Annotated in this window: 45 protein-coding genes, 1 tRNA gene and 1 riboswitch (1 of these 47 cut by a window edge); of the genes, 19 read left to right on the top strand and 27 right to left on the bottom strand. The window is 67.5% G+C overall.

From position 1 onward, the window contains the following. The 3 genes from ACFPPA_RS05470 to ACFPPA_RS05460 form a co-directional block, all read left to right on the top strand. Window positions 1-1,274, top strand: partial view of a Ppx/GppA phosphatase family protein gene (locus ACFPPA_RS05470; protein WP_377318030.1) — the 3' portion only. The gene continues 244 nt to the left of window position 1, outside the view; 1,274 of the gene's 1,518 nt are visible here — the last part of the coding sequence; its start codon lies beyond the left edge, outside the window; the stop codon is at window positions 1,272-1,274. A gap of 71 nt (window positions 1,275-1,345) precedes the next feature. Further along, on the top strand, window positions 1,346-2,065 hold the full coding sequence (locus tag ACFPPA_RS05465) for a peptidylprolyl isomerase (protein ID WP_377319457.1): 720 nt from the start codon (window positions 1,346-1,348) through the stop codon (window positions 2,063-2,065). 8 nt (window positions 2,066-2,073) lie between these two features. Beyond that, window positions 2,074-2,802: a UDP-2,3-diacylglucosamine diphosphatase gene (locus tag ACFPPA_RS05460; RefSeq protein ID WP_377318028.1), complete on the top strand. Its 729-nt coding sequence runs from the start codon at window positions 2,074-2,076 to the stop codon at window positions 2,800-2,802. 638 nt (window positions 2,803-3,440) lie between these two features. Here the strand turns inward: ACFPPA_RS05460 and ACFPPA_RS05455 are convergent. From ACFPPA_RS05455 to ACFPPA_RS05425, 7 genes are all read right to left on the bottom strand, one after another. Then, window positions 3,441-3,533, bottom strand: a tRNA-Ser gene (locus ACFPPA_RS05455). Window positions 3,534-3,609: 76 nt separating this feature from the next. Then, the gene (gene csrA, locus ACFPPA_RS05450) at window positions 3,610-3,813 is read right to left on the bottom strand and encodes a carbon storage regulator CsrA (RefSeq protein WP_377318026.1); all 204 of its coding nucleotides are present in this window, start codon (window positions 3,811-3,813) and stop codon (window positions 3,610-3,612) included. A gap of 281 nt (window positions 3,814-4,094) precedes the next feature. Continuing rightward, window positions 4,095-6,722: an alanine--tRNA ligase gene (gene alaS, locus ACFPPA_RS05445; RefSeq protein WP_377318024.1), complete on the bottom strand. Its 2,628-nt coding sequence runs from the start codon at window positions 6,720-6,722 to the stop codon at window positions 4,095-4,097. Window positions 6,723-6,804: 82 nt separating this feature from the next. After that, the gene (locus ACFPPA_RS05440) at window positions 6,805-7,344 is read right to left on the bottom strand and encodes a regulatory protein RecX (RefSeq protein WP_377318022.1); all 540 of its coding nucleotides are present in this window, start codon (window positions 7,342-7,344) and stop codon (window positions 6,805-6,807) included. A 32-nt stretch (window positions 7,345-7,376) separates the two neighbouring features. After that, window positions 7,377-8,411: a recombinase RecA gene (gene recA, locus ACFPPA_RS05435; RefSeq protein ID WP_377318020.1), complete on the bottom strand. Its 1,035-nt coding sequence runs from the start codon at window positions 8,409-8,411 to the stop codon at window positions 7,377-7,379. 136 nt (window positions 8,412-8,547) lie between these two features. Next, window positions 8,548-9,057: a CinA family protein gene (locus ACFPPA_RS05430; protein WP_377318018.1), complete on the bottom strand. Its 510-nt coding sequence runs from the start codon at window positions 9,055-9,057 to the stop codon at window positions 8,548-8,550. 115 nt (window positions 9,058-9,172) lie between these two features. Continuing rightward, window positions 9,173-12,646: a chemotaxis protein CheB gene (locus ACFPPA_RS05425; protein WP_377318016.1), complete on the bottom strand. Its 3,474-nt coding sequence runs from the start codon at window positions 12,644-12,646 to the stop codon at window positions 9,173-9,175. A 559-nt stretch (window positions 12,647-13,205) separates the two neighbouring features. Between ACFPPA_RS05425 and mutS the strand changes: the two genes are divergently transcribed. Further along, window positions 13,206-15,794 carry a DNA mismatch repair protein MutS gene (mutS, locus tag ACFPPA_RS05420; RefSeq protein ID WP_377318014.1) on the top strand — a complete coding sequence of 863 codons (2,589 nt, stop codon included), beginning with the start codon at window positions 13,206-13,208 and terminating at the stop codon, window positions 15,792-15,794. A gap of 386 nt (window positions 15,795-16,180) precedes the next feature. Then, entirely contained in the window at window positions 16,181-18,349 is a 2,169-nt protein-coding gene (gene katG / locus ACFPPA_RS05415) for a catalase/peroxidase HPI (protein WP_377318012.1), read from the top strand. A gap of 95 nt (window positions 18,350-18,444) precedes the next feature. Here katG and ACFPPA_RS05410 read toward each other — a convergent pair whose 3' ends face one another. Next, window positions 18,445-19,047 (bottom strand): response regulator, encoded by a 603-nt coding sequence (locus ACFPPA_RS05410; RefSeq protein ID WP_377318010.1) that lies wholly within the window; start codon window positions 19,045-19,047, stop codon window positions 18,445-18,447. Between the two features lie 131 nt (window positions 19,048-19,178). Further along, complete coding sequence (locus tag ACFPPA_RS05405) at window positions 19,179-19,586, bottom strand: RNA-binding S4 domain-containing protein (RefSeq protein ID WP_377318008.1); 408 nt, start codon at window positions 19,584-19,586, stop codon at window positions 19,179-19,181. A 35-nt stretch (window positions 19,587-19,621) separates the two neighbouring features. On the opposite strand from ACFPPA_RS05405, the gene ACFPPA_RS05400 reads away from it, so the two are divergent. Then, window positions 19,622-19,900 carry a hypothetical protein gene (locus ACFPPA_RS05400; protein WP_377318006.1) on the top strand — a complete coding sequence of 93 codons (279 nt, stop codon included), beginning with the start codon at window positions 19,622-19,624 and terminating at the stop codon, window positions 19,898-19,900. Window positions 19,901-19,913: 13 nt separating this feature from the next. Here ACFPPA_RS05400 and ACFPPA_RS05395 read toward each other — a convergent pair whose 3' ends face one another. Both ACFPPA_RS05395 and ACFPPA_RS05390 read right to left on the bottom strand, forming a co-directional pair. After that, a complete protein-coding gene (locus ACFPPA_RS05395) occupies window positions 19,914-20,504 on the bottom strand; it encodes a response regulator (RefSeq protein WP_377318004.1) in 591 nt (196 codons plus the stop codon). 79 nt (window positions 20,505-20,583) lie between these two features. After that, on the bottom strand, window positions 20,584-21,477 hold the full coding sequence (locus ACFPPA_RS05390; RefSeq protein WP_377319456.1) for an AEC family transporter: 894 nt from the start codon (window positions 21,475-21,477) through the stop codon (window positions 20,584-20,586). A gap of 149 nt (window positions 21,478-21,626) precedes the next feature. On the opposite strand from ACFPPA_RS05390, the gene ACFPPA_RS05385 reads away from it, so the two are divergent. From ACFPPA_RS05385 to ACFPPA_RS05370, 4 genes are all read left to right on the top strand, one after another. After that, window positions 21,627-22,763, top strand: a complete 1,137-nt coding sequence (locus tag ACFPPA_RS05385) for a phosphotransferase enzyme family protein (RefSeq protein WP_377318002.1) — start codon at window positions 21,627-21,629, stop codon at window positions 22,761-22,763. A 33-nt stretch (window positions 22,764-22,796) separates the two neighbouring features. Next, window positions 22,797-22,893: riboswitch (TPP riboswitch) on the top strand. A 55-nt stretch (window positions 22,894-22,948) separates the two neighbouring features. Beyond that, on the top strand, window positions 22,949-25,150 hold the full coding sequence (locus ACFPPA_RS05380) for a TonB-dependent siderophore receptor (RefSeq protein ID WP_377319455.1): 2,202 nt from the start codon (window positions 22,949-22,951) through the stop codon (window positions 25,148-25,150). A gap of 2 nt (window positions 25,151-25,152) precedes the next feature. Then, on the top strand, window positions 25,153-25,770 hold the full coding sequence (gene pnuC, locus ACFPPA_RS05375) for a nicotinamide riboside transporter PnuC (RefSeq protein WP_377318000.1): 618 nt from the start codon (window positions 25,153-25,155) through the stop codon (window positions 25,768-25,770). Window positions 25,771-25,864: 94 nt separating this feature from the next. Next, complete coding sequence (locus tag ACFPPA_RS05370) at window positions 25,865-26,488, top strand: DUF4124 domain-containing protein (protein ID WP_377317998.1); 624 nt, start codon at window positions 25,865-25,867, stop codon at window positions 26,486-26,488. A gap of 231 nt (window positions 26,489-26,719) precedes the next feature. Here ACFPPA_RS05370 and ACFPPA_RS05365 read toward each other — a convergent pair whose 3' ends face one another. From ACFPPA_RS05365 to ACFPPA_RS05325, 9 genes are all read right to left on the bottom strand, one after another. After that, a complete protein-coding gene (locus ACFPPA_RS05365) occupies window positions 26,720-28,072 on the bottom strand; it encodes a dipeptidase (protein WP_377317996.1) in 1,353 nt (450 codons plus the stop codon). 79 nt (window positions 28,073-28,151) lie between these two features. After that, on the bottom strand, window positions 28,152-29,207 hold the full coding sequence (locus ACFPPA_RS05360; protein ID WP_377317994.1) for an N-acetyltransferase DgcN family protein: 1,056 nt from the start codon (window positions 29,205-29,207) through the stop codon (window positions 28,152-28,154). Between the two features lie 74 nt (window positions 29,208-29,281). Next, on the bottom strand, window positions 29,282-30,916 hold the full coding sequence (locus ACFPPA_RS05355; RefSeq protein ID WP_377317992.1) for a serine hydrolase: 1,635 nt from the start codon (window positions 30,914-30,916) through the stop codon (window positions 29,282-29,284). Window positions 30,917-30,979: 63 nt separating this feature from the next. Beyond that, the gene (locus tag ACFPPA_RS05350; protein ID WP_377317990.1) at window positions 30,980-31,921 is read right to left on the bottom strand and encodes a MurR/RpiR family transcriptional regulator; all 942 of its coding nucleotides are present in this window, start codon (window positions 31,919-31,921) and stop codon (window positions 30,980-30,982) included. Then, window positions 31,918-33,243, bottom strand: coding sequence for a peptide MFS transporter (locus ACFPPA_RS05345; protein ID WP_377317988.1), 1,326 nt, complete (start codon window positions 33,241-33,243; stop codon window positions 31,918-31,920). Before ACFPPA_RS05345 ends, ACFPPA_RS05350 begins: the two co-directional genes overlap by 4 nt. Before the next feature lie 34 nt (window positions 33,244-33,277). Further along, window positions 33,278-34,303, bottom strand: a complete 1,026-nt coding sequence (locus ACFPPA_RS05340; RefSeq protein WP_377317986.1) for a dipeptide epimerase — start codon at window positions 34,301-34,303, stop codon at window positions 33,278-33,280. A 57-nt stretch (window positions 34,304-34,360) separates the two neighbouring features. After that, window positions 34,361-36,373, bottom strand: coding sequence for a serine hydrolase domain-containing protein (locus ACFPPA_RS05335; protein WP_377317984.1), 2,013 nt, complete (start codon window positions 36,371-36,373; stop codon window positions 34,361-34,363). 35 nt (window positions 36,374-36,408) lie between these two features. Further along, window positions 36,409-38,739 (bottom strand): TonB-dependent receptor, encoded by a 2,331-nt coding sequence (locus ACFPPA_RS05330; protein WP_377317982.1) that lies wholly within the window; start codon window positions 38,737-38,739, stop codon window positions 36,409-36,411. Between the two features lie 274 nt (window positions 38,740-39,013). Beyond that, window positions 39,014-40,369 (bottom strand): M48 family metallopeptidase, encoded by a 1,356-nt coding sequence (locus tag ACFPPA_RS05325; RefSeq protein ID WP_377317980.1) that lies wholly within the window; start codon window positions 40,367-40,369, stop codon window positions 39,014-39,016. Between the two features lie 223 nt (window positions 40,370-40,592). Between ACFPPA_RS05325 and ACFPPA_RS05320 the strand changes: the two genes are divergently transcribed. From ACFPPA_RS05320 to ACFPPA_RS05305, 4 genes are all read left to right on the top strand, one after another. After that, window positions 40,593-41,042, top strand: coding sequence for a MarR family winged helix-turn-helix transcriptional regulator (locus ACFPPA_RS05320; RefSeq protein WP_377317978.1), 450 nt, complete (start codon window positions 40,593-40,595; stop codon window positions 41,040-41,042). A 43-nt stretch (window positions 41,043-41,085) separates the two neighbouring features. Next, window positions 41,086-41,259 (top strand): hypothetical protein, encoded by a 174-nt coding sequence (locus tag ACFPPA_RS05315; RefSeq protein WP_377317976.1) that lies wholly within the window; start codon window positions 41,086-41,088, stop codon window positions 41,257-41,259. Beyond that, complete coding sequence (locus ACFPPA_RS05310; RefSeq protein ID WP_377317974.1) at window positions 41,256-42,539, top strand: MFS transporter; 1,284 nt, start codon at window positions 41,256-41,258, stop codon at window positions 42,537-42,539. The genes ACFPPA_RS05315 and ACFPPA_RS05310 overlap by 4 nt, the downstream gene beginning before the upstream one ends. Before the next feature lie 93 nt (window positions 42,540-42,632). After that, complete coding sequence (locus tag ACFPPA_RS05305; protein ID WP_377317972.1) at window positions 42,633-43,262, top strand: type 1 glutamine amidotransferase; 630 nt, start codon at window positions 42,633-42,635, stop codon at window positions 43,260-43,262. A gap of 167 nt (window positions 43,263-43,429) precedes the next feature. Here the strand turns inward: ACFPPA_RS05305 and ACFPPA_RS05300 are convergent, their stop codons facing one another. From ACFPPA_RS05300 to ACFPPA_RS05280, 5 genes are all read right to left on the bottom strand, one after another. After that, window positions 43,430-43,744 carry an antibiotic biosynthesis monooxygenase family protein gene (locus ACFPPA_RS05300; RefSeq protein ID WP_377317970.1) on the bottom strand — a complete coding sequence of 105 codons (315 nt, stop codon included), beginning with the start codon at window positions 43,742-43,744 and terminating at the stop codon, window positions 43,430-43,432. A gap of 42 nt (window positions 43,745-43,786) precedes the next feature. Beyond that, window positions 43,787-44,500, bottom strand: coding sequence for a response regulator (locus tag ACFPPA_RS05295; protein WP_377317968.1), 714 nt, complete (start codon window positions 44,498-44,500; stop codon window positions 43,787-43,789). After that, window positions 44,497-46,029: a sensor histidine kinase gene (locus ACFPPA_RS05290; RefSeq protein WP_377317966.1), complete on the bottom strand. Its 1,533-nt coding sequence runs from the start codon at window positions 46,027-46,029 to the stop codon at window positions 44,497-44,499. The genes ACFPPA_RS05295 and ACFPPA_RS05290 overlap by 4 nt, the downstream gene beginning before the upstream one ends. A gap of 72 nt (window positions 46,030-46,101) precedes the next feature. Then, window positions 46,102-47,979: a potassium transporter Kup gene (locus ACFPPA_RS05285; protein WP_377317964.1), complete on the bottom strand. Its 1,878-nt coding sequence runs from the start codon at window positions 47,977-47,979 to the stop codon at window positions 46,102-46,104. 259 nt (window positions 47,980-48,238) lie between these two features. After that, entirely contained in the window at window positions 48,239-48,622 is a 384-nt protein-coding gene (locus tag ACFPPA_RS05280) for an ArsR/SmtB family transcription factor (RefSeq protein WP_377317962.1), read from the bottom strand. 116 nt (window positions 48,623-48,738) lie between these two features. Between ACFPPA_RS05280 and ACFPPA_RS05275 the strand changes: the two genes are divergently transcribed. Continuing rightward, complete coding sequence (locus tag ACFPPA_RS05275) at window positions 48,739-49,485, top strand: glucose 1-dehydrogenase (protein WP_377317960.1); 747 nt, start codon at window positions 48,739-48,741, stop codon at window positions 49,483-49,485. A 236-nt stretch (window positions 49,486-49,721) separates the two neighbouring features. Then, on the top strand, window positions 49,722-50,993 hold the full coding sequence (locus ACFPPA_RS05270) for a bifunctional alpha/beta hydrolase/OsmC family protein (protein ID WP_377317958.1): 1,272 nt from the start codon (window positions 49,722-49,724) through the stop codon (window positions 50,991-50,993). Between the two features lie 29 nt (window positions 50,994-51,022). Here ACFPPA_RS05270 and ACFPPA_RS05265 read toward each other — a convergent pair whose 3' ends face one another. Next, entirely contained in the window at window positions 51,023-52,243 is a 1,221-nt protein-coding gene (locus ACFPPA_RS05265) for an FAD-dependent oxidoreductase (RefSeq protein WP_377317956.1), read from the bottom strand. A gap of 369 nt (window positions 52,244-52,612) precedes the next feature. On the opposite strand from ACFPPA_RS05265, the gene ACFPPA_RS05260 reads away from it, so the two are divergent. Further along, the gene (locus tag ACFPPA_RS05260; protein WP_377317954.1) at window positions 52,613-53,740 is read left to right on the top strand and encodes a flavin-containing monooxygenase; all 1,128 of its coding nucleotides are present in this window, start codon (window positions 52,613-52,615) and stop codon (window positions 53,738-53,740) included. Between the two features lie 71 nt (window positions 53,741-53,811). Further along, window positions 53,812-54,216 (top strand): lysozyme inhibitor LprI family protein, encoded by a 405-nt coding sequence (locus ACFPPA_RS05255; RefSeq protein ID WP_377317952.1) that lies wholly within the window; start codon window positions 53,812-53,814, stop codon window positions 54,214-54,216. Between the two features lie 243 nt (window positions 54,217-54,459). Here ACFPPA_RS05255 and ACFPPA_RS05250 read toward each other — a convergent pair whose 3' ends face one another. After that, on the bottom strand, window positions 54,460-54,786 hold the full coding sequence (locus ACFPPA_RS05250) for a hypothetical protein (RefSeq protein ID WP_377317950.1): 327 nt from the start codon (window positions 54,784-54,786) through the stop codon (window positions 54,460-54,462). A gap of 482 nt (window positions 54,787-55,268) precedes the next feature. On the opposite strand from ACFPPA_RS05250, the gene ACFPPA_RS05245 reads away from it, so the two are divergent. Beyond that, window positions 55,269-57,341, top strand: a complete 2,073-nt coding sequence (locus tag ACFPPA_RS05245) for a hypothetical protein (RefSeq protein WP_377317948.1) — start codon at window positions 55,269-55,271, stop codon at window positions 57,339-57,341. Window positions 57,342-57,671 lie beyond the last annotated feature (330 nt).

Here is a 57,671-nt window from a genome sequence, read left to right as displayed (position 1 = left end):
CGTCGATGCGGGTGCGCGCGGTAGCGACCAATACCGTACGCCGGCTCGCTTCGCCGCAGGCCTTCCTGACGGCCGCCGAGGCCGCCCTCGGTCATCCGATCGAGGTGGTTTCCGGCCGCGAGGAAGGCCGCCTGATCTTCCTCGGTGCCGCGCACGATCTGCCCGCCTCGCGCGAGCCGCGACTGGTGATCGACGTCGGTGGCGGCAGCACCGAATTCATCATCGGTCGCGGGCTGGCGCCGCTGCACACGGAAAGCGTGCAGGCCGGCTGCATCGCCTCGACCCTGCGCTTCTTCCCCGGCGGCAAAATCACCCGCAAGCGCTGGCAGAAAGCCAGCAGCGAGCTGGGCGTGCTGCTGCAGCAGTTCGCCGAGGACTATCGCGAATCCGGCTGGCAGGATGCCTACGGCTCTTCCGGCACCGCCCGGTCGATCGGCGCGGTCGTGCAGGCGATGAAATTCTCCGACGACGGCATCACCCCGGGCTCGCTCGCCTCGCTGCGCGACGTGCTGATCGAGCAGGGGCAGATCGGCACGCTGAAGCTGCCCGGCCTGACCGAGGACCGCGCCCCGGTGATCGCCGGCGGCGTGGTGATCTTCGAGGCAGCCTTCGCCGCCCTCGGCATCGAACGGCTGCGGGTATGCCAGAGCTCGATGCGGGAGGGCCTGTTGTGGGATCTGCTGGGCCGCGCCGGCGGCAGCGATCCACGCACGGCCAGCATCGACGCATTGGCCTCGCGCTACGGCGTGGACCGGGCCCAGGCGCGCCGGGTCGAATCGACCGCACTGATGTTCTTCGATCAGGCGGCGAGCGCTTGGAAACTGGATGCCGATGCCCGCGAGTGGTTGTCGTGGGCGTCGCGGGTGCATGAAATCGGCCTGGCCATCGCCCACAGCCAGCATCACCATCACGGCGCCTATATCCTGCGCCACGCCGATCTCGCCGGCTTCTCGCGACAGGAACAGCAATTGCTGGCGGCCGTGGTTCAGATGCACCGGCGCAAACCGGACAAGGCGGTGATCACGACCCTGCCTCAACGTTATCGCGCCCTGTCACGGCAGATCACCGCGCTGCTGCGCCTGGCCGTGCTGTTCCGGCGGGCCCGGCGGGCCGAATCGCTGCCCCAGATGCGGCTGGCCGCCAGCGGCAAGTCGCTGCGCCTCAGCCTGCCGGCGGCCTGGCTCGAGCAGCACCCGCTCACCGCGGCCGACCTGCATCAGGAGCAGGCACCGATGGCCGAACTGGGCGTGAAACTGGATGTCTCGAACACCTGATCGCCCTTCCCGCAAACCAGGCGCCATCGTGGCCGCGTATCATGTCGGCACACCCGGACTGTTTGATGCCCATGTTGAAATCCCTGCTCGCCTCCCTGCTCCTGATCCTGCCGCTGACCCTGGCGGCGCAATCCGCCAAGCCGGCACCGGCAGCGACCGCTGCTCCGCCACCGCCTCAGGTACTGCTGCACACGTCGCAGGGCGATATCACGCTTGAGTTGTATCCGGACAAGGCACCCAAGAGCGTGGCGAATTTCCTGCAGTATGTTCGCGACGGTTTCTACGACGGCACCCTGCTGCACCGGGCCATTCCCGGCTACCTGGTGCAGGGTGGCCTGTACACACGCGAGCTCCAGCCCAAGCGCACGCGTCCGGCCATCCCCAGCGAGGCCGACAACGGCCTGTCCAACCTGCGCGGCACCGTGGCGGTCGCCCGTGGCGCCGATCCGAATTCCGGCACGGCCCAGTTCTTCTTCAACCTCGTCGACAACCGCCGGCTGGACTTCGTCGGCAACCAGAGCGGCCTGACCTGGGGCTATACCGTGTTCGGCAAGGTGATCAAGGGCATGGACGTGGTCGACAAGATCGCCGCGCTGCCTACCCGGCCGCTCGGCCCTTTTGCCGGGGATGTGCCCAACCCGCTGGTACTGATCGAAGCGGCCCATGTCGTGGGTGAAGAGACCCCGGCAGATGCAGGCAGCAGCGCCGCACCCGCCCGGGCGGCGTCGACGACCGCCAGGCCCGCGGAGAAATCCGGCAGGAAGACCGGCAAGCCCGCCGGCAAGGGTTGATCGGCAGGATGGCCACGCTCTTCATCTCCGACCTGCACCTGGATCCCGGTCGCCCTCAAATCACCGCGCTGTTCGAGAACTACCTCGCCAGCGCCGAGGTCCGCAGCGCCGATACGCTGTACATCCTCGGTGACCTGGTCGAGGCATGGATCGGCGACGACGACGATGCCGAACTGCCCCGGCGCATTGCCCTGGCCACCGCCGCCGTGCGAAACGCCGGCGTCCCGGTGTACTTCATGGTCGGCAACCGCGACTTCCTGCTCGGCGAGGCGTTCGCCCGACGTGCCGGCATGACCCTTCTCGACGATGGCGCCGTGCACGAGATCCATGGCACACCTACCCTGCTGATGCACGGCGACGTGCTGTGCACCGACGACGTGGCCTACCAGGCCGTGCGCCAGCAGGTCCGCGCGCCGCAGTGGCAGGCGCAGATCCTGTCGATGCCGCTCGAGGCCCGCCGTGCGTTTGCCGCCAAGGCGCGCGAGGACAGCCGGGCGCATACCGGCAGTGCGAAGGAAAGCATCATGGACGTGAATCAGGACGCCGTGGCCACGGCCATGCGCAAGGCCGGCGTGAAGCGGCTGGTCCATGGGCATACCCATCGGCCGGCGGTGCACACGTTCGAACTGGATGGCCATCCGGCCGAGCGGATCGTGCTCGGGGACTGGTACGAACAGGGCTCGGTGCTGCGGATCTCGCCCGGGGAAGTCGAGCTGCGCGGGCTGCCGCTCGGCTGAATTTCGCCTCGAAGCGGATGCCTCGCGCATGGGGGCGGGCGTCATCACGATCGCTGTCGAACACCGGGGGCAGCCATCTCTTCCAAATGCGCAAAACGCCCTTCGATGGGCGGGACGGTGACGCTTGGGCCTGGGGGATTGTTCGGTCCATCCGTGGACCTCACCCTTCCGCGCTGCGCGCTCCAGGGCCAGCCTGCGGCTGTCCGAATTTGTTCCTGACAAATTCGTCGACTGCGAAGGCAGGATGCCGGAGCGAACATCGGCGCAGCCGATGGCCCGAAGGGCGAGGCGTGGGAGACGCCGAGTAACCCAAGAGGGTTCGTCCACCACCTCCCTCCGCCAGATACGCAAAACGCCCCTTCGATGGGCGGGACGGTGACGCTTGGGCCTGGGGGATTGTTCGGTCCATCCGTGGACCTCACCCTTCCGCGCTGCGCGCTCCAGGGCCAGCCTGCGGCTGTCCGAATTTGTTCCTGACAAATTCGTCGACTGCGAAGGCAGGATGCCGGAGCGAACATCGGCGCAGCCGATGGCCCGAAGGGCGAGGCGTGGGAGACGCCGAGTAACCCAAGAGGGTTCGTCCACCACCTCCCTCCGCCAGATACGCAAAACGCCCCTTGCGGGGCGCTTTGCGTATCTGGCGGAGAGAGAGGGATTCGAACCCTCGATAAGGCTTTTGACCCTATACTCCCTTAGCAGGGGAGCCCCTTCAGCCGCTCGGGCATCTCTCCGGGTTTTTTTCCCGCATTGCTGCGGAGCCGGCAAGGATAGTGGCCGGCGAGGTCGAGGTAAAGAACTAATTCTCGATCAGGACTCTGAAGGCTCGTCGGGCGTACCACCAGTTTCGTGTTCGCCCTTGATCCGCTGATAGATTTCTTCGCGATGGACTGCAACGGTTTTCGGTGCGTTGATGCCGATACGCACCTGATTGCCCTTCACGCCAAGAACGGTAACGGTCACCTCGTCGCCGATCATCAGGGTCTCACCGACCCTGCGGGTCAGAATCAACATGTCTACTACTCCATAAATGCTGTTGGTCACAGGCCTGCAAATCGACGGCGCCTCACCCCTGAGCTGCCATCATTCCACAGTTCGACGATTGATCCATCGAAGGCCCTACCGCCTTCCCGGCTCACAGCCAAAACACTCCTGAGCGTCCTGACTGGCGACACTATCGTTGCGGATAGCGCCGACACTTCGCCGATAGTAACTGAGCCGGATTCCCGTGCGCAATCCGCGCGAATCTTGACAAATGAAAGGTTCAGGTTCGCAGATTTTCGTCCCAAAGCCGCTCAACGACCGGAAACCCAATCGGGCAACTTGGCAAGAATGGCTGGCAGTCCTGCAACATCGTTGCCGCCTCCCTGGGCCATGTCCGCACGGCCACCGCCCTTGCCATCGATCTGCGCGGCGACATGCGCCACCACGTCGCCGGCCTTGACCCGTCCCAGTGCCTTGCCATGCACACCGGCGATCAGCGAAACCCGGCCATCGACGGCACCGGCCAGCAGGATCACGCAATCGCCGAGCTGCTGCTTGAGTTGATCCACGCTGTCGCGCAACGACTTGGCATCGAGGCCTTCCAGCCGCGCGGCAACCACCTTGATCCCATCGACGTCGATGGCGGAACCGGCCAGGTCGGCGGTAGCGCTGCCGGCTGCCTTGCTGCGCAGCGAATCCAGCTCGCGCTCGAGCTTCTTCTGCCGCTCGAACAGCTGACGCAGTTTTTCCACGGCATCGTCGCCGCTGCTGGAAAGCAGTTGCGACAGCTCGCCCAGGCGACGCTCCTCGTCGATCACGTGGGCCAACGCACCACTGCCGGTCACGGCCTCGATACGGCGCACGCCGGAGGCGACGCCCGCCTCGCTGACGAGCTTGAACAGGCCGATGTCGCCGGTGCGGTCGACGTGGGTTCCACCGCACAGCTCGGTCGAGAACTCACCCATCCTGAGCACGCGCACTTCGTCGCCGTACTTCTCGCCGAACAGCGCCATCGCACCGAATTCGATCGCGTCGTCGTAGGCCATGCTGCGCACTTCGGCAGGCATGTTGCGGCGGACCTCGGCATTCACCATCGCCTCGACCCGGGCCAGCTCGTCACTGCTCATCGGCTTGAAATGCGAGAAGTCGAAACGCAGTCGTTCCGGCGCCACCAGCGAACCTTTCTGCGTCACGTGCTCGCCCAGCACCTTGCGCAGTGCGGCATGCAGCAGATGAGTGGCCGAATGATTGAGCACGATCGCCTGGCGTCGCAGGGCATCCACCCGCGCCTCCACCCGATCGCCACTGCGCAGCGGCTGGGGGCCATGCCAGCGACCGGCGTGACCGAAGAACACGCCGCCCATCTTCAGCGTGTCGTTGATCTCGAACCGACCCGTGGCGGTGAGCAGCTCGCCCGTGTCCCCCACCTGCCCGCCCGATTCGGCGTAGAATGGTGTGCGATCGAGGATCAGCAGGCCCTCCTCGCCATCGGCCAGCTGCCCGACCTGATTGCCGCCACGGACGATCCCGAGCACCTGGCTGCCCTCACTGTGCAGCGCCTCGTAACCGAGGAACAGCGTGGGCTTGAGCTGGCTGGCCAGTTCGGCTGGCATCTGGCCCTTCGCCTCGAAACGACCGGCGGCACGGGCGCGCTCGCGCTGCTCGTTCATGGCGCGCTCGAAGCCCGCCATGTCGACCTCCAGACCGCGCTCGCGCGCGATGTCGGCGGTGAGGTCCGCGGGAAAGCCATAGGTGTCGTACAGCCGAAAGGCATCTTCACCGGCGATCGTCTCGCCGGACCGGCCCGCGACCTCGTCGAATACCCGCATGCCGTGTTCCAGCGTCTCGCCGAAGCGCTGCTCCTCGTTGCGCAGGACTTCCTCGATGAATGCCTGCCGGGCCGTGAGTTCCGGATACGCCTCGCCCATCTGCCCGACCAGCGGCGCGACCATCTTCCAGAAGAAATCGCCGCGCACGCCGAGCATCCAGCCGTGCCGCAGCGCACGGCGGATGATCCGGCGCAGCACGTAGCCGCGCCCTTCGTTCAACGGCAGCACGCCGTCGACGATCAGGAACGCGCAGGCACGGATGTGGTCGGCGATCACGCGCAGCGACTTGTTGCCCAGATCCGCGGTGGCGGTGAGCGCACCGGCGACCCGGATCAGCTCGGCGAACAGATCGATCTCGTAGTTGGAGTGCACATGCTGCAGGATCGCGGCGAGGCGCTCCAGGCCCATGCCGGTGTCCACGCAGGGCGCCGGCAGCGGGCTCAGCGTGCCGTCCGGCGCTCGATCGAACTGCATGAACACCAGGTTCCATATCTCGATGTAACGATCGCCATCCTCGTCCGGTGATCCCGGCGGGCCTCCGGCGATCTCCGGGCCGTGATCGTAGAAGATCTCGGTGGACGGACCGCACGGGCCGGTGTCGGCCATCTGCCAGAAGTTGTCCGAGGCAAACGGCCCGCCCTTGTTGTCGCCGATGCGCACGATGCGCTCGGCGGGAATGCCGATTTCCTTGTTCCACAGATCGAAGGCTTCGTCGTCGGTGTGATAGACCGTGACCCACAGCTTGTCGGCCGGCAGCTTGAAGACCTCGGTCAGCAGCTCCCACGCATAGGCGATCGCCTCGCGCTTGAAATAGTCGCCGAACGACCAGTTGCCCAGCATCTCGAAGAACGTGTGATGGCGCGCGGTGTAGCCGACCTGATCCAGGTCGTTGTGCTTGCCGCCGGCACGCAGGCAGCGCTGCACGTCGGCCGCGCGCACGTAGCCGGGCTTCTCGCTGCCGAGGAATACATTCTTGAACTGCACCATGCCCGAGTTGGTGAACATCAGGGTCGGGTCGTTCGATGGCACCAGCGAGCTGGACGGCACGATGGTGTGCCCCTTGCCGCGGAAATAGTCGAGGAAGGCGGAACGGATTTCGGAAGTTTTCATGCGTATCGTGATGGCTGGCGTAAGGAGACCACACCGGGGCAGCCACTCGATCAGACCATCCATCATCCGTGAAGCATGGATTTCAGGGGATATCGTCGGCGGCTTCGTCCACGTCGGCGTGGGTGACACTCCGTACTGTGGCGGCCGCAAAGCCGCGGCGCAAGAGGAATTGCGCCCGACGGGCGCTTTCGGCAGGGTCCGCGCTGCCCGCGCCGCCATAGCGGCGGCGCAGCTGGGCCGCCGCGGAAGCGTCCCAGTCGACCTCGGCCTGCTCCAGCAAGTCGCGGATCCGCGCATCGGCCACGCCATGGCTTTTCAGTTCGACCCGCAGGCGCACCGGGCCATAGCCCTGGGCAATCCGGCTGCGCAACAACACTTCCGCGAAGCGGTCGTCGTCCTGGTAGTGCTGCTCGCCGAGACGATCGATCGCCGCACTGGTCTCCTCGCCTTCATAGCCGCCCTGGCGCAGCTTGGTTTTCAGTTCCTTGCGCGAGTGCTCGCGACGAGCCAGCAGGCCCAGCGCCTTGTCGTAGGCACTGCGCTTCGGCCTGGCTGGATCGTCCGGACCGGGACGGCGCTTCATGACCACACAAACGGACATGGCCCGGGCGAGCCGGGCCATGTCCAGTACGGGAGGGTGTCAGCCATCACGACTCACGCTTCCTCGAGCGCCTCTTCAGCCGCGGCGGCGGGCTTGCCGACCGGCACCAGCAAGCGGGCCCGCAGTTCGGCGTCCACCTCGTTGGCGATGGCGGGATTGTCGCGCAGGAACTGGCGCACGTTCTCCTTGCCCTGACCGATCCGGTCACCCTTGTAGCTGTACCAGGCACCGGACTTGTCGATCAGGTTTTCCTTCACGCCCAGCTCGATGATCTCGCCCTCGCGCGAGGTGCCCTCGCCGTACAGGATCTCGAACTCGCACTGGCGGAACGGCGGCGCCACCTTGTTCTTGACCACCTTCACACGGGTTTCCGAACCGATGATCTCGTCGCCCTTCTTCACCGCGCCGATGCGGCGGATATCCAGGCGCACCGAGGCGTAGAACTTCAGCGCGTTGCCGCCGGTGGTGGTCTCGGGGCTGCCGAACATCACGCCGATCTTCATGCGGATCTGGTTGATGAAGATCACCAGGGTGCCGGACTTCTTGATGTTGGCGGTGAGCTTGCGCAGCGCCTGGCTCATCAGGCGGGCGTGCAGGCCGACGTGGGAATCGCCCATCTCGCCCTCGATTTCCGCCTTCGGCGTCAACGCGGCGACCGAATCGACCACCACCATGTCGACCGCGCCCGAGCGCACCAGCATGTCGGCGATTTCCAGCGCCTGCTCGCCGGTATCCGGCTGCGACACCAGCAGGTCGTCGACCTTGACGCCCAGCTTCTCGGCATAGGTCGGGTCGAGCGCGTGTTCGGCATCGATGAACGCCGCGGTACCACCGGCACGCTGGCAGCTGGCGATCGCCTGCAGGGTCATGGTGGTCTTGCCGGACGACTCCGGCCCGTAGATCTCGACCACCCGGCCACGCGGCAAACCGCCGACGCCGAGGGCGATGTCCAGCCCCAGCGAACCGGTCGACACGGTCTCGATGGCTTCGTTCACACGGTCGCCCATGCGCATGATCGCGCCCTTGCCGAACTGCTTTTCGATCTGGCCGAGGGCGGAGGTGAGCGCCTTGCGCTTGTTGTCATCCATCGTCTTGTATTCCGGTTGGGCTGTGAATGGAGTGCATGATGCCCGGATCCAATCTCACGGGCTGCGATCAGGACGGATCGCGATAGCGTGGCCAGTATCCCACACCGGTCAAGTCCGTCTGGCGGCCGGACCCCGGTTATTCCGTCAGTGTTTTGCGCACGCCGATGAGCGCCGCCGCCACGGTCTGCCGCCGCACCGCCTCGCGATCGCCGGAAAAGTGGAACAACTGCGCGTGGGCGTACCTGCCGCGGCGCTTCCAGCCGATCCACACCGTACCGACCGGCTTGTCCGGCGTGCCGCCGGATGGGCCGGCGATCCCGGTCACCGCGACCGCCACCCCGGCGCCGAAGCGGGCCAGCGCGCCGGAAACCATCTCGAGCACGGTTTCCTCGCTGACCGCGCCGGAGAGTTCCAGCGTCCGCGGATTGACACCGAGCAACGCCTCCTTGGCCTCGTAGCTGTAGGTCACCACGCCGGTATCGAACCAGGCCGAACTGCCCGGCAGGTCGGTCAGGGTCTTGGCAATCCAGCCGCCGCTGCACGACTCGGCCGTGACCAGCATCAACCGGTGCTGCAGCACCGCACTGGCCACCTCGCCGGCCAGCTCCAGCAACTCGGCATCGGTGGGAACGGACGACAACTCCATGCAAGACTCCCTGACCTGAATGAACCCAAGCGCACGCGCGCTGCGGCGGTTCTACCCGCTCGGGACGAGCCTGTCCAGATGCACCCTCACGGCACCGGCGGATTCACGCGAGCGGTCAGGGCCTCTTCTCCGGCGCACCCAGCGGCAGATCGATGGCACAGCGCACACCGGTCGATACGAAATCCAGCGCCACCCTGCCATCGAGCTCGAACGCCAGGCTGTCGGCGATCCGGCGGGTACCGAATCCACGATGCTTCGGCGTCTTCACCGTCGGTCCTCCGGCCTCGTGCCAACTCAGATGCAGCCATGGCTGATTGTCGATCAGGTGGGTCTTCCAGTTCACCTTGATGCGTCCCCGCGGCACCGAAAGGGCGCCGTGCTTCACCGCGTTGCTGGTCAGCTCATGCAGCGCCGTGCTCAATGCCAGCGCGGCCCGGGGAAGCAACAGCACCTCGTCGCCCTGCACCTGCACACGCTCGTGCCCCGGCTCGCCGTCGGGCCGGTACGGCGCCAGTACACCCGTGACGATGGCGGACAGATCGGCGCCTTGCCAGTCGCTCACGGTCAACAGCTCGTACGCGCTGGACATCGCCCGCACGCGCGCCAGGAAGGCATCCTGCAGCCCCGGCGCATCGGCCAGCGTATGATCCGCGATCGCCTGGATGCTGGTCAGGGTGTCTTTCAGCCGGTGATCGAGCTCGTTGAGCATGACCCGCGAATGCCTTTCGGACCGGCGACGCTCGGCGATGTCGCGAGCGGTCAGCGAGCCGGCGATGACCCGTCCCTGTGCATTCTTCACCGGTGAGTTGGTGACCGCCACCGGAACCATGCGCCCGCCACGCGCCCACCAGATCGTCTCGAATTCGGTCGGGCGCGAATCGCGGCTGCCCCCGGCAAAAATGTCCATGGACGTCGCTGAAGCATCCGGCGGCAGCAGCAAGGACAGCGGCCGGCCGATCGTCTGCGCCGCCGTGTAGCCGAAGATGCGCTCGGCACTGGCATTCCAGCTGCTGATCCGGTCGTCCAGGGTGTAGCCGATGATGGCGTCGCGGGAGGAATCAACGATGGCCGCCAGCTGTCCGCGCTCGATCTCGTGGCGCAGGCTCTGCGTGACGTCGACAAAGGTCAGCACGATGCCGTCGATGACATTGTCGACGGTACGGTAGGGCCGCATGCGCAGAAGGTATGCGGGCTCGTCCGCGGATCCCTGCAAGAGGTGCTCGACGACGCCCAGATGACGCAATACGTCCGCCACGTCCCGTTTCAGCTCGGGATAGTTGATGCGCGCGGAAATTTCGGTGATCGGGCGACCGCGATCCCCCTCGCGCAGGTGGAACAGCTCGGTCATGGCCGGCGTGTAGTTGCCGATGCGCATGTCCCGGTCGAGAAACAGCGTGGCGATCTGGGTGCTGTCCAGCAGATTGCGCAGATCGCTGTTCAGCTGCGTCAGCGTCTCGTTCTTGCTGTTGGCCTCGGCGTTGACGATCTGCAGCTCTTCGTTGATCGACTGCATCTCCTCCTTGGAGGTTTCCAGTTCCTCGTTGGCCGACTGCAGCTCCTCGTTGACCGATTGATATTCCTCGTTCGCCGACTTCAGTTCCTCGTTGACCGATTCATGCAGATCGACCACGGCGTGCAATTGCGTGTAGGCGGATTCCAGCTCGAATTCCAGTGCCTGGATGCGCGCCAGTTCAGCCGACGACGGGTTGTCCGGCGCGGTCCCGCCCAATCCCGATGCCGCCCCGGATTCATCGAACGCCAGCACGCAAAACGCCACCGCTCCTTCGCCATCCACGCCCGGCTCGGCAATCAGTCGCAGCGGCTGGCGGTGGCCATCGGCCTCGATCGAAAGGGCATCCTTGATGACCACCTCCCCGCTGGCGAACGCCTTGCGCACGACGGAGCGGGCCGGTTCGCGCAGATGCTTGTGCAGGAGCCCGAACAGATTGAGGCTGGCCGCCCCCGTGGATGGCGACAGGTAGCGCCCGGTGTCGCCGCCGAAGCGCAGCACGTCATGATTGCTGCCAACGACCACATAGGCCGGCGAGTATTTTTCCAGCACCCGGCGCACATGACGGTCGACGCTGTCATCCATGCCGCGCGCCGCGAAGATCGTGGCACGCGCGGACATCTGCGCCGAGCCCCGCTCGGCAAGCGGAAATGTCACGTCACCACGCACATGACTGCTTTCGCGACGAACATATAGCCGGCACTTCTTGTCCACTTCCCGGAACATGTCCGCGCCGCGACTGGCGCTCTCCGATGACCCGAGCAACAGGAACGCCCCCGGCCGCAGTGCGTAATGGAAAGTCCGGAACAGGCGCTCCTGCAGGTCGGCATTCATGTAGATCAGCAGGTTGCGGCACGAGACCAGGTCCAGTCGTGAAAACGGCGGATCCTTGATCACGCTGTGAGGGGAAAACACGCACATTTCCCGCAACTGCTTCACCACGCAATAATCGTCCCCCTCCTTGGTGAACCAGCGCTGCTGGCGTTCCGGCGAGATCCCCTGCAGTGGACCGCGGAAACGTCCGGCACGGGCGGCGTCGATCGCGCGGTCGTCGATATCGGTAGCGAAGATCTGCACCTTCGGTCCGGCCTGCGAACTCATCGCCTCGCACAGCAAGATCGCGATGGAATAGGCCTCTTCACCGGTGGCGCAGGCGGGCACCCACACGCGCAAGGCGTCCGCGGCGCCCTTGCCGGCCAGCATGGCCGGGATCGCCTTTTCCTGCAGCGCGGCAAACACCGGCGGATCGCGGAAGAATCCGGTGACCCCGATCAGCATTTCGCGGAGCAGGTTCTGGTACTCCTGCGGATGCTGTTGCAGGTGCTTGATGTAATCCGGCACCGTCTCGGTCTGCTGTACCAGCATGCGGCGCTGGATACGGCGCAGCAGGGTACTGCGCTTGTACTGGCTGAAGTCGTGACCCACCTCGCTGCGCAGCAGGCGCCACAGGGTCTGCAGGTGCTCGCTCAGATCCTGGCGGATACCGTCGTCATCCTGCTTCAGGCGTGCAGCGAGCATCTGCTTGCGATAGGCGCGCAGGCGCGCAGGCATGTCCTCGACCGGCAGGATGTCGTCGACCACGCCGGTGGACGCCGCACTGGCCGGCATGCCGCTCATCGCCACATGGTCGAAGCCGGACTGGGCCAGGGTCAGGCCGCCGTGCTCCTTGACCGCGCGCAATCCCAGCGCGCCATCGCTGCCGGTGCCCGAAAGCACGATGCATACCGCGCTATCGCCCTGATCCTCGGCCAGAGAGGTGAAGAACGCATTGATCGGCCAGCGGTGCGCGCGCGGCGGCGCCGGCTTGCTGACCTGCAGGATGCCGTCGGCAATGGTCAGGGTGGCATCGGGCGGAATCACATAGACATGCCCGGCCTCGACCCGGTCGCCATCGGCGGCCTCGGTCACCGGCATCGTGGTGCTGCGCCCGACCAGCTCGGCCAGCAGGCTGACGTGCTGGGGCGCAAGGTGCTGCACCAGCACGTAGGCGAAATCGCCGTCCGCCGGCGTGTTCGCGAAAAAGCTCCGGAAAGCCTCGAGTCCACCCGCCGACGCGCCGATGCCGACGATTAACGGCAAGCCGGCCTTCCCGCCCGTCGCCCCGGGCGCGCGCGTCTTTCGCGTTTTCACCGGCGTGGCCGGTTTGCGCCTGGCCTTGGGGGTGGAGTCTTTCGTCATCGGATTCGGGCTCTGGCGCGAATGGCAGCGAATGCTTGAGCATTATGCGCGACACGCATCGATGTTTCAGCCTGGCGCGGCGACCCGCGGCGGCAGGGAAAAGGAGCCCCTGCGCGGATTTCGTCACGTACCGCCGCCACTCCAGTCGCCGATTTCATGGCGCTCCGCCGCCCCCCCCTGCGCCGGACGTGTTCGGCCGGTCCCGCAAGCTGCCAACCACCCATCGTGCCGAAGTCGGTACCATCCACACTCCCGCCCTCGACAAGGGACGTACCCGAGACACTGGCGCTCGTGCCGCCGATGTTCATGCCATGCCCGACCATCGACGACAGCTGCCGAAGCGCCTTGCACGGCGTGACCCGCCAGGCTGTCCGCGCGCAGCGACAGGCCTGCCGCACAGACGCCACTCTTCACCCGCGCCCCTTGACGGCTGCGCCCGCAACAGCAGAGAACGATCTCCATGAAGCAACGGTCCGCCACCGCCGAAAAAATTCCCGAACACACGCCGTTCATGCGTCAGTACCTCGCGGCCAAGGCCGAGCACCCGCAGGTGCTGCTGTTCTTCCGGATGGGCGATTTCTACGAACTGTTCTATGACGACGCGCGCAAGGCGGCGCGACTGCTCGACATCACGCTGACCCAGCGCGGGCAGTCCGCGGGCGCGCCGATCCCGATGGCCGGCGTGCCGTATCACGCCGCCGAAAACTACCTGGCGCGGCTGGTCCGCCTCGGCGAGTCGGTGGCGATCTGCGAGCAGATCGGCGACCCGGCGCTGGCCAAGGGCATCGTCGAGCGCAAGGTGGTGCGCATCATCACGCCCGGCACGGTCACCGATGCCGCGCTGCTGGAGGATCGCCGCGACAACCTGCTGCTGGCGATCGCGGCCGGCGCGCACGGTGCGCACGGGCTGGCCTGGGTCGACCTGTCCAGCGGCCGCTTCCTGCTCAGCGAGGTCCCGAACGCCGAAGCGCTGGCGGCCGAACTGGCGCGCCTGCAGCCGGCCGAGACCCTGGTCGGCGAGGACGTGGCGTGGCCGAAGCTGGTGGGCAACCTGCCCGGCCTGCGCAAGCGCCCGCCATGGCATTTCGACGGGGATGCGGCACGGCGCGAACTGAACCGCTTCTTCGGCACCCGCGATCTGGGCGGCTTCGGCGTCGACAATCTTCCGCTGGCGATCGCCGCCGCCGGCTGCCTGCTCGGCTACGTCGAGGAGACCCAGAAGAGTGCGCTGCCGCACCTCACCGGCATGGCCGTGGAAAGCGCCGGCGAAACCATCGCGCTGGACGCGGCCACCCGCCGCAACCTGGAGCTGGATACCCACCCCAGCGGCCGCACCGAGCACACCCTGCTGGGCGTGCTGGACGAATCCGTGACGCCGATGGGCGCGCGCCTGCTGCGCCGCTGGCTCAATCGTCCGCTGCGCTCGCGCGACCTGCTGCGGCGCCGGCACCAGGCCATCGGCACACTGATCGACACCCGCCGTTACGACAGCCTGCGCGAACTGCTGCGCGGCATCGGCGACCTGGAGCGCATCCTGGCCCGTGTGGCGCTGCGCTCGGCGCGCCCGCGCGACCTATCCACCCTGCGCGACGGCTTGCTGGCGGCACCGGAGCTGAGGGATCGCATCGGCGATCTGGACAGCCCGCTCCTCCACGCCCTGGTCGAGCGCATCGGCGACCACGCCGACACGGCCACCCTGCTCGCTCGTGCGATCGTGCCGCAGCCACCGGTGCTGCAGCGCGACGGCGGCGTGATCGCCGACGGCTACGACACCGAGCTCGACGAACTGCGCCGCCTGTCCACGCATGCCGACCAGTACCTGGTCGAGCTGGAGGAACGCGAGAAGGCCGCCAGCGGCATCGGCACGCTCAAGGTCGGCTACAACCGCGTGCACGGCTACTACATCGAGATCAGCAAGGGCCAGGCCGACAAGGCGCCCACCCACTACACGCGCCGGCAGACAACCAAGAACGCCGAGCGCTACATCACCGAGGAACTGAAGACCTTCGAGGACAAGGTGCTGTCGGCGAAGGAGCGCTCGCTGATGCGCGAGCGTGCGTTGTACGAGGCCCTGCTCGACACGCTCACCGGAAAACTCGAACCGCTGAAGGCCGCTGCCGCCGCGATCGCCGAGCTCGACGTGCTCGCCACCCTGGCCGAACGGGCCGAGGCGCTGGACTGGAGTGCACCCGAACTCACCGACGAGGCCGGCATCCACGTCGAGCGCGGCCGCCATCCGGTGGTGGAGAAGGTCCGCGACGAGCCATTCGAGCCGAACGACCTGCGCCTGGACGATGATCGCCGCATGCTGGTGATCACCGGCCCGAACATGGGCGGCAAGTCCACCTACATGCGGCAAAACGCGCTGATCGTGCTGCTCGCGCATATCGGCAGCTACGTGCCGGCCGCGCGCGCGGTGATCGGCCCGATCGACCGCATCTTCACCCGCATCGGCGCCGGCGACGACCTGTCGCGTGGCCAGTCGACCTTCATGGTGGAGATGAGCGAGACTGCCAACATCCTGCACAACGCCACTGCCGACAGTCTGGTGCTGATGGACGAAGTCGGTCGCGGCACCAGCACCTACGACGGCCTGTCGCTGGCCCGCGCCGCCGCCGTGCACCTGGCCCGCAACAGCCGCGCCTACACGCTATTCGCCACGCATTACTTCGAGCTGACCGAGCTGGCCAACGAGTACGCCAGCATCGCCAACGTGCATCTCGATGCGGTGGAATATGGCGAGCAACTGGTGTTCATGCACGCGGTGAAGGAGGGTCCGGCCAACCGCAGCTTCGGCCTGCAGGTGGCCGCGCTGGCCGGCCTGCCGAAGTCGGTGATCGCCGATGCGCGGCGCACCCTGGCCGAGCTGGAGAAAGGCATGCACCCCGGCGGCGCCACGCCGCGACGGCAGGAAAGTTCCCCGCAGCTTGGACTGTTCGCGCCGCCCGTTCCATCGGCGCTGGAGACACGGCTGGCCGAACTCGACCCCGACACGTTGACGCCACGCGATGCCCTGGCCGAGCTCTACCGCCTCAAGGCGCTTTCCTGATCCCGCCTTGCTGGCGCTGCATCGCGCCGGCAAGGAACACGCCGGCATCGTCCGAAACCCCGCACAAACGTCCAGGCGACATTTGCGCACGCAGCATAGTCTGAAGCTATCGGTCGAATCGGAACAAACGAATTCCCCCATGGAGATGCCGGGGCTAATGTGGTGATGACGCGACCGCGGGCCAGCCGCCGCCAGCCCCGTCGCGCACCTGCTTGCGCAGTTCGCCGTTCTCGATGCCGAGGCCGCCTGTACGTCGAGGCACGCCTCGTACCCGTCCAGGGTGACTTGCGTCCGGTGCAGCGGGCGGAAATCCATTCAACTTCAGGCGCACCGGCACAGGAACCGACCGGGCCGCTCGTATCACAAGGTCAGAGGGAGAGAGAAACATGTCTACTGAAGCGAAGTGCCCCTTCCATCCCGCCGCTACCGGCACCACCAACAAGGACTGGTGGCCGAACCAGCTTCGGCTCGAATTGCTCAGCCAGCACTCGGAGAAGTCGAACCCGCTCCGCGGAAAATTCAACTATCGCGAGGAGTTCAAGAAGCTCGACTACGCCGCGCTGAAGAAAGACCTGCTGGCCCTGATGACCGACTCGAAAGACTGGTGGCCCGCGGACGGCGGCAGCTACGCCGGCCTGATGATCCGCATGGCCTGGCACGGCGCCGGCACCTACCGCGTCGGCGATGGCCGCGGCGGCAGTGGTCGCGGCCAGCAGCGCTTCGCTCCGCTCAACTCGTGGCCGGACAACGTCAACCTCGACAAGGCGCGCCGCCTGCTGTGGCCGGTCAAGCAGAAGTACGGCCAGAAGATCTCCTGGGCCGACCTGTTCATCCTGGCCGGCAACGTCGCGCTGGAATCGGCCGGCTTCCGCACCTTCGGCTTCGCCGCGGGCCGCGAGGACGTGTGGGAACCGGACCAGGACGTGTCCTGGGGCAACGAGACCGAGTGGCTGGCGGCAAGCAGTACGCCGAACAGCCGCTACGCCAGCAGCAAGCCGGGTGAGCGCAAGCTCGACAACCCGCTGGCCGCCGTCCAGATGGGCCTGATCTACGTGAACCCGGAAGGCCCTGACGGCAACCCCGATCCCCTCGCGGCGGCGCACGACATCCGCGAAACCTTTGCCCGCATGGCGATGAACGACGAGGAGACGGTGGCGCTGATCGCCGGCGGCCACACCCTCGGCAAGACCCACGGCGCCGGTCCCGCCGAGAACGTCGGTGTCGCCCCGGAAGCGGCGCCGCTGGAAGCGCAGGGCCTGGGCTGGGCCAGCGGGCTCGGCAGTGGCAAGGGCAAGGATGCGATCACTTCCGGCCTGGAAGTGACCTGGACCCGCACCCCGTCGCAGTGGAGCAACGACTTCTTCAAGTTCCTGTTCGACTTCGAATGGGAGCTGGAAAAGAGCCCGGCCGGTGCCCACCAATGGGTGGCCAAGGGCGCCGACGCGATCATTCCCGGCCCGACGCCGGATTCACCCGCGCGCAAACCGACCATGCTCACCACCGACCTGTCGCTGCGCTTCGACCCGGCCTACGAAAAGATCTCGCGCAGGTTCCGCGACGATCCGCGGGCGTTTGCCGAAGCTTTTGCGCGCGCCTGGTTCAAGCTGACCCACCGCGACCTCGGTCCGAAGTCGCGCTACCTCGGCCCCGAAGTCCCGGCCGAAGACCTGCTGTGGCAGGATCCGCTGCCCAAGGCGATACACAACCCCAGCGCGGCCGACCTTGCCGATCTCAAGGCGAAGATCGCCGCGTCGGGCCTGAGCGTGTCCGAGCTGGTATCCGTCGCCTGGGCCTCGGCCTCGACCTTCCGCGGCGGCGACAAGCGCGGCGGCGCCAACGGCGCGCGCATCCGCCTGGCCCCGCAGAAGGACTGGGCGGTCAACGCCAACGCGGTCAAGGCGCTGCCGACGCTGGAGGAAATCCAGAAGGCCTCCGGCAAGGCCTCGCTGGCCGACGTGATCGTGCTTGCCGGCGGCGTGGGTATCGAGCTGGCGGCGAAGGCCGCGGGCATCAGCCTGGAAGTGCCGTTCACTCCCGGCCGCGTGGATGCCAGTGCGGAACAGACCGACATCGAGTCGTTCAGCCACCTGGAGCCCCTGGCCGACGGTTTCCGCAACTACCTCCAGGGCAAATACAGCGTATCGGCCGAGGCGTTGCTGGTGGACAAGGCGCAACTGCTGACCCTGACCGCCCCCGAAATGACGGTGCTCGTGGGTGGCATGCGCGTGCTCGATACCAACGTCGACCCAACCCCGCACGGGGTATTCACCAGGCGGCCGGAGGTACTGACCAACGACTTCTTCGTGAACCTGCTCGACATGGACACGCAGTGGAAGGCGAGCCCGGACGCCGGGGACGTGTTCGAGGGACGCGATCGCCGGACCGGCGACCTCCGCTGGACCGGTACCCGCGTCGACCTGATCTTCGGTTCGAACTCCCAGCTCCGTGCCCTGGCGGAAGTCTATGCCGGCGCGGATGCGCAGGAGAAGTTCGTTCAGGACTTCGTCGCGGCCTGGAGCAAGGTGATGAACCTCGACCGCTTCGACTTGGCGTGATCCCGCGGATGGGCCCTTGATTTCCGGTCCATCCAGATAAACGACGACGGCGCGGATGCATCCATCCGCGCCGTCGATTCTTCCGCGCTCGGCGGTCAGGCGATCAGGCGGGGGCGCTGCAACTCCTGATACACACCCTCGGGCAACTGGTGCTCGGGATCGGGCATGGCCACGTCGGGAATCGCATCGAGTACTTCGCCGGCCAGCTCCGGTGCCACGGCGTCCACCGGATCGGCATGGTGCCGCGGCGGCAGCCGGCCCGCAGCCACCAGTACGCCAATGCGCCGGCACACGTCATCCCGGTCGAACGGCTTCTTCATGAAATCGTCGGCGCCGTAACGCTGCAGGTAGAACTGCTCGGTCGCCTGCTGGTTGCCGCTGATCATCACGATCGGGATGTGGCAGGTCAGCGGGTCGTGACGCAGCTTGCGCAACACGGTGAAGCCGTTCATGCCGGGCATCACCACATCCAGAAAAATCAGCGCGGGCTGCTCGCGGCGCGCCAGCTCGATGGCACTCGCGCCATCGACCGCCTTCAGCACGCGGTAGCCGTCCTTGCCCAGCATCTTGCCGAGCACGGCGCAGATGGTCGGCGAGTCGTCGACCACCAGCACGCGTGCACCGAGAGTTGTCTGCACGTACTGCTCTTTGGCGGCGGTGTTGCCGAGCAGTCGCTTGATGAAACCGATACTGGTCATTCGTGTGAGCCCGTCCATGCAAGTCCCCTGGTCTCGGGGGAGTGCGCAGCGGGCGTACTCCCGATGGATTTGCATGCATGCTCACCCAGATCGCCGCGGGAATATGCGACGTACTGCTCAACGTGAGCTTTTCATCGCAAGTCCTTGATCTGACGCAACTGACGCCTCGCCTGCTTGTCGGGGCGCTTGAGCGGATGATCGAACGCCGCACCGGTCAGCCGGCGCTCTTCCCGCAGCGTCTCCCGTGCGACCCGGCTGGCGTCGGTTTCGCGATACAGCTGCTGTGCCTCGCTGGCCGGGCCACGTTTCCCGGACAGGCCCAGCACATGCACCTCCAGCCGCTCCCCGGCGCGGCCGATCGTCAGGCGATCGCCCACGCGCAACATCCTGGCGGGCTTGCAGCCGGCGTCGTTGAGCTCGACCCGCCCACCCTCGATGGCCTGTTTGGCCAGACTGCGGGTCTTGAAGAAACGGGCAGCCCACAGCCATACATCCGCACGCACTTCCGCTGGTTCGCGAAGATCGTTCATCGCTGGCATTATCGCTTCCCCGCCAGCGGATAGGGAATCAAGCGATGCGCCAGGACGTGACCAGCATTCTGATCGGACTGCTTCTGTTCGTTGCCGGCTATCTGCTCGGTCGGTTCGGCGCGAGGATGGCTTCGACGCGCCGGTCACGCAGGGCCTGGAAACCGAATGAGGCGATCAGCGACGCCGAGATCGAGGCCGAGATCCGGGCCGGGCGGCAGATCGATGCGATCAAGCTCTATCGCCGGCGTGACGGCAGCGGCCTGAAGGAAGCCAAGCAGGCCGTCGATGCCATGATCGCGCGGATCAAGGCCGGATCGCCCTGAAAGAGTTGCCCATTCAGGGCTGGCCGTCCGTCGGCGGCAGCATATCCTGCGGATCGGGCATGGCGATATCCGGAATCGCCGCATGCTCGGCCTCGCTGTGTTCGGACGGCGCCGGCAGCGACTCCCCGGGCTCGCGCTCACGCACCACAAGGCGGCCGGTCTGGGTCAGGTGCTGGATGCGTGCGAACACCTCGCCCCGGCCGAACGGCTTCTTCATGAAGTCGTCGGCGCCGAAGCGCTGCACATAGAACTGCTCGGTCGCCTGCAGGTTGCCGCTGATCATCACGATCGGGATGTCGTGGGTCCGCGACTCGCGGCGCAAGGCGCGCAGCACCGCAAAACCGTTCATGCCCGGCATCACGATGTCCAGGAAGATCAGGTCCGGGAGCTCCTTGCGAGCCATAGCGATGGCGGATTCTCCGTCCCCGGCCTTGAGCACCACGTGGCCGTCCTGGGCCAGCATCTTGCCCAGCACCGCACGGATCGTCGCCGAATCGTCCACCACCATCACATGCACGCCCTTGGGCACGCCGCTGCGGGGCGCCGCGCGGCGCTCGCCATGATCACCGCCGAAGAATCGCCGGATCAGTTCGAAACCTGCCATGACATGAGCCCCCCGCCCATGAGAATCCGGTCTCCAGTCTCGACGCAGCGAGGGTTTGACGCAAGCGGGTCCCTCCGCCTCAGCCACCGAGCAGCAGGTTGCCCAGCGGTATCGTGATCAGCGACAGCACGATGCCGGCACCCAGCACGGTATTGGCCAGGGTCGGTTCCAGCTCGTATTCGTCGGCCAGGATGGCCGCCGACACCATCGGCGCCATGGCCGCCTGCAACACCCCGACGGTGAGCACCAGCCCACCGACACCGGCGGTCATCCCCATCGCCCAGCACGCCAGTGGTGCCAGCAGCAGCTTCCATCCCAGCCCCCAACTGGCCGCGCCCAGCTGCCGGTGGCCCGGATGGAACTTGAACTGCAGGCCGACCGAGAACAGCGCCAGTGGGGTCAACGTGGCGCCGATCGGGGCGAACACGCCGTCCAGCAAGGCCGGCCAGCCGCCGCACAGGCCGACCGCGATGCCGGCAAGCAGGGCAAGAAAGCCGGGGAACGTCAGGATGCGCCGCAGGATGATGGCCGGCTCCGGCTTGCGGCCGGCGTACAGCGAGGCCACCACGATGCCGGCCGAGGCGAGGATCGGGAAAGCGCCCAGCTGATCGGCCACCACCGCCAGCGCCAGCCCCGGCTGGCCATGCAGCGCCTGCATCAGCGGATAACCCATGAACGAGGTATTGCCCAGGCCGCAGACCAGGATCAGCGCGCCGGTGCGCTGGCGCGACCAGCCCAGGCGCGGACCGAGCAGGCCGAACAGCAGCCAGGCGCCGCCAAAGGTGAGCCACATCGCCGCCACCGGAAACCACAGTTGCGGATCGAACTTGAGCCGCGGAATCAGCTCGAGCACCAGCGCCGGCAGCGCGATGTTGATCACCCACCAGTTCAGGCCGTGCACGATGCCCGCGGGCGGTTTCGCCAGGCGCGCCACCAGGACGCCCAGGATCAGGCAGACAAACAGCAGCAGCATTGCGCTCATCGGACAGCGGGCACACCTGGGCGGAACGGGCCATTAAACGCGATGCGGCGTCGGCGCGAAAGCGGGGATGGCATCCTTTCGGGGATAATCCCGCCTCTGCCATCAGCGAAGCTTCCCGCACCCGCCATGAACGCCACTCCATGAACGATCCGGACCATCGCGTGCACGGACTGTGCGGTGACGACATCGCGCCGGACTGGCCGGCGCTGGGCACCGGCGAGGTCGAGCAGCTGCTGCGCGGTTATCCGCGACTGGGCACGCCGATCCGTATCGACTGGCACAGTCCACGCCCGCTCTCCGCTGCGGCGCTGGTCGACACCCGCGCCGGCGTCGTCTTCGTCAAGCGTCATCACCACAGCGTACGTTCGGCCGCCACGCTCGGCGAGGAACACCGCTTCATCGCCCACTTGCGCAGCCACGGCCTGCCGCTGCCCGCCGTGCTGCATGATGCGCAAGGCCGCAGCGCGGTCGCCATCGGCGACTGGGTCTATGAAGTGCACGAACGCGCCGCCGGCATCGACCTCTACCGCGACGCGATCTCGTGGGAACCGTTGCCCGATCGCACGCACGCACGGCGCGCCGGCGCGATGCTGGCCACCCTGCATGATGCGGCCCAGGGTTACCACGCCGCCCAGCGCGATACCCATATCCTGGTCGCGCGCAGCGAATTGATCAGCGCCGCCGATCCGATCGCCGCGCTGCAGGCGCAACTGCCGCAGCGCCCGGGCCTGGCGGACTATCTGCGCCAGCGCGACTGGCCGTCCGAATTGCTCGCGGTGCTCGCGCCATGGCATGCCGCCATGCAACCGGGCCTGGTGCGGCAAGCCCCGCTGTGGACACACGGCGACTGGCATGTCTCCAACCTGTGCTGGAGCGATGGCGGTGCGGAGGCGCGGATTGCGTCGGTACTCGATTTCGGCCTTGCCGCCGCGAACTGCGCGCTGTTCGACCTGGCCACCGCGATCGAGCGCAACGCGATCGCGTGGCTGGCGCTGGATACCGGCACGGCGGCGGCGCATCCGGACATCGCCCGTGCGCTGATCGAAGGCTACCGCCAGGTGCGTCCGCTGGATGACGACGACATCCAGTTGCTGGCCGCCCTGCTGCCGCTGGTCCATGTGGATTTCGCGCTGTCGGAGGTGGAGTATTTCCACGCCGTCACACGCTCGCCGGACAGTGCCGACGTCGCCTGGAACACCTTCCTGCGCGGGCACGCCCACTGGTTCGCGACGCCGCCCGGACAGATCATGCTGGATGCCATTCGTGCCAGCGCCTGATCCCAACCGGCACAATTCGTGGTTCAATAGGCGTTCTTGAAGCGGGGGTGCCCGGCGTTTGCCGGGCTGAGAGAGTCCCTTGGAACCTGATCCGGCTAGCACCGGCGTAGGGAGCTTGCAGAACCATCGCGTCCATTCGGGCGTGTGGTTCGCCGTCGCTTCGTCCTTGGCCCTCAAAGACGATGATGACGATGACCCTGCCCCGCACCCCCCTGTTGCTTGCGCTGCTTTCGGCCCTGACGCTCGCCCCGGCCGCCGCCGTGCGCGCGGACGATGGCGCCACCGACAAGCCGCAAGCCACGCCGCTGGCCACCATCCACGTCAAGGCCAATCGCGACCACGGCTATCGCGCCGAGAGTTCGCAGATCGACACTTTCGGCAGCTTCGGCAATGCACCGCTGCATGACACGCCCGCCGCGGTCAGCGTGATCACCCGCGACCAGATCGACGATCGCCAGCCGCGCACGCTGAGCGAACTGGCCCGCTCCGACGCCGCGCTGGGCGACAACTACGCGCCGGTCGGCTACTACCAGGACATCGCGATCCGCGGCTTCGCGCTGGACCTGGCCACCGGCTACCGGCTCAACGACATGACCATCACCGGCGAGCAGCTCACGCCGCTGGAGGACAAGCAGCGGGTGGAAATCCTCAAGGGCCTGGGCGGCCTGGAGGCCGGCGTGGTCGCGCCCGGAGGGCTGGTCAACTACGTCAGCAAGCGCCCGGCCGACGTGCGCAGCGCCACCGTCGGCACCGACTCGCACGGCTCGCGCTACACCGCGCTGGACATCGGCGGCTGGCTCTCGCCCCGCTTCGGCGTACGCGTGAACGCGGCGCACGAGGACATGCACTCCTACGTGCGGCACACCAACGGCCGGCGCAGCTTCCTGTCGCTGGCCGCCGACTGGAAGATCGGCCCGAACGCCACGCTGCAGCTGGACACCGACTACCAGACCAGCAGCCAGCGTTCGGTTTCCGGTTACCAGCTGCTCGGCGGCACGGTGATTCCGCCCCATCCCAGCCGTACCCGCCTGCTCGGCTACGAGCCGTGGCAGCAGCCGGTCGGCATCGCGGCCAGCAACAGCACGGCGCGCTTCAACTACCGCTTCAGCGACGCCTGGAGCGCGCAGCTCTCGGCCGGGCACAGCCGCAGCCGGATCAACGACAACGTCGCCTTCGCCTACGGCTGTTTCTACTCGCCCGACTGCGCCAGCGGCGCCACGCCGGGCTACTTCTTCGCGCCCAATGGCGACTACGACATCTACGATTTCCGCAGCCCCGGCGACACCCGCCAGAACGACGAGGCGCGCGCCGTGCTCAAGGGCAGCTTCGATACCGGATCGATCAGCCACGAGGTGAGCCTGGGCGCCAGCGCGTTCCGCCGCACGCTGGACCAGCGCCCCTATGTGTACGACTACGTCGGCACCGGCAACATCGACCAGGTCGACCCGCCCTACTTCGCGCCCTCGCCGAACCAGCCCGGCCCGTCCGCGCGCACGCTGACCAGCTGGCAGCACTCGCTGTTCGCGCTCGATCGGGTGCACCTGGGCGCGCACTGGCAGGTGCTCGCCGGCGGCCGCTTCGTGCGCCTGCACGAGCGCAGCTACGACGACAGCGGCGTGCTCCAGCGCGACACCCGGCTCAGCAAGGCGCTGCCGCAGGCCGCCGTGCTGTGGCAGCCGACCGCACCGCTGACCGTGTATGCCAGCTACAGCGAGAGCCTGTCGCTGGGTGCCCAGGCGCCGTACTGGACTTCCAACGGCGGCACCACCCTGGCCCCGCTGCATTCGCGCCAGCTCGAGACCGGCGTGAAGTACGAATGGAGCGATGCGCTGAGCCTGCAGGGCGCGCTGTACCGCATCCGCCAGCCCTACCAGTTCGCCCAGCCGGACAGCACGGCCGAGGGCTTCACCTTCGTGCAGCACGGCCAGCAGGTGCACACCGGACTGGAGCTCAGCGCCGCCGGCCGGATCAGCCCCGACCTGCGCCTCAGCGCCAGCGTCAACCTGATCCAGGCGCGCGCCCGCGATACCGGTACACCGTCGTACGAAGGCCACCAGATCGTCAACGTGCCGCGCCTGCGCACGGCCGTCTATCTGGATTACCGCCTGCCGTTCGCGCCCGCGCTGGGTCTGCTCGGCGGCTGGCGCCATGCCAGCGCCAACCCGGCCACGCCCGATGGCGCGACGTCGGTGCCGGCGTACAACGTGTTCGACGCCGGCCTGCGCTACACCGGCCAGTGGAACGGCCATGCGCTGACCTGGCGACTCAACGTGGACAACGTGTTCAACCACTTCTACTGGCGCGACACCGGCAGTGCCTACGGCGACAGCTACCTGTTCCCGGGTGCGCCGCGACTGGCACGGCTGTCGCTCACGGTGGCGTTCTGACGATGTCCTGGGTCGAGCTCGCCGGCGCCATCATCAGTGCCTGGGCAGTGTGGCTCACCGCCCAGCGCAAGCCGTGGTGCTGGCCGATCGGCCTGATTTCCGTATTGGTCTACGGCTGGATCTTCGTCGACGCCAAACTGTATTCCGACGCCCTGCTGCAGGGCGCCTTCGCGGTGCTGATCGTTTATGGCTGGCACCGCTGGCTGCGCAACCTCGGCGAGGACGGCCGCGTCCGCGTGGCCGCGCTGCCGCCCGGCCAGGCCGCGCTGCACGTCGTCATCGGCATCGCCGGCGCACTGGCGCTCGGCTTCGCGATGCACCGCTACACCGATGCCGCGCTGCCCTGGCTCGACGCCGCACTGACCAGTTTCAGCCTGGTCGCCCAGTGGTGGCAGGGTCGCCGGCACATCGCCGCGTGGTGGCTGTGGATCGCGGTCGACGTGATCTACGTGGGCGAGTACGTCTACAAGCACCTGATGATCACGTCGGTGCTGTACGCGGGGTTCATCGTGCTGGCGATCATGGGGCTGCGGGCATGGCGAGTGGCTGCCGCGGACGATGGCAGTGGGCGGACCGACCCGCTGGATGCCGCGCCCGAATCCGGTACGGCGCCGCTCTGAGCGGCCCCGCTGCCATCGGCCCGGATGCCGCCCGCGCGCCCTTGTCGTCCGTCAACATTTTCATTACGCCGCCTTGGTGCAGAATAGCCCCACCATGAAGACCTCTCGCCCCGGCATGCGTTTCCTGGCTGTCACCGTCCTGCTGCTGGCCGGGGCGTCCCCCGCCATGGCGCAGAACATCTACAAATGTTCCCAGGCCGGAACGGTCGCCTACACCGACCACCCCTGCCCCGGCGGCAAGGGCGAATTGCTGCACAAGGCCGACGACGGCGAAATCATCGACCAGTACCTGCGGCTGGGTCAGCAGGACCGCGCCAGGCAATACGCCGATGCCCGCCATCTCGAGGCGCTCTTCAAGGAGCGGCTTGCCGCCTATCAGCAGGACATGGAAGAGAAAGCACAACATCAGCAGGACGAGATGCTGGCCGAGCAGCAGCGCGAGGAGCAGGCACGGCAGCAGACGCTGGCCGAGCAGGCTGCCAGCCGCGAGCAATTGGCGGCCGAGAACGAAGCCCTGCGCCAGCAGAACGAGCAGTATCGCGACGAGCTGACCCAGCCGGTCGACAGCTATCCGCCGGCCTACTGGGGCACGGCTCCGCCCTACCGTGAACGCCACCACCATCATGACGGCGATCACGATGGCGATCATGACCACGAGCCGAAAGCGCCGGTCTTCCATCCGTGCACCCAGCTTGCCGGTGGCCGGGTGCAGTGCTGAAGCTGCGGACATCGGCGCCCGTGGCAAGAGGCCGCTGGAGGCAGGTTTTCCCGTCCTGAAGGAGGCCGGCACGTCTCCGCGCCGCGTACGCTCCCGCCGGCGCCATGCCTTCAACGCAGTCCCGACCCACCCGGACCATCGTTGATCCGGCTATCCCGCAAGCAGTCGGTTCGCGGCGCACCCGCCTGCGCTTCACGCCCCGATCGGGTCATGGCGAACGGCTGACCGCCCTCACCCCGGGTTCTTTTCCATGCCGGCGTCCGATGGCTTGATCGTCGCCGATGAGGGCGGTTCGGTGGCCTGCAACCGAACGGCCACCGCGGCGGCCTCGCGCATCACCCGCAACATGTTGCCGCCGGCCAGCCTGGCGAGATCCGCATCGCTCCAACCGCGGCGCGCGAGCTCCTTGAGCAGGGCTGGAAACTTGTCGACGCCTTCCAGGCCCCGCGGCGTGTCGGGAATGCCGTCGAAATCGGAACCGATGCCGACGCAGTCGATTCCCGCCACCTTTCGCACGTGCTCGATGTGATCGGCCACCATCGCCAGCGTGACGACCGGCTGCGGATGACGGCGATCCCATGCCGCCAGCGCCGCCCTGGCCCGCTCGGGCTGACCGATGTACAGGCCCGCATAGGGCGGCGCGTTGTAACGCGTCTGTTCGGCGGCGCGATCGGCGTCCCAGCGATTGTGCTCGGCCGACACATAAGACGTCGCGAAGGTCACCATGACGATGCCGTGGTTGGCTGCCACCAACTTCAGCACGTCGTCCGGCACATCGCGCGGATGATCGTCCAGCGCGCGCGCACCGGAGTGCGAAAAGATCACCGGCGCGGCCGACGTCTGCAGGGCCGCGCGCATCGTGTCCGGCGAGACATGGCTGAGGTCGACCAGCATCCCAAGGCGGTTCATCTCGTGCACCACGGCGCGCCCGAACGGAGTCAGCCCGTGATGCTTCGGCGCATCCGTCGCCGAATCCGCCCAGTCGTTGTCCAGGGTATGGGTCAGCGTCATGTAGCGCGCACCGAGTGCGTACATCTGACGCAGCACCGGCAGCGAATCGTCGATCTGGTGACCACCCTCGATGCCGATCAGCGACGCGACACGGCCCGCCTTGAACGCACGCAGGATGTCGTCCGCCGAATACGCCATCTGCAGATCCTTCGGATAGCGCGCCACCATGGTCTTGACGATATCGATCTGCTCCAGGGTCATCTTCACCGCTGCCGGACCGGTGACCGTGGGCGGTATCCACACCGACCAGAACTGCGCACCGACATGTCCCTTGTGCAAGCGGGGGATGTCGGTCATCAGCGGCGAAGGGATCTTGCCGTCTTGCGGCTTCAGTGGCAGGTTCGCGGTGCCGGCGCCCAGATCCACGCCGGCGGCGTGGCCGAAACGTTGGCGGATTTCCCACGGCAGGTCGTTGTGACCGTCGATCAGCGGCGTCCCGGCCAGCACGCGATCGACGCGCGCGGTGAGCGCCGCGTCGCCTGGCGGGGCCGCCTTCGCCGGCGACAGGCACAACGTGGCGAGGAGTGCCGCCGCGGCAACGAATACCCGGGTCGAGCGTCTGCTGATCGTCATGTCGTTTGTCTCGTGTTGTTCAGGATGCGCGAGGGAGCCCCAATGCATTGTGCAGCCGAACGCGGTGCATGTTCGACGCTCATCCCCGCGCCGGTTCCTCAAGCGCGGCAGCGACCAGCCGATCGAACGCCTCGCCGCCACGCATCGGGTCGGCCACCGGCAGGCCGAGCCGCCGGCTCTCGCGCGAAAAGAGCTGCTGCGCCGCATCGGCGTCGAGTCGCGCCGTATTCAGGCTGACCCCCACGCAACGGATGGCCGGATTGGTACGCCGGCCGAGCCGGAGGGTCAGGTCGATCACCTCCTCGATATCCGGCAGCGCGAAGTCCGGATGTCCGAGCACATGCGTGCGACCGGGCTCATGGCAGACCACGAAGGCGTCGGGCTGGCTGCCGTGCAGCAGGCCCAGCGAAACACCGGCATAGGCCGGATGAAACAGCGATCCCTGCCCCTCGATCACGTCCCAGTGCAGCGGCGCGGCCGCGGGACTCAGCAGCTCGGCCGCCCCGGCCTCGAAATCGGCGACCACGGCGTCCAGCGGTATGCCGCCGCCGGCGATCAGGATGCCGGTCTGTCCGCTCGCGCGAAAATCGACCGCGACGCCGCGGGCCGCGAAGGCACGCGCCAATGCCAGTGCGGTGTACTTCTTGCCCAGCGCGCAATCGGTACCGACGGTCAACAGGCGCTTGCCCGAGCGCTTGCGGCCGGAGGCCACCGGGATATCGTGCGGTGGCGTGCGGATATCGATCAGGGATCGGCGCAGGCGCGTCGCGGCGGCGGCGAGCTGAGGAATGTCCGCCAGGCGCATGTGCATGCCGCTGACGATATCGAGCCCCGCTTCCATCGCTTCGACCAGGGCGCCGATCCATCCGTCGGGGATGACGCCACCCGCATTGGCCACGCCGATGACCAGGCCGCGCGCGCCGCGCGCCCGCGCCTCCACCGGTGTCAGCGTCGTCAGGCCGGTGCTGACCGTCGCGCCGCAGGACCATTCGCCGACACAGCGATCCGCCGCCCAGTCGCGCAGGCCGAACGCCGTCTTGGCATAACCCGGCTCGGTCGTGTCGCCGAGGAACAGCAGGTACGGCTGCGGCAGCGCGCCTACCCGCGAATCCGTGGAAGAAGAATGCATGCTCATCCAGCCTGGTTCCTGATGTTGGTCGCGCGAATCACCGCTGGACATCGACGTGAGCGGGGACTCGCCGGGAATTTCTACTTCGCGGCGCTGACCGGCGTGAAACGCAGATCCTGGTAATCCCAGCTGAAATCGGCGATCGGCGACACGGCTTTCATCGTCATGCGCTCGATGCCGCCATCGGGCTTCAGTGCGAACGTGACGTAGGCGTCCTCGACGTCCGGCATCGCCCAATGCGTGCGGAAGGTGTCGTACTGGACGTGTTCCAGCGGGCCGTGCAAACCCGGCGAACGATCGAGGCTGATCGTCAGCCCGGCCTTGTCGCCGCCGGCCTGACTGATCGTTGCGGTGCCGTACCACGGATCACGGTAGACCCCGGCGTAACCGGACAGCGGCAGCGATGGGCCGCGCTCGGGGTGGCTGGTGGCGCCCTGTGCCTTCAGCGTGGCCACGGCGCGGGCATTGATCCCGTCGAATACCTTCTTGTAACCGGCGATCCAGTCCGGCGAGGACAGGCCAAGCAAGGCGTCCAGCAGGTGCTCGCGCATCGCGAACAGCGTGCCGGCGTCTTCGGCGTTGACCATGATGGCAAACGCCGCACGCTTCTCCGGAATGATCACCACCGCCGAATAGCCGCCGAGCACGCCGCCCAGGTGGGTGATGATCCGGTGGCCGCGATAGTCCTGCACCTCGAAGCCCAGCGCATAGGCATCGAACTGGGGCCGCGCCAGCGCGATCGCGCTGGGCGCAGCCGCAACCGGGATCAGCGTCTGCGGTGTCCACAGCATTTGCGCCGCCGCGACGCTGAATATCCGTCGATCCCTGTCCAGCTGCCCACCGTCCAGTTGCAGTCGCAGCCAGCGCCCCATGTCCGCCGCGCTGACCTGCAGCGCACCGGCGGCGGCGAAGACGTTGCCCGTCATCACCGTCGTGAGCACCGCCTGCCTGCCGACGCCGCGCACCGGTGTGGTGTTCTTCGCGTGCAGCGACACCTGGTCGCCGGCATGCGCATCGATGCTGGTCTGCGTGTCGTGCATCTGCAGCGGATCGAGGATGCGCTGCTGCACGAAGTCCTCCCAGCGCTGGCCTGAAACCGCCTCGACCAGCTGGCCGGCAACGACGTACAGCACGTTGTCGTAGTCGTAATCGGCACGAAACGAATGGGCCGGCTTGAGATAGCGGATGTCATGCACCAGTTCCGCGCGCGTGCGGTCGGTGGTGGGAAAGATCATCAGGTCGCCCTCGCCCAGACCGAGCCCGCTGCGATGCACCAGCAGGTCGGTCACCGTCATCTCGCTCGACGCGTAGGCGTCGTACATGCGAAAGCCGGGCAGCTTGTCGACCACGCGGTCATCCCAGTGCAGCTTGCCCTGATCGACCAGGATCGCCAGCGCCGCGGTGGTGAAGGCCTTGGTGTTGGAACCGATCGGGAAGATCGTGTGCGCGTCCACTTTCGCCGCGGCGCCGAGCTTGCGCACGCCGTAGGCGTGCGTGGCGATGGTCTCGCCCTGCACCACCGTCACCGCCATGCCGGGTGTAGCGAACGTGTGCATGGCCTTGCGCGCGAAGGCATCCAGCGCCGGCCCCGAGGCGGCCGGCACGGTCGCTGCCACCGACGCGCCCCACGAAAGCATCAGCGCAACGAGCGCGCCCAGGCGCCAGCCGCGCGCCATCAGTCGCGACGCGGAACTTTCCCGGGATGGACGGTTCATCGATGGCACTCCTCTCTTGTCGACCCTGACGAAGGCCGCCGCGGCGTCGGTGTGGCGAATGATTCAGGCCTTCGGCTTGCCGCGACGCTTGCCGCTGCCGCGCTTGCCGGCTTTCGGCGGGCTCGTGTCGCCTCCCGCGCCGCGCTTTTCCACGACCGGTGCCTCGACGTAGCCCACCAGCTTCTGCCGCAACTGGGTGATGTCGCCGATACGGTCGAACATGTCGCCCTGTTCGCGGGTTACCGCGCCGATCAGCAGGCTCAGCAGACTGTTGGCCGCCGTGAAGTTGTGCCACGGGCGTTCCATGTCGACAGGCAGCATCAGCACGTGGTCGGTGAGCTGGCGTGCCCAGTAGCACTGGCTGTCCGTGATGATGGCCAATGGAATGCCGCGCGCCACCGCCTCCTCGGCCAGGATGCGGAAATGCCGCGAGTAGCGCCGGAAATCGATCAGCAGCACGCAGCTCTTTTCGGTCGAATCCAGCAACAGGTCGGTGTAGGCGCCGTCCAGTCCCTCGTCGAATCGGGTGCGCGGCTTGACGTGCTGCAGCAGGCTGGCGAAACCCAGGCCGAGGAAGCGCCCCTGGTGGAAGCTGGCGACCGAGACGCGATCGGCATCCACCAGCATCCTGACGATGGACTTCCATTCGGCCGTGCGGGTCAGTGCATGCGCCGTCGTGATGCCACGGATTTCCGATTTCAGGCTTTCCGACATCGTGGCGGGATCGCCGGCCTGGTCGGGGTTCTTGTACAGCTGCAACCAGGGCGCGCCGCCACGCAGCTCCTTCTTCAACGCATCGAGACCGGCGTAACCGAGCGTGCGCAGGAAGCGCCCCACCGTCATCGGGCTGACGCCCACGCGTCGTCCCAGCGATGCAGCGGTCTCGAACGGCACGCCGCTGATGTTGTGCAGGAGATAGGCGGCGATCTTCTGCTCGGACGTGGTGAACGTCTCCCAGCGGCTTTTCAGCTTGCTCTGCAGATCCTTGATCATTTCGGTGCTCATCGGGCAAGTACGACCTTCGCGGCGGCGGCTGCATGCACTTCCACATCGCCGAGGCGACGGCTCAGCATATACAGGAGTATGGCCGACACGCCGGCCACTGCGCCGATCAACGCGAAGAACCAGCCGTGCGTGACGAAGCTCCACAGCGTGCCGAGGCCACCGGCCAGCAGGTTGCCGAAAAACCCGGCGAAGAACCAGGTGGCGATGCTGGTGGCACGAAAGCCCTCCGGCGCCATCCGCCCGAACAGGGCCAGCCCGGTCGGCAGGATGTACAGCTCGCCGATGGTGAACACGATGAACCAGGCGAACAGCCAGACCCAGCTGGCGCGTACGCCGCGTGCCTCGCTCCAGGCGGCGACCAGGCCCAGCGCCACATAGGACGCTGCCACGATCGCCGCACCGAACGCCATCCGGCCCAGCAACGGTGTCGAGATCCCGCGCCGGGCCAGCCTCGTCCAGCGGGCGACCAGCAACGGCGTGAACGCGAACACCGCCAGCGAATTGATCGACTGGAACCAGGTCATCGGTATCACCCAGCCGGACGCCAGCTGGCGGTCGATGCCGGTATCCGCCCACAGCGCGATGGTGTTGCCGTTCTGCTCGTAGGCACCACGGAAGATCACCACGATCGCGGCGATGCCGATCAGCAGGGCAAACCGATCCCGCGCGGCGCGATCCATCGGCGGTCGCGCCGCGCGGGCGTCGACCCCGCGCGCGGGCTCCGGTGGCAGGTAACGGCGACCGGACAGATAGATCACCAGCGACAGCAGCATGCCGAAACCGGCCGCCGCGAAACCCCAGTGCCAGCCATAGGCCTCGCCCAGGGTGCCGCATACCAGCGGCGCCAGGAAACCGCCCAGGTTGATGCCGACGTAATAGATGTTGTACGCACTCTTGCTGCGCACATCGCCGTCGCGATACAGGCCTTCGATCTGGCTGGCCAGGCTGGGCAGGAACAGCCCATTGCCCAGCGCGATCATGCACAGCGCCGGGTAGAACAAGGCCTCGGACGACATCATGAAGTGGCCGAGCGCCATCGCCGAACCGCCGATCACCACGGCGCGGGTCTTGCCCAGCCAACGGTCCGCGATCATCCCGCCGAACACCGGGGTGAAGTAGACGAAGGCCGCATACGCCCCGTAGACCAGCGAGGCGTATTCCTGGTCCATGTCCAGATGCTTGGTCATGTAATAGACCAAGATCGCGCGCATGCCGAAGAAGGAGAACATCTCCCACATCTCGGTCAGGAACAGGATGCTCAGGCCGCGCGGATGGCCGAACCAGTTTTTCTCCGTCGATGGCGCCGTTGCGAAGGACATCATGCCGGCGGGTCTCCTCGCTGATTGCACGCGCCCACTATGCCGCGACCGCCAGCGGACCGCCCCAGAGGGTGTCGGGACACCAGATGGTACCGCCCTCGTACACTACCGATGGCTGGTAATCCTCGATCAGGCTGATCGGGCCGTCGAGGTCCACCACGTCGCACAACTGGCCGACCACGAAAGCCGGCGCCATGGCCAGCGACGAACCGCCCATGTTGCCCACCATCAATTCGAAACCGAGCTTGCGCGCCTCCGCGGCGATCGCCAGCGCCTCGGTCAGTCCACCGCACTTGTCCAGCTTGATGTTGATGACGTCGACGCGGCCGACCACCCCGGCCAGGTCGCTGCGATCCTGCACGCTTTCATCCGCTGCGATGCGGATGGGTCGCTCCAGGCCGTCCAGCCACGCCTCGCTGCCGACCGGAAACGGCTGCTCGACCACGTCCACGCGGGCCTCCACCAGGGTGGGCAGCAGCCGCGCGAACGACTCGCGGGTGAAACCCTGGTTGGCATCGACCATGAGCCACACGTCCGGACGCGCCTTGCGCACCGCAAGCACACGCTCGGCGTTGCGATCGTCGTCGGTGAGCTTGAGCTTGATCGCGCGCGCCGTCGCGTAAGCGCCCGCGCGTTCGGCCATCGCCGCGGGGTCCTCCGCGCCCAGCGTGTAGGTCGTCAGCAGCGGTTTCGGCGCGTGCAGCCCGGCCAGCTGCCAGACGGGCTTGCCGGCGCGCTTGGATTCGAGGTCCCACATCGCACAGTCCAGCACGTTGCGCGCCCCGCCGGCCGGCAGCAGCTGCTGCAATGCCTCGCGACTGATACCCGCCTCGATCTGCGCGCGCAACGCCTCGATCTGCGCCAGCATCGTGACCGGCGTGTCCTTGAGGTAGTAGACGCCCTGCGCTTCGCCGCGACCCGTCATGCCCCGCTCATCGGTCAATTCGACGATCAGCGCGTCGAACGCGTTGAAGGTGTAGCCGGTGATGTGAAACGGGGCAGTGATCGCCCAGCTCTTGAGCGTCGCCTGCAGGCGCAGTCGCCCGCCATCATGGATGTTCATGCCTGCTTCCCTGGATGGAGCGCGCGGCGACGGTGATCCGCCACCGCGCGAATGAGGTCAGTAACGGACGTTGAAACTGATCATCCCGAACGCGAGGATCAGCCAGGAAAGATAGATCGCCGCCAGCGCCAGCAGGGTTTCGCCCGCCAACACCCAGCGGCCGCGGCGTGGCGCCATCCAGCTGCGCACCGCATGCACCACCACCGCCAGCGCGCCGAGCAGGCCAAGTACGCCCAGCACGTAAAGCAGGTACAGCCATGGCGTCATCGTGCCTTGCAGCAGCATGTCCTCGCTGATCGACGAAGCGACCAGCAGTGCCATCCAGCCGGCAAGATCCACGAACAGGGCGAGCACACCCAGACGCGACAGCAGCCGCGAACGGCGCTGCGCGGCATCGAGCGCGAGCGGGCGGCGATAGTGGCGACGCACCCAGCCGCCGATGCCCCAGCTCAGCAACGCCACGACCAGCAGCAGGAACGACAGACCGGCCCACAGGCTGACCGTGGCCATCGAGCGCGCGCCGGACACGCGCTGGAACACGAACACCGGCGCCTCGACATCGGTCGCCCAGTATTCGATGTTGCCGTCGGCGTCGGTGACGAACTTCAGATGTGCGTCGCCGTTGATTTCGCGCCAGGTCAACGGGCCCACCTCGCGCCAGTGCAGCGGTTTGCCGGCGTAGTTGTTCCACACCGGCACCACGATGGTGCCATCCGGTTGCGCCTCCACTTTGGCCTGGCCGAGCAGGTACAGCGGGCGCAGCGCACTGTCGTTGCGCCGGCTCGACTCGTACCACCCGGCAACACGCGCGGCGTCGGCCTTGGCGGTGGCGACGGTCGGCTCCTTCGGCGCGTCGTACGGGAAGTAGCGGTCGAGGAAGGACTGGAACACCGCCTTGCGGATCACATGCGCGCCGCCTTCGTTGCCGGCGCTGTTGAACGACATGAAGACGCCGACGTGCGCATCCAGCATCAGGTGCAGGTCGCTGTGGAACACCACGGTGTCGCCGGCGTGGCCGATGATGCGCTGGCCGTGGCTGTTCTCCTGGTAGAAGCCCAGGTCGAAACCGTTCAGGCCGGGCGCCGCGGTGTGCTGCAGGCTGTGCATCAGCTCGGCGGTGGGCTGCTTGAGGATTCTTGCATCGCCGAAGCGGCCGTCCTGCAGCTGCGCGATCATGAAGTTCGCCATGTCGGTGGCCGAACTGCTCAGGGCACCGGCCGGCGCGGGATCGACCGGCTCGAACGGGACCGGCTTGCCGTCGGAGGCACTCTTGTAGCCCTTGGACATCAATGGCGCCAGCGCCGGCGGCAAGGGCTGCGCAAAGCTGGAATGGGTCATCTGCAGCGGATCGAAGATGTGCCGCTTGATGTAGTCCGCGAACGGTTCGCCGGATACGCGCTGCACGATGTAGCCGGCCAGCCCGCAACCGTAGTTGGAATAGGCCACGATGGTGCCCGGCGCGAAGATGCGCGCGGGCACGTGCGACTTCAGGTACTTCTCCAGGTTCACCTCGTCGGTGGAGGCCGGCAGCAGGCCTCTGGCCGTGTCCTCGAAGCCCGGCGTGTGGGTCATGATGTTGCGCAGGGTGATCGGCTTGCCGTCGCGCGCGGGAATCTTGAAGTCGAGGTAGTCGTTGACGTCCTTGTCCAGATCCAGCTTGCCCAGCTCCACCTGCTGCATCACCGCGGTCCAGGTGAACAGCTTGGAGGTGGAGCCGGGACGGAACAGCGTGGTCTCGGGCGATGGGGCCGTGCGCGTCTTCAGGTCGGCGTAGCCGTAGCCGCGGGCGAACAGCAGATTGCCGTCCTTCACCACGCTGATCACGCCGCCGGCCACGTCGCCGCGTTTCAGCGCAAAAGGCACCAGGCCATCGAAGAAGCTCGACAGATCCTCGGCGGTCAGTGCGTGCGTCGATGCGGCATCGCTATCGGCGATCGTCGCGTTCACCGCAGGCACCGGCATGGCGGGCAGCGGCGCCGGGACGGATTGGGGCGGCGGCGTCTGCGCCATCAGCAGGCCACTGGCCCAGGTGATGGCGAAGGCTGCCGCGATCTTGGCAAGACGGTTCATAAATACTCCGACGGTGATTCGATGGACGGCTGTCTTCAGAAGCTGACGCTGGCGGAAAGGCCCACGGTGCGTGGCGTCACGTAGTTCGCGGCGAACAGATTGCCGCGCGGGTCGGTGGTCTCCGAACCCATCGAGGTGATGCCGCGCTGGTTGGTGAGGTTCTTGACGTAGGCCTTGAACGTCCAGCTGCCGTAGTTGACACCGGCACGCAGGTCCACGCCGTCGTAGTCGGGTACGTCGAAGCGCGGGCCCGGCGAGGTCGAGAAATCGCTCTTGCGCGAACCGATGTAGCTGTAGCTGGCGCCCACGAAGCCGGACCATGCGCCGCTCATCGGGAAGTCGTAGTCCACGCCCAGGTTGGCGTTCCACTTCGGTACCCACGGCAGGCGATCGCCCTTGTAACCGTACAGGCCCGGTGGCGTGTCGGCCGACAATGTGGCGTCGGTCCAGGTGGCATTGGCCGACAGCATCAGGCCCGGCGCCGCGGCGTATTGCCAGCTCGCCTCGACGCCCTGGCTTTTCGCCTTGCCGCCGTTGCCGAGGAAGCTGAAGCCACCGGCGAACGAGGTCAGCTGGATCTGGCTCCAGTCGATGTAGAAGGCCGACACATCGATGGTCATGTGCTTGTCCAGCAGCGTCGACTTCAGACCCAGCTCGTAGCTCACCAGCTTGTCCGGCTTGAAGCTCTCCGGCGCACCCAGCCCCGGCGGCACGCCGACGTTGGGGCCGCCGGGGCGGAAGCCCGAGGCGATGCGCGCGTAAGTCATCAGGTTGTCGTTGAACTTGAAACTCGGGTTGACCAGGAACGTGGTGGGGCTGTCCGAACTGTTGATGGTGAAATTGCTGTCACCCACCAGGATGCCGTTGCCCGTCTGGGTGAACGTCGTCTTGTCGTGGGTGTAGCGCGCACCGAACAGGATGCTGAGCTGCGACGTCGCATGCCAGGTCACGTCGCCGTAGCCGGCCCATTCGGTGAACACCGACGGACCCACCGCGATGTGACCCAGGGTGAGTGGAAAGGCGATCGGCACGCCGCTGGTGGCATCGAACAACAGCACGTCCTGCACGTTGGAGGTGTGCTCGCGCGTGTAGAACACGCCGGCACGCCACTCCAGCGTCTGGTCTTCCGGCGATTGCAGGCGCAGCTCCTGGGTGAACTTGCCCAGGGTGATCGGATTGCGGATCGAGAAGCCGGCGTTCGAGAGGCCCAGCGCCGGACCGAGGATCGGGCCATAAGCCGCCGTCACGTCCGTATTGGAAGCCTTGTCCAGCGTGCTGTAGCTGGTGGAGGACACCAGCCGGGACCAGCCGAAGTCGGCGTTCACCGCTGCGTCGTAGAGGCGGTAGCGCACACTGAACTGACCCGTGCCGGGCGCGCGGCTCTGCTTCAGGTCGCCATGGATCGGCTTCAACGTGTAGGGATCCACATCGGTGCCGGTGTTGGCCAGCGCCGCGCCGCTGAGGTTCTGCGCCAGCGCGGACAGGCGCAACGAAAAGTTGTCGGCCGGCGTCCACAGCAACTGCGCGCGGGCGCCGCGGACCTTGGCATCGTCGACATCCTTCTGCCCGGTGGCGACGTTGTCGGTATAGCCGGGATCGTCCCGGGTATAGGCGTTGACGCGCAGCGCGAGCTTGTCCCTGACCAGCGGCAGGTTCACCGTGCCATGGGCGTTGACGCCGCTGTCGCCGCCGGAGACGCTGCTGCCGCCCACGGCGACCCGACCGGAGAACATCGTGCTGTCCGGCCTGGTGGTGACGAACTTGATCAGTCCGCCCAGCGTGTTGGAGCCATACAGGGTGCCCTGCGGACCGCGCAGCACCTCGATGCGCTCGACATCATCCGGATCGATGTCCGGGGTCAGCACGCTGCCGGCGGAGTAGACGGTGCTCGAACCGTACGGGGTGTCGTCGATATAGGTTCCGACGGTCGCGTTCGGCGTGTTCGCCCCCGAGGTGACGCCGCGCAGCACCAGCTGCGTCTGGCCCGGACCCTGCGACACGATGTTGAGCCCCGGCACCCGCGTGGCGTAATCGGCGAAACTCTGCGCACTCTCCCGCTCGAGCTGGTCGCCTTCCAGCGCGGACACGGCCATCGGCACGTCCTGCAAGCGTTCGTTGCGCTTGTTGGCGGTGACCACGACCGTGCTCAGGTCGGTCGCCGCCTGGCGCCTGGTCTGATTCTGCGCCGCCTGATTCTGCGCCGCCTGATCCTGCCCGGTGGCGGCAGCGCTGCCTTCGGTCACGCCGGCCTTGCCGGCGTCCCCCACCGTCGATGCGTGCGCCGAGACGCCCAATGAACCCAGCAAAGCGAAGGCGATGGCGTTGCAGATACGACGCCGACCCGGCTGCAGATTGCGAAGCTCCATGACGTTCTCCCCCGAATGGTCAAGTGGACGGCCCACGTTCACATTGGTACACAACTAACATTATTGTGTCAATGTTATTTACATATCACTGCCGGGCCATAGGCATGACGCCGCCGTCGCTGGCGACGGCATCGGCGACGAAGTCTGTTGGAACAAGGCTTGCCGCGCGGTCAGCCACCGCGCGGCATGGGCAATCCTGTCACGTCCACGGATGCCGGCACGGATACCGCTGCGCATGCGCAGCGGTATCCCTCAATCACGAATGCGCTTCGACTCAGCGTGCGCCAGGCGGAGCGATCGCATCGCCACGGCGAACATCGGCATCGTCGAGATGTTCGGCCTTCCATATCATCGCGCGGTGGATGCGATTCCAGCCACTGGGGTGATCGAAGAACAGGAACTCTTCCAGCGCGCCCGGATGCATCTTGCGGTATTCGGAAAGCTGCACCGCCGCCTGCGCGAAGCCATCGGGCTGGCGCGCGGCATTCAGGCCGAACGCATCCGCTTCGGCCTCCATGCTGCGGGTGAGCGTGTTGTTCACCGGCGTCATGAAGAACATGAAGAGCGTGAACAGGGCCGCGATCAGCGGCAGACCCGCCACGTCGCCGACACCGCGCAATCCCCAGCGTGCGCCCCAGCGCCGCTCCACCCAATCGAAGCCCCAGCGCACGAAGGCGAAGCCGAGCACGATGATGATGCCGAAGAACACGATGCCCTTGTATACGTGGTTCAGCACGTAGTGGCCCATCTCGTGACCCAGCACGGCCTTGATCTCCGACGGCGTGCTGCGGTTCAGCAGGTTGTCGTTGAGGCTGATGCGGGTGGTGCCGAACATGCCGCTGACGTTCGCGCTGATCCGCTTGCTCTGGCGCGAGGCATCGAACCAGTACACGTCAGTGGCCGGGATGCCGTTGGCCCGCGCCATCGACAGGATCTGCACCTTCAACGGACTGTCAGGCAAGGACTTGTAGGTGTTGAACAGCGGCGCGATGTATACCGGCGCAATGGTGGCGACAAAGATCACGAACACCATCGCCACCCCGGCACCCCACAGCCACCACGTGCGGGTGGCCTTGCGGATCACCGCGTAGATGATCACCAGCGCCACCGTGCCCAGGACCAGGCCGACGGCCAGCCCCTTGGCCTGGTCGCCCAGCCACTGCCCGAGGTTCTGGCTGGACAGGCCGTACTTGTGTTCGCGAACGAAGTTCTCGTAGATATTCCATGGCAGCGTCAGCAGCGACGTCAGCACGATGTATTGCAATGCGTAGATGGCTGTCTGCAGCCAGCGGAAGCGGGTGAGGCGCTCGGCGAAGTCGCGCATGCGCGACGACAGCCGCGTGCCCAGCAGCAGCCACGCCACGCCCAGCGCCCACAGGCAGTCCCACAGGATCAGCCAGTATCCCCCCTCGAAATAGGCGTCCGAGTTCGCCCGTTGCGCCGGGGTCAGTTCGGCCATGTAGGCATCGGTAGCCTTGTCCACATCGAACTGCGTGGATTGGCTGGCGGGTTGTTGCGCCACCCGGGTCACCGGCGCCGGCGGCGCCACCGATGTCGGCGGCGACGCCTGCGCCCAGGCGATGTTCACCGTCACCAGCGCGCACAGCGCCAAACCGAAAAGCTTCTTCATGGACGTCCCCCGTCTTGAGAAGCTTGCAAGCTAACCCAAGCCGGAGCCGCCCGCCACATGACTTGCGGCTCGTGCGTGACCCGCGGCCAATCACCGAGACCGTTCGGCGGGGCATTTCTGCCGGAACGGACGCCGCCGACCTCGCCGGCCCAGCGACCACCCGGTCGCGCATCATACGAAGTTTGCCTTTGTAGTTTTCCTTTCCATCCGGCATCATGCGCCGATGGGCAAAGCCGCCACCCCCTCCGCCACCCGCGCCCTGATCCTGGCCGGAGACCTGCGCGTGATCGCCGGCCAGCTCAAGCGGCGGCTGCGCGAACAGGCCAGCCTGGGCGACCTGACCCTGTCCCAGGTGTCGGTGCTGCGCCGACTGGAGAGGGACGGCCCGGCCACCGTGACGACGCTGGCGCGCGCCGAAGGCATGCGCCCGCAGTCGATGGGCGCGAACGTGTCTACCTTGCAGGCTGCCGGTTTCGTCGGCAGCACCGCGGACCCGAGCGACGGTCGCCAGACACTGTGGTCGATCACCCCCGCCTGCCGCGCGTGGATCAAGGCGGGCCGCGCCGCGCGCGAAGACTGGCTGTTCCGCACGCTCCGGCAAAAGCTCACGTCAGCCGAGCAGGAGCAGCTTGCCCAGGCAATGGAACTGCTCAAGCGCGTCGTCGACGCCTGATCCGCACCACCAGGTTCACCCAGCCCTTCCCCGGAAATCCCCGATGTCAGTCACCCCGCTCGACCCGCATGCCGCCCCGATCGCGATCGACCTGCAGAACAACATCGAACGCAGCTTTCCACGCCTCGGCGAGACCGCCACCAGCGCCGGGATCATCGAGCCGCTCGGACATGGCGTCGCCGACGACATGCCGGCGGAATCGTCGAACGCGGAATGAAAGGCACGTTCCGCTCGCTGAAGAACCGCAACTACCGGCTCTGGGCCGGCGGCGCGGTGGTGTCCAACATCGGTACCTGGATGCAGCGCATCGCGCAGGACTGGCTGGTGCTCACCGGGCTGACCCACCACAGCGCCACCGCGGTGGGCGTGGTGATGTCGCTGCAGTTCGGCCCGATGGTGTTGCTGCTGCCGCTGAGCGGCTTTGCCGCCGACCATCTGGATCGACGCAAGCTGTTGATCGCCACGCAGGCGGCGATGGGCGTGCTGGCGCTGGGACTGGGCCTGCTCACCATCAGCGGCGCCGTGCAGTTGTGGCAGGTGTACGCGTTCGCCTTGCTGCTCGGTTGCGTGACCGCGTTCGATTCGCCCGCGCGGCAGACCTTCGTCGCCGAGATGGTGGGCGAGGCCGACCTGTCCAATGCGGTGGCGTTGAATTCCACCTCGTTCAACGCCGCGCGCATGATCGGTCCGGCCGTCGCCGGCCTGCTGATCGCCGGCGTGGGCACGGGTTGGGTGTTCCTTATCAATGCCGCCTCGTTCGCCGCCGTGCTCGTGGCGCTGTGGCGATTGCGCGTAGCCGATCTGCATCGCGCGGAGAAGGCGCTGCGCACCCGCGGCAGCCTCGCCGACGGCTTCCGCTACGTGCGCCAGCGGCCGGACCTGATGGCCGTGCTGTTCATGCTGCTGCTGATCGGCACCTTCGGCCTCAACTTCGCCATCTACATCTCGACCATGGCGGTGAGCGTGTTTCACGCCGGCGCGGGCACGTACGGCCTGCTCACCTCGACCATGGCCATCGGCTCCATCGCCGGCGCCCTGCTCGCCGCCCAGCGCGACAAGCCCAGCATTCCCTTGCTGATGATCGGCGCCGGCGTGTTCGGGCTGGGCTGCATGCTGGCGGCGCTGATGCCGAACGAGCTGCTGTTCGCCGGCGTGCTGGTCATCATCGGCATCTCCGCGCAGACCTTCACCACCTCCACCCTCAGCCTGGCCCAGATGACCACCGCGCCCGCGATGCGCGGACGGGTGATCGCCATCGTGCTGGCGATCGCTATGGGCGGCACCCCGATCGGCGCACCCATCGTCGGCTGGGTGGCCGACACCCTGGGTCCGCGCTGGGCACTGGTCATCGGCGGTGCGTCGGGTATTGGAGCCGCCCTCGTCGCGATACGCTACCTGGCAAGGCACCGCGGCCTGCAGGTGGGTTTCGTCGCCGGGCGGCTGCGGATCAGCACCGATGACAGCGTCACGCCGGGCGACCCTGCACCCTTGCGCTAGACTTTGTCCGGACCCACGGCAACCGCTTGCGGACACTCACGCGGCGAGCCACACGCCAGTTCGGCGAAACGCCGCCGACAACCCAGGCCCGCCATGACCCGACGATTGATCATCGTGCAGCACCATCCCGCCGAAGGCGTCGGCGAGATCGGTGCATGGGCTGACCGGCACGGCATCGCGCTGGAGGTGCATCGCGCGGATCTCGGCGAGTTGCCGTCGGCGGTGCATCACCCGTGCGTGCTGCTCGGCGGTCCGTTTGCCGTCAACGATCCCCCCGCGTGGCTGCAGCACGAACGCGCCTGGTTGCGCGAGCGGATCGCCGATGACGTGCCGGTACTCGGCATCTGCCTCGGCGCGCAGTTGCTGGCCGACGCCCTGGGCGGCCGAATCCAGCCGCTTGACCGCCCCGAGACCGGATGGACCCGCATCGACTTCGCCGACGGCAGCGCACTCGATGCCCTGCAATGGCACGAGGACAGCTTCACCCTGCCGCCGGGCGCCCGCTCGCTGGCCTCGAGCGAAGGGTGCCCGCAGCAGATGTTCGCGCTCGGCACGCACTATCTCGGCATCCAGTTTCATCCCGAGTGGAATGCTGCCCTGGTCGACCGGCTGAACGCCCATTTCGGCGATGCCTCGCCCCTGCCGCGCCACGCCGATGCCGATCGACACGCCCGCATGGCGAAATGGCTCGATCAGCAACTGGACGAGTGGTGGGCGGGCTGAACGCGGCGAGCCGGGTCGGGGTCTCCACGTCGCATGGCGTGCGCCGACGGGTGGCCGATGCCGGGCGAGGCAACAACCGTGCGGATACGAATCGCCCGCGGACGTGATGCCCCGTCGAGCCCGTGGCGGGATGCCGACCCGCTCCACGTCTCCGCTCGGGCAATCGGTCAGGCAACGCTCTCGTGGAATTCGCCCAGCGACGTTTCGGTTTCGGTCAGTCGCTCGCAGGCGATGTCGAGCTGATGGTACTGCGGCGCGAAATCGGTTCGAAACGCGCGATAGGCCGCTTCGCTTCGCCAGCGATCGACCGTGAGGTAACGGCCTTCCACATTCCGGTCGCGCAGCAGGATCGTGCCGATGAATCCGGGTGACTGGCGAAACAGCCGAACCCAGCTGCCATCCTCGCCATAGTGCCGCTCGAACTCGGCGCGCGCGGCCTGCGCGACGGTGAACTCCCACAGGCAGGTGTAGCCATCGTTCATGGATCGACCACCTCGTATTTGCCGGTGCCGCCCCGGTGCGGGCTACTCCGCCGCGCCGCTGACGCCCACGAAACGGTAGCCGACCCCCGGCTCGGTCTTCAACCAGCGCGGCGCTGCCGGATCGTCGCCGAGCTTCTGCCGCAGCCGGCCCACCACGATGCGCAGGTAGTGGGTGTCCTGCACATGGGTCGCGCCCCACACCTCGCGCAGCAGTTGCTGCTGGCTCACCACCCGCCCGGAATGACCGAGCAGCAGGGCAAGCACCGCGTACTCCTTGCGGGTCAACGCGAGCGGCGTGCCGTCGAGCGCCACCTCGCGCCGCGCCAGGTCCACGCTGAGATGGCCATCGTCGTAGCGCGGCGTCATCCCGCCGACGCTGGCGGTCGCCCGCGTGCGCAGCAGGGCGCGCACACGCGCCATCAGTTCCTGGATGCCGAACGGCTTGGTCACGTAGTCGTTGGCGCCGTTGTCCAGCGCACGCACCTTTTCGCGTTCCGCGTCGCGCACGGACAGCATCAGTACCGGCACCGTGCTCCATTGGCGCAGCTCGGCCAGCACCTCGTGACCCTCGCGGTCAGGCAGTCCCAGGTCCAGGATCACCAGGTCGGGCGACTGCGTCGCGGCCAGCGCCAGGCCTTCGGCCGCGGTGGCAGCCTGCAGCACGTGGTAGCCCTCGGCGCGCAGACCGATATCGAGGAAGCGACGAATCTGCATCTCGTCGTCGATCACCAGGACGCGCGGTGCCGAGGCATTCATGGGCCGGGCTCCGGCATGGGCGGCAAGGGCAGCATGACGCGGATCGTGGTGCCACCGCCCTCGCCTGGCAAGGCCTCGACACTGCCGCCATGCGCACCGACCATGCCGCGACAGATCGACAGGCCGAGTCCGGTACCTTTCCTGCCGCTGTCGCCGCGCGCGACCGAATAGAACGTGTCGAAGATCCGTGCCCGTTCCTCCGTGGGGATTCCCGGACCGTGATCGACGACCTCGATCCGCAACTGGCCATCCACCTCGTCGACGCGCACCTGCACCGACTCGCCCGGCGGGGAAAAATGCGCGGCGTTTTCCAGGATATTGAACAGCGCCTGCTCGATCAGGGCCGGATGCACGTAGAGCAGCACGGTGTCATGCAGGAACGAGGTTTCGACGGGCAGATCGGGATGGAACTTGCGCACCCGGTTCACCGCCGCCAGCACGACCTCATTGGCATCGACCCAATCGCGGTTGAGCTTCAGCGCGCCGTGGCCGAGACGAGTCATGTCCAGCAGGTTCTGGATATAGCGATCCAGCCGCTGGCCTTCATCGAGAATCGACTGCATCAATTGCTGACGCTCCTCCGGCGACAGCTGCTGCTCGTAGCTGGCCAGCGTGCCGGCGGAACCGATCATGGCCGCCAGGGGCGAACGCAGGTCATGCGACACCGACGACAGCAGCGCGCTGCGCAGGCGTTCGGTCTCGCCCTGCACGCGCGCGTCCTCCAGTGCCTCCGCCAGCCGCGACCGCTCCAGCGCCAGGCCGATGTCCTGGGCCATCGCCACGGCCAGGCCGCGGCGCCCCTCATCGGCGCCATCTGCATCGGCGTCCAGCATCAGCGCGACGACGCCGTGCCGATGGTCGTCCGTGCCCAGCGGCAGCACCCATGCGCCGGCATCGGACTCATACGGCGTCCCTGCGCCGGCCGGTACCGTGTGCTGCTCGGCAAAATCCGCAGCGGCGAGATCCATCCCGGCGGGCGACCAACCCGGCGGCACAGGGCCGACCGCCTCCAGCCCACCGTCGGCGTTGCGCACCACCATCGCCACGCGCGCGGCGAGCGCCTGTGCCATCGCCTCCGCACCTATGCTGCGGATGCTCTGCGCATCGTTGCTGGCCGCCAGCCGCTGGCCGAGGCTGAGCAGTGCCGCCGCACGCGCCTGCGCCAGCCGCAACGAATCCACCTGGCTGGCCAACCGGGTCGCCAGCCGGCTGCACACCAGAGCCACCACCAGGAACAGGCACACCGCCAGCACATCGTCGGCGTCGGCAATGACCAGGGTGTAGCGCGGCGGGGTAAAGAAGAAGTTGTAGCCAAGGAAACACAGCACCGCCGTATAGACGGCCACGCTCATGCGAGTGCGCACCGCCACCGCCAGCACCGCCGTCAGCAGGATCAGCGCAAGATTGGCCGTCGACAGGTACCGGGCCGCGGCGAACGCCGCGGCGAACCCGAGCAGCACCACGCCGGTGGCAAACAGGTAATCCCTGTTTGCCGGCCACTTCGCATGGGGACGCGTTGAATCGGACATGCCTGGCTACCGGGTCGGGTGGGCACACGTTAATGCATCCGGGTCGCTCGCGCCGGGCCGGTCGCCATCGGCTCAGATCGCCACCTGGGCACCCAGCTCGATGATGCGGTTGCCGGGAATCTGGAAGAACGCGGTGGCCGCCCTGGCATTGCGCGCCATGAACACGAACAGCCGGTTGCGCCACAGGGCCATGCCGGGCCGGTGTGCGCCCGGCACGATGCTCTCGCGCGAAATGAAGAACGTGGTGTCCATCAGGTCGAAGTTCATGCCGTCGTGACCGAGCCGGGTCAGCCGGGCCGGCACATCCGGATCCTCGTCAAAGCCGAAGCGCAGGCGCATCTGCGCGAAGCCGTCCGCGAGCTCCGTCCACTCGACCTGCTCCTGCGGTTCGGAACGCGGTGTGTCGAGGGTTTCCACCGTCAGCAGCACGTTGCGCTGGTGCAACACCTTGTTGTGCTTCAGGTTATGCAGCAGCGAATGCGGCACCAGCCCGGCATCGGCAGTCAGGAACACCGCGGTACCGGCCACCCGCATCGGCGGGTGCGTGCGCAAATTGGCGATGAACGGCGACAGTGCCAGGCCGCTCTGCTGCATCTCGCGCATGACCAGCACGCGACCGCGTCGCCACGTCGTCATCAACAGGAACACCACCCCGCCCAGGGCCAGCGGAAACCAGCCGCCCGACTCGACCTTGATGATATTGGCACCGAAAAACGCCATGTCCACGGTGAGCAGCCCGATTCCCGTCGCCGCCACCGCAAGCCGGCTCCAGCGCCACTGATAGCGGGCCACGATGAGTGCCAGCAACGTGGTGATCACCATCGTGCCGGTCACCGCGATGCCATAGGCGGAGCCGAGGTTGTCCGACGAACGGAAGCCGAGCACCGCGCAAACGATCAGTATCAGCAGCACGCGGTTGACCCACGGCACGAACACCTGCCCCGACATCTCGTGCGAGGTATGCACCACGCGCATGCGCGGCACGTAGCCCAGCTGCATCGCCTCGCGGGTCATCGAGAACGCACCGGAGATCACCGCCTGCGAGGCGATCACCGTGGCCGCCGTGGCCAGCGCGATCATCGGATACAGCAATGCCCGCGGCACCAGGTGATAGAACGGGTTGGCCACCGCCGACGGATCGTGCAGCACCAGCGCGCCCTGCCCGAAGTAATTGAGCACCAGCGCCGGCAGCACGAAATTGAACCAGGCCAGCCGGATCGGCGTCTTGCCGAAGTGGCCCATGTCCGCATACAGCGCCTCGGTACCCGTCACCGCCAGCACCACCGCACCCAGTGCGAAGAACGCCTCGGCATGATTGCGCAGGAAGAACGCCACGCCGTAGTACGGATTCAGTGCGCGCAGCACTTCCGGATGGTGGGCGATGCCCACCACGCCGAGACTGGCGATGCTGAGGAACCAGACCACGCAGACCGGCCCGAACACCGCGCCGATCCGCTCGGTGCCATGGCGCTGCAGCCAGAACAGCGACACGATCACGCCCACGGTGATCGGCACCACGTAGCGCTGCAGGGTGGGCGCGGCCACCTCGAGCCCCTCCACCGCCGACAGCACCGAGATCGCCGGCGTGATCACGCCGTCGCCGTAGAACAATGCCGCGCCGAAGATGCCGAGCATGATGATGATCAGGCGCAACCGGGGCACGTCGCGGACACTGCGCTGGGCCAGCGCCATCAGCGCCATGATGCCGCCCTCGCCCTTGTTGTCGGCGCGCATGATGAACAGCAGATACTTCAGCGACACCACGATGATCAGCGACCAGAACACCAGGCTCAGCGCGCCCAGCACGTTGGCCGGCGTCGCCGCCACGCCATGCGGGCCGAACACCTCCTTCAAGGTGTACAGCGGACTGGTGCCGATATCGCCATAGACGACGCCGACGGCGCCGAGCGCGAGGGCGGCCAGCCGACCCCTGCTTTGCTGTTGTTCCATGGCTCAGCTCCCTTCGCGCAGCGAGCGGCCATCGAAGGCGCGTGGCGGTTCGTACTCCGGAACGCGCGCCGATGGCTGCCGGGCAGGCCATGAAATGGATCGGAAACCTTTGCAGAACATCCGTGCATGCCTCGCCTGGAGAAGACGCGCACTCTAGGCAAGCGGCCGTAAGAACGGGATAGCGCGCAACGCGCAAAGCATAAAATTGCCGTAAAGATGTATGGCCGCAACGCTGACTCGTCGTGTCGCGGGAAACCGCCTAGCCGGCCGGGGCCTTGTTCCTGGCCGGGCGGCGCTTGCCCGCGCGGGCCTTTTCCGCCAGCTGGATGCGTTGCGCATTCATGATCGCGGGGAGCAGCCCGGGAAAGCGCTGCTCGATCTCGGCGCAACGGGTGGTGTTGAGCATCTCCACGCCCTGCCGCTCGCTGCGGATCAGCCCGGCCTCGCGCAGCGTGCGGAAGTGCTGCGACAGCGTGGACTTGGGAATCGAGCGGTCGATCACCTGCAGGAACGTCGAGCAGGTCTGCGCGCAGCCGGCACCGGCCATGTCGGCATAGATCGCCACGCGCACCGGATCGGACAGCGCATGCAGGATGCCCTCCACGGTGATGTCGTCGATGGATGGATGGATCAGCGGCTTCATGAAATCGATGGTAGCAGCCCTTGACTATTAGTTCCATAGTTCATACTTTACGAACCACGGAAGTTTCGAACCATCGGAATTTCAACCCAGGTCACCCCACCCACCAGGACATCGTCATGAGCAAACTCACAGGTAAAGTCGCCCTCGTCACCGGCGCATCCAAGGGCATTGGCGCCGCCATCGCCCGATCGCTGGCCGCCGAAGGCGCCTCCGTCGTGGTCAACTACGCGTCCAGCAAGGCCGGCGCCGACGCCATCGTCGCCGGGATCGCCGCGGCCGGCGGCAAGGCCGTCGCCGTCAAGGGCGACGTGTCGAAGGCGGCCGACGCCCAGGCCATCGTCGAAGCGGCCGTCAAGCACTTCGGCAAGCTGGACGTGCTGGTCAACAACTCGGGCGTCTACGAGTTCGCGCCGCTGGAGGCGATCACCGAGGAGCACTTCCACAAGCAGTTCAACGTCAACGTACTCGGCCTGCTGCTGGTCACCCAGGCAGCCGCCAGGCACCTCGGCGAAGGTGCCAGCATCATCAACGTCGGCTCGCTGGTGTCGCGCCTGCTGCCGCCCGCCAGTGCGGTCTACACCGCCACCAAGAGTGCAGTGAACGGCATTACCGGCGTGCTCGCGCAGGAGCTCGGGCCGCGCAAGATCCGCGTCAATGCGGTCAACCCCGGCATCGTGGAAACCGAAGGCACCCATACCGCCGGTTTCATCGGTTCCGACTTCGAAGCCGGCGCCGTCACGCAGACCCCGCTGGGCCGCATCGGCCAGCCGAACGACATCGCCTCGATCGTGACCTTCCTGGCCTCGGACGACTCGTACTGGCTGAGCGGCGAGCAGCTGTACGCCAGCGGCGGCATGCGCTGACCGGAAGTCGTTGCCGGCGCCGGCGCACCCATGCCGGGTGCGCCGGCGCATGGGTCCCGCCGCGGCCGGAGTTCCCGTCCTCGCCAATGGAATCGGCCGCGCGCGGCAACGGACCCGATCGGCCGGGGATAAGATGACCGCGGGGTCGGCCGGCCCGATCCGCCCGCGTCGGCGCGGGCGCGGGGCTTGCCGACAGACCCCGCGCACCCGGCATCAGCCATTGAGGGAGCCTCCCCATGTCACCTCGCGTCTTCGAATTTTCCAGCCCGGCGGGTTATCGACTGTCCGGCCGTCTCGAGCTTCCCGATGCGCCGGTGCGCGGCTGGGCGCTGCTGGCGCACTGCTTCACCTGCGGCAAGGACAATCTGGCGGCCGTGCGCATCGGCCGGGCGCTGGCCCGTGCCGGCATCGGCACGCTGCGTTTCGACTTCGCCGGCCTCGGTGCCAGTGGCGGCGAATTCGCCGGCAGCACGTTTGGTGCCGACGTGCGCGACCTGGTCGCCGCGAACCAGGCAATGAGCGATGCCGGCATGGCGCCCGCGCTGTTGCTCGGCCACAGCCTCGGTGGCACGGCCGCACTGGCCGCCGCCGGCGACATGCCGAATATCCGCGCAGTCGCCACCATCGCGGCCCCGTTCGACGTGACCCACGTGCTCGGGCTGTTCACGCCGGCCGAACTGGCGGCGATCGAGGAGCACGGCGAGGCGGAAGTGCAGCTGGCCGGACGGCCGTTCCGGATTCGCCAGAGCTTCATCGACGATCTGCAGCAGCACGACCAGGCCGGCCGCATCGCGGCGCTCGGTCGACCGCTGCTGATCCTGCATGCGCCCCGCGACGAACTGGTCGAAGTCGACAACGCCAGCCGCATCTTCATGGCAGCCCACTACCCCAAGAGTCTGGTCTCGCTCGACGATGCCGACCACCTGCTGTCGCGCCAGGCCGACGTGGACTATGCCGCGTCGATCATCATCAGCTGGTCCGCGCGCTACCTGCAACCCGTGCCGGAGTCCCGCGAGCACGGCCAGCAAGGCGACGTGGTGGCCGAGGAAACCGGTGCCGGGCGCTTCCAGTTGGCGATCCACGCCGGCGGCATCCGTTTTCTCGCCGACGAACCGGTCAGCGCCGGCGGCCTCGGCACCGGCCCGACCCCCTACGACCTGGTCTCGGCCGGCCTCGCCGCCTGCACCACGATGACCTTGCGCCTGTATGCCGAGCACAAGGGCCTGCCCGTCGGCCGCATCCGCACGGCGGTCGGCCACATGCGCCAGCCCGACGCGGACATCCCCGACCTGTTCACCCGCACCATCGCCATCGAGGGGCCGCTCGACGACGCCCAGCGTCGGCGCCTGCTGGAAATCGCCGAACGCTGCCCGGTCGACCGCACCCTGGTCAACGGCTCACGCGTCGAGACGACGCTGAGCGAACCGCCCGCAGCCGCCGAGCCGGTCGAGGCACACGCCGAGTCGATGCAGCGGCTGATGACGGCGGACGATCCCACGGCAGCCTAGATGAAGGCGGACGCGAGCAGCGCCCGGCTTCACCTTGCCTCGAGCGCATCCAGGAAACCGGGCGGCAGCGGGAACGTGCCAAACCAGCCGCGTCGGGTGCCGGACAGCACGCGCAGCATCTGACCGCGGCCACCGGGCAGGCGCGACAGCGGATGGAAGCCGAGGTCGCGCATGCGCGCCCAGCCATCGCGCTCGGACTGGAACAGCGGGGTCAGCCAGCGGCTCCAGAAGTGATAGATGCGCAGATGGTCGCGCCGCACGTGCGCGTAGCGGGCGAACGCTTCGGCCGTGCCCGCGCTTTCGCGCAACGCATCGCGCAGGGCGACGGCGTCGAGCAGGGCCATGTTCACGCCCTGCCCCAGCAGCGGACTCATCGCGTGGGCCGCATCGCCGAGCAACACGGCGCGGCCGCGATGCCAGCGGCGATGCATGGTGTCGCGATAACGCGCCTGCGCCAGCCCGCCGGGCACGGCGATGCCGGCCAGGCGTTCGCAGGCCCGCGGCCACACCGCGTGCACCCCGGCGCGCCAGGTGGGCTCATCGTGTTCGCGCGCCAGCTCGGCCGCCGGCAGACTCCAGAAAAAACTCAGCCGCGGCACCGGATCACCCGGTCGCGTGCCCACCGGCAACATGCCGACCATGCGCCGCGCGCCGACGTAACGCTGCTGCAGCACGTCGGTCCACGGCCAGTCGCCGGCCGGCACCAGACACCATTGCGCACCCCAGGGATAGGGCTTGTCCACCCGCGGCCTGGCCACCTGCGTGCGCAGGCCGGAGGCCGCGCCGTCGGCCAGCACGATCAGGTCGAAGCCGTCGTGGCAACGCGCCCGATCGTCGTACAGCGCGCCGCGCTCGGCATCGATGCGCGTGATGTGCACCCCGCAGTGCAGTTGCCGGCCCTGCGTCCACGCCGCATCGAGCAGCGCGAACAGCGCGGCACGCTGCATGCCGAGTCCCTGCAGGCGCGGATCGAGCTCGGCGTAGCGCATGTCCATCACCGGCCGCCCGCTCACCGTCTCGCCGTACAGCCGCGCGACCGGCGCGGCATGTTCCCGCGCCGCATCGAGCAGGCCCAGCTGCCACAGCACCAGCTGCCCCACCGGCTGCAACAGGAACCCGGCGCCGACCGGCCCCAGCTCGGCGGTTCGCTCGAACACCTCCACATCGTGCCCGTCGCCCGCCAGCATCAACGCCGTGGCCTGTCCGCCCGTGCCGTAGCCGACCACCGCCACCCGCAACCGCTTCGCCATCCGTGTCCGTCCCCTGCCCCCGTGACGGGAAAGTCTAGCCGGTCGCGCCGGCTCGGCCATGCGGCGAAGGGAGGCGGCGGTCCGGCCTGCGCCCACTCGGAAAATCCTGGAGAAGAACGGCAGCAGGCGGCCCCGGCGGTCGCGGATGATCAGGTTGCCTGCCTGTGCCAGCCATGACGTGGCGACCCGGTGCACCGCCCGCGCCCCGCGACACAGGAACAATGCAGCGAGTCCACCCAGCGCAACCACGGTCCTGATGCGGGCCGCAGCCGGTATCCACAACAAACGCCCGGGCGCGCAGAATAGGCTGTCGGCGATGCCCGCGTCGCCCCTGATGGCCGCCGGCCAACTGCCCACGGGTGGAAGCCCATGCTGGATTCAGATGCCATCGTGATCGGTGCCGGTCCCGCCGGACTGGCCTGTGCCGCGACGCTTGCCCACCGCGGCGTCAAGGCCACGATGCTCGAAAAGGCCGACGCGATCGCCCCGGTCTGGCGACGCCACTACGACCGCCTGCACCTGCACACCGATCGCGGCCACTCCGGCCTGCCCGGCCTGGCGATGCCACGCAGCTACCCGCGCTATCCGTCGCGCGCCCAGGTCGTCGCCTACCTCGAACGCTACGCCGAACACTTCGATCTGCGCCCGGTCTTCCACAGCACGGTGCAGACGATCCGCCGCGACGACACGAAATGGCGCGTCGACACCGCGACAGCTCGGCACACGGCACCGGTAGTGGTGCTGGCCACCGGCTGGGCCGACTTCCCGTACACGCCCAGCTGGCCCGGACAGGACGACTATCGCGGCGAGATCCTTCACAGCAGCCGCTACCGCAACCCGACTGCGTATGCGGGCAAGCGCGTGCTGGTGGTCGGTTTCGGCAATTCCGGTGGCGAGATTGCACTGGACCTGGCCGAGGCGGACGTCGACGTCACGCTGGCCGTGCGCGGCCCGGTGAAGATCCTGCCGCGCGACCTGCTCGGCCTGCCGATCCTCAGCTGGGCGATCATGCAGTCCTGGCTGCCGCCCCGCGTGGCCGACTTCATCGACGCGCCGCTGCTCCGCCTCGCCGTCGGCTCCACCCGCAAGCTGGGACTGCAGACGGTGCGCAAGGGCCCGCTGCGGATGATCGCGGAAGACCACCGCATACCGCTGCTGGATGTCGGTACGCTGGCCAGGATCCGGGACGGCTCGATCAAGCTGCGGAGCGGCATCGCCCGCTTCAGCGCAGACGGCGTGGCTTTTGCCGAAGGGCCAACTGAGCCGTTCGACGTGGTGGTGCTGGCCACCGGCTTTCGACCCGACCTGCGTCCGCTGCTGCCGGAGGCGGCGGGCGTATTCGATGCGCACGGGCTGCCGTTGATGACGGGCCGTGCCACCACCGAGCCGGGACTGTTTTTCTGCGGCCACCTGGTGGTACCCACCGGGCAGCTGCGCGAGATCGGCATCGAGGCGCAGCGCATCGCGCAGCTCGCCGCCGCGTATTTGTCACGCTGAAGACGCTGCCTGTCGGTCGGCAGGCCGGTCAACGGATTTTCACGGGCGCCGCGGCGCCGGAGGACAGACCCATGAAACGTTTGCCATTGCTGCTGTCGATCGTCGCGATCACGCCGCCGTCCATCGCCCATGCCGACGACTGCGCCCACGCAACCACCCAGGCGGCCATGACCCTGTGCGCCGACCAGGCCTACCGGAATGCCGACGCCGAAATGAACGTCGTCTACCGGCAGGTCCTCGGCCGACTGAAAGGCGACAAGGACGGCACCCAGTTGCTCGTCACCGCGCAGCGGCGCTGGCTCGCCTTTCGCGATGCCGAGTGCGCCCGCTCCACGTCGGCCAGTGCGCAGGGCAGTATCCATTCGATGCTGCTGAGCCAGTGCCGCGCCGACCTGACCCGCAAGCGCATCGGCGAACTCGAGGCCTACCGGCAGTGCCAGCAAGGTGATCTGAGCTGTCAGGTACTGGGGCCGTGATGGCTCACGGCAGTCCGGCGGACTTCGACGCCGCCAGGTGGACGGAGCGACCGCCCGCCGATCGCTGAGCCAACGGCGATGCGACCCGCAAGGAAATCCGCGGCGGACCCGGCCCGCCGAAAATGTTCAAACCGCCCGTGGCCGCTCAAGCGCCCCGCGGCCACCCGACGCCGGCGCTCGCCGCCGCGACCCGATCGGCACCGGGCCGGTTCCATCCGGCAGAGCCGCGGCGACCGGCCCGTATCAGGCGTGCGTGTGCGAGGCGTATTTCTTGACGGCCTTGTCGATCGCGGGACCCGCCTTGGCGAGGTCGTCGGGGATCATCACCGGGTGGAGTTCGATGCTGGCGTCGAGCGCGAGGAACCACGGCTCGGCGATCGCCGGGATCTGCGAGGCTTCCTTCATCTCCAGGAAAATGAAGCCCGTGCGTTGCCCGTGGTTGTCCGTGAAGTACGCCGCCTCCGGCTTCTGGTCGGCCAGTATCGACTCGATCGTCTCGCCGAGCTTGCCCGCCTTGGCGGCGGCATTGCCCGACTCGACGGGAATATTGACCTTGAGCATGAATCGCATGACACGCCTCCTGAACATTCGCGTTCGTGAAAACACGGTTTGCCTTCGAGGCCGGCGCTGATTCGCCGCCCGCACGGATCAGCGCGGCAGTCGGGCGGAGTGCCTTGCCCGGCGGCGGCAGTGGCGCGGCGAGAACCACCGGCAGGGGCGGACGAGGCATCGGCGAAAGCGTATACCCGTTTGTCGTGGTCGGCGCGGCTCGCCAGCGCGACATCGAGCGTGTCGACGCCGGAAGATATTCATCCACGTCGATCCCTCCGCCGACTGCATCATGGTGCGCGACGACCTCGCCTCGCCGGAGCCGGCCAGCGCGCGGGAATACGCGGCGTGCGAAGAACGCGTACTTGGCTCATTCGACGATCTGCAGGAAGATCGACCATGAGCCGACGTCACGGACCCCGGCGTACGTGCTCTTCGAGCCGGGCCATCGACCTGGTTTTTCGTCACGGGAACCCGCCCGACCACCGATCCGTGGAGCCTGCATGATCCGCCTGATTCTCACGTCCGCCGCCCTCTCGCTTGCCGTCGCCGCCCCTGCCGCCACCGCCCCTGCCGCTTCGACCGCATCCGCCGTTCCCGCGCCGCTGGCGTTTCGCATCGACGAAGGACGCATCATCAATGCGTTCTATCGGCACGGGCCGATCGCCGCCCATCTGCTGCTGCGCTCGGGCGACCAGCCGCGCATCCTGGTCGCGTTTCCCGCCGGCAACAGCGGGGTCGGCGTGTGGTTCGGGCAGACCGCCAAGCCGGTCGCCTGGACGCTGGACCAGGCGCCGCAGCCGCTGACGATGAAGGACGCCCGCGGACGTCCGCTGCGCGGCATCACCGCGGTGGCGACGCTCGATACCGAGTCGCTGAAGCTGCGCCAGGCGGTGCTGTCGTCCATCCGCGTGTTGCGCGACTACGAGGTGCTTGGCAAGGCACCCGCCCAGGTGCTGACGCCGCCGACGGTCGACCACGGGGCGCTGGTCTGGGCGCGCGACCGGCTGGATGGCGCGCCGGGCTACCGGCTCACGCTGACGCCGCTCGATGGCGCGACGGTCACGTCGACCGGACTGGTCGGCAGCCGGGGCCATCTCCGCGTCCGCATCACCGCCCTCACCGGCGAGACGCCGCTGCAGCCGCTGCAAGGCAAGACGCTGCTGAATGCCGACGCGCGGCCCGACCCGCGGGCGCGCGACGCGCTGTCGTTCCTCGCCTACCGGCAGAAATTCCTGGCCGGCTCGTGGCGCTTCGACACCTACTTCGGGCGCGACACCCTGATGTCGCTGCGGCTGCTGATGCCGGTGCTGCAACCCACCGCGGTCGAGGACGGCATCAGCTCGGTGCTGGCCCGGCTGGCGCCGGATGGCGAGGTCTCCCACGAAGAAGGCATCGGCGAATTCGCCGTGCTGCAGAACGAGCACGACGGCAAGGGGCGGGTCGACACGCCGAGCTACGACTACGGCATGGTCGATGACGACTTCATGCTGGCGCCGGTCGCGGCCGCATGGCTGCTCGAGCACCCACAGGGTCGCGAACGCGCGGCCGCGTTCCTGGCGCGCTCGGGCGCCGATGGCGTCAGCGACGGCAACCGGCTGGTGCGCAACTTCGCCTGGGTGGTCGAGCGCACTGCCGCGTTCGCCGCCGCCCCGAAAGTCGACAACATGGTCGGCATCAAACCGGGGCGCATGACCGGACAATGGCGCGACAGCCAGGAAGGCTTGGGACGGGGCCACTACCCCTACGACGTCAACGCGGTCTGGGTGCCGGCCGCACTCGATGCCATCGAACGCTTCGCCCGCACCGGCCTGCTCGATCACTACGGTACCGCCACCCAGCGCGCCGCACTGAAGCGCGCCGGCCAGCAGGCCGCGGTGTGGCACCGCCGGGCCCCGTCGCTGTTCTCCGTGACATTGCCCAATCAGCGCGCCCGCCAGGACATCGTCGACTATGCCAGGGCCGTCGGCGTGCCGGCGCAGCCCGCCCTGAGCTCGCTCGGCAGCGCGCCGCTGGTGTTCAACGCGCTGTCGCTGGATACCGACGGCACGCCGGTGCCGGTGCTCCATTCCGACGATGGCTTCGCCCTCCTGTTCGGCACGCTCAAGCCGGCACAGGTCGAGCAGATGGTCACCTCGATGATGCGCCCCTTCCCCGCCGGCCTGATGACCAGCGTGGGCCTGCTGGTGGCCGATCCCGCCTACGCCTCCGCCGCCGCCCAGTCACGCTTCGGCGCCACCGCCTACCACGGCACCGTGGTCTGGTCCTGGCAGCAGGCGATCCTCGCCGCCGGCCTGAAACGCCAACTGGCCCGTACCGACCTGCCCCCACCGCTGCGCGCCAGACTGCTCGCCGCCGAACACTCCCTCTGGTCCGCGATCGACGCCGCCAACGCCGTCCGCAACTCCGAACTGTGGTCATGGACCTACACCGACGGCCACTACCACGTCGCCCCGTTCGGCGCCTCCAAGGCCGACGCCGACGAAAGCAACGCCGCCCAACTCTGGAGCACCGTCTACCTGGCCTTGAAGCCGCCGGTGACGACGCCAAAGCCGGCGACGGACAAGGCGAAATGAGGCGTCGAACGCACGCATGAAGCTCGAAGCCCCCGATCGATGCAAATCGGGGGCCAGCCGCCTGGGTCGAGTACCGCAACTCGCCCCAGGCGCTTCGATCCGGAAGCTCGAGCCATGGAAGCCCGCTCTCCACCCCAATTTCTCCAGCAGCCGAGCTTGTTGCCCGAGTGCCCGGGAAATGTTCCCGGCACGCCGAGCAACCCAGCCCGGAGAGCCGAGCAAAAAGCCCGGACGGCCGAGCTATTTTCTCGGCGCGCGAAACAATTTGCCCGGCACGCCGAGCAGCTGAACTCGACAAGCCGGGAAAAAAAGCTCGGGCCTCCGAGCCTT

It is taken from the genome of Rhodanobacter ginsengisoli (assembly GCF_042657065.1).
Classification (GTDB): Bacteria; Pseudomonadota; Gammaproteobacteria; order Xanthomonadales; family Rhodanobacteraceae; genus Rhodanobacter; species Rhodanobacter ginsengisoli.
This window is presented reverse-complemented; position numbering and strand designations above follow the sequence as displayed.

Coding starts and splice junctions, on each gene's coding strand:
- ACFPPA_RS05460 (WP_377318028.1), top strand. CDS start 2,074: ATGGCCACGCTCTTCATCTCCGACCTGCACCTGGATCCCGGTCGCCCT.
- ACFPPA_RS05250 (WP_377317950.1), bottom strand. CDS start 54,786: ATGCGATTCATGCTCAAGGTCAATATTCCCGTCGAGTCGGGCAATGCC.
- alaS (WP_377318024.1), bottom strand. CDS start 6,722: ATGAAAACTTCCGAAATCCGTTCCGCCTTCCTCGACTATTTCCGCGGC.
- csrA (WP_377318026.1), bottom strand. CDS start 3,813: ATGTTGATTCTGACCCGCAGGGTCGGTGAGACCCTGATGATCGGCGAC.
- ACFPPA_RS05380 (WP_377319455.1), top strand. CDS start 22,949: ATGACGATGACCCTGCCCCGCACCCCCCTGTTGCTTGCGCTGCTTTCG.
- ACFPPA_RS05430 (WP_377318018.1), bottom strand. CDS start 9,057: ATGGAGTTGTCGTCCGTTCCCACCGATGCCGAGTTGCTGGAGCTGGCC.
- ACFPPA_RS05440 (WP_377318022.1), bottom strand. CDS start 7,344: ATGGCCCGGCTCGCCCGGGCCATGTCCGTTTGTGTGGTCATGAAGCGC.
- ACFPPA_RS05255 (WP_377317952.1), top strand. CDS start 53,812: ATGAAACGTTTGCCATTGCTGCTGTCGATCGTCGCGATCACGCCGCCG.
- ACFPPA_RS05410 (WP_377318010.1), bottom strand. CDS start 19,047: ATGACCAGTATCGGTTTCATCAAGCGACTGCTCGGCAACACCGCCGCC.
- ACFPPA_RS05280 (WP_377317962.1), bottom strand. CDS start 48,622: ATGAAGCCGCTGATCCATCCATCCATCGACGACATCACCGTGGAGGGC.
- ACFPPA_RS05395 (WP_377318004.1), bottom strand. CDS start 20,504: ATGGCAGGTTTCGAACTGATCCGGCGATTCTTCGGCGGTGATCATGGC.
- ACFPPA_RS05245 (WP_377317948.1), top strand. CDS start 55,269: ATGATCCGCCTGATTCTCACGTCCGCCGCCCTCTCGCTTGCCGTCGCC.
- ACFPPA_RS05405 (WP_377318008.1), bottom strand. CDS start 19,586: ATGCCAGCGATGAACGATCTTCGCGAACCAGCGGAAGTGCGTGCGGAT.
- ACFPPA_RS05285 (WP_377317964.1), bottom strand. CDS start 47,979: ATGGAACAACAGCAAAGCAGGGGTCGGCTGGCCGCCCTCGCGCTCGGC.
- ACFPPA_RS05400 (WP_377318006.1), top strand. CDS start 19,622: ATGCGCCAGGACGTGACCAGCATTCTGATCGGACTGCTTCTGTTCGTT.
- ACFPPA_RS05265 (WP_377317956.1), bottom strand. CDS start 52,243: ATGGCGAAGCGGTTGCGGGTGGCGGTGGTCGGCTACGGCACGGGCGGA.
- ACFPPA_RS05390 (WP_377319456.1), bottom strand. CDS start 21,477: ATGCTGCTGCTGTTTGTCTGCCTGATCCTGGGCGTCCTGGTGGCGCGC.
- ACFPPA_RS05290 (WP_377317966.1), bottom strand. CDS start 46,029: ATGTCCGATTCAACGCGTCCCCATGCGAAGTGGCCGGCAAACAGGGAT.
- pnuC (WP_377318000.1), top strand. CDS start 25,153: ATGTCCTGGGTCGAGCTCGCCGGCGCCATCATCAGTGCCTGGGCAGTG.
- ACFPPA_RS05345 (WP_377317988.1), bottom strand. CDS start 33,243: ATGATGTCCTTCGCAACGGCGCCATCGACGGAGAAAAACTGGTTCGGC.
- ACFPPA_RS05360 (WP_377317994.1), bottom strand. CDS start 29,207: ATGAGCATGCATTCTTCTTCCACGGATTCGCGGGTAGGCGCGCTGCCG.
- ACFPPA_RS05350 (WP_377317990.1), bottom strand. CDS start 31,921: ATGAGCACCGAAATGATCAAGGATCTGCAGAGCAAGCTGAAAAGCCGC.
- ACFPPA_RS05305 (WP_377317972.1), top strand. CDS start 42,633: ATGACCCGACGATTGATCATCGTGCAGCACCATCCCGCCGAAGGCGTC.
- ACFPPA_RS05270 (WP_377317958.1), top strand. CDS start 49,722: ATGTCACCTCGCGTCTTCGAATTTTCCAGCCCGGCGGGTTATCGACTG.
- ACFPPA_RS05295 (WP_377317968.1), bottom strand. CDS start 44,500: ATGAATGCCTCGGCACCGCGCGTCCTGGTGATCGACGACGAGATGCAG.
- ACFPPA_RS05300 (WP_377317970.1), bottom strand. CDS start 43,744: ATGAACGATGGCTACACCTGCCTGTGGGAGTTCACCGTCGCGCAGGCC.
- ACFPPA_RS05330 (WP_377317982.1), bottom strand. CDS start 38,739: ATGGAGCTTCGCAATCTGCAGCCGGGTCGGCGTCGTATCTGCAACGCC.
- ACFPPA_RS05385 (WP_377318002.1), top strand. CDS start 21,627: ATGAACGATCCGGACCATCGCGTGCACGGACTGTGCGGTGACGACATC.
- ACFPPA_RS05465 (WP_377319457.1), top strand. CDS start 1,346: ATGTTGAAATCCCTGCTCGCCTCCCTGCTCCTGATCCTGCCGCTGACC.
- ACFPPA_RS05275 (WP_377317960.1), top strand. CDS start 48,739: ATGAGCAAACTCACAGGTAAAGTCGCCCTCGTCACCGGCGCATCCAAG.
- ACFPPA_RS05370 (WP_377317998.1), top strand. CDS start 25,865: ATGAAGACCTCTCGCCCCGGCATGCGTTTCCTGGCTGTCACCGTCCTG.
- mutS (WP_377318014.1), top strand. CDS start 13,206: ATGAAGCAACGGTCCGCCACCGCCGAAAAAATTCCCGAACACACGCCG.
- ACFPPA_RS05325 (WP_377317980.1), bottom strand. CDS start 40,369: ATGAAGAAGCTTTTCGGTTTGGCGCTGTGCGCGCTGGTGACGGTGAAC.
- ACFPPA_RS05315 (WP_377317976.1), top strand. CDS start 41,086: ATGTCAGTCACCCCGCTCGACCCGCATGCCGCCCCGATCGCGATCGAC.
- ACFPPA_RS05260 (WP_377317954.1), top strand. CDS start 52,613: ATGCTGGATTCAGATGCCATCGTGATCGGTGCCGGTCCCGCCGGACTG.
- ACFPPA_RS05365 (WP_377317996.1), bottom strand. CDS start 28,072: ATGACGATCAGCAGACGCTCGACCCGGGTATTCGTTGCCGCGGCGGCA.
- ACFPPA_RS05340 (WP_377317986.1), bottom strand. CDS start 34,303: ATGAACATCCATGATGGCGGGCGACTGCGCCTGCAGGCGACGCTCAAG.
- recA (WP_377318020.1), bottom strand. CDS start 8,411: ATGGATGACAACAAGCGCAAGGCGCTCACCTCCGCCCTCGGCCAGATC.
- ACFPPA_RS05320 (WP_377317978.1), top strand. CDS start 40,593: ATGGGCAAAGCCGCCACCCCCTCCGCCACCCGCGCCCTGATCCTGGCC.
- ACFPPA_RS05355 (WP_377317992.1), bottom strand. CDS start 30,916: ATGAACCGTCCATCCCGGGAAAGTTCCGCGTCGCGACTGATGGCGCGC.
- katG (WP_377318012.1), top strand. CDS start 16,181: ATGTCTACTGAAGCGAAGTGCCCCTTCCATCCCGCCGCTACCGGCACC.
- ACFPPA_RS05335 (WP_377317984.1), bottom strand. CDS start 36,373: ATGAACCGTCTTGCCAAGATCGCGGCAGCCTTCGCCATCACCTGGGCC.
- ACFPPA_RS05310 (WP_377317974.1), top strand. CDS start 41,256: ATGAAAGGCACGTTCCGCTCGCTGAAGAACCGCAACTACCGGCTCTGG.